The 50850-nt window shown below is 65.7% G+C and carries 42 protein-coding genes and 1 pseudogene; 19 read left to right on the forward strand and 24 right to left on the reverse strand.

Translation table 11 applies throughout. The features are described 5' to 3' along the window. Positions 1 to 236 (reverse strand): annotated as a pseudogene (locus tag GJ695_RS25565) (GlxA family transcriptional regulator); the annotation flags it as partial. A gap of 80 nt (positions 237 to 316) precedes the next feature. Between GJ695_RS25565 and GJ695_RS25570 the strand changes: the two are divergent. Further along, complete coding sequence (locus GJ695_RS25570; protein ID WP_154369803.1) at positions 317 to 955, forward strand: DJ-1/PfpI family protein; 639 nt, start codon at positions 317 to 319, stop codon at positions 953 to 955. 6 nt (positions 956 to 961) lie between these two features. Here GJ695_RS25570 and GJ695_RS25575 read toward each other — a convergent pair whose 3' ends face one another. Continuing rightward, positions 962 to 2245, reverse strand: coding sequence for a cytochrome-c peroxidase (locus tag GJ695_RS25575; RefSeq protein ID WP_154369805.1), 1284 nt, complete (start codon positions 2243 to 2245; stop codon positions 962 to 964). Between the two features lie 138 nt (positions 2246 to 2383). Between GJ695_RS25575 and acpA the strand changes: the two genes are divergently transcribed. Then, positions 2384 to 4525, forward strand: a complete 2142-nt coding sequence (gene acpA, locus GJ695_RS25580) for an acid phosphatase (RefSeq protein ID WP_229261302.1) — start codon at positions 2384 to 2386, stop codon at positions 4523 to 4525. 70 nt (positions 4526 to 4595) lie between these two features. Here the strand turns inward: acpA and GJ695_RS25585 are convergent, their stop codons facing one another. Beyond that, a complete protein-coding gene (locus GJ695_RS25585) occupies positions 4596 to 5966 on the reverse strand; it encodes a sensor histidine kinase (protein WP_154369807.1) in 1371 nt (456 codons plus the stop codon). Continuing rightward, complete coding sequence (locus GJ695_RS25590) at positions 5959 to 6603, reverse strand: response regulator transcription factor (RefSeq protein ID WP_229260650.1); 645 nt, start codon at positions 6601 to 6603, stop codon at positions 5959 to 5961. Before GJ695_RS25590 ends, GJ695_RS25585 begins: the two co-directional genes overlap by 8 nt. A gap of 206 nt (positions 6604 to 6809) precedes the next feature. Between GJ695_RS25590 and GJ695_RS25595 the strand changes: the two genes are divergently transcribed. The 4 genes from GJ695_RS25595 (at position 6810) to GJ695_RS25610 (ending at position 14617) form a co-directional block, all read left to right on the forward strand. Beyond that, entirely contained in the window at positions 6810 to 9644 is a 2835-nt protein-coding gene (locus GJ695_RS25595; protein ID WP_154369811.1) for a TonB-dependent receptor, read from the forward strand. A 62-nt stretch (positions 9645 to 9706) separates the two neighbouring features. Further along, positions 9707 to 11065: an alpha-amylase family glycosyl hydrolase gene (locus GJ695_RS25600; protein WP_154369813.1), complete on the forward strand. Its 1359-nt coding sequence runs from the start codon at positions 9707 to 9709 to the stop codon at positions 11063 to 11065. After that, a complete protein-coding gene (locus tag GJ695_RS25605) occupies positions 11066 to 12565 on the forward strand; it encodes a tryptophan halogenase family protein (protein ID WP_154369815.1) in 1500 nt (499 codons plus the stop codon). A gap of 9 nt (positions 12566 to 12574) precedes the next feature. Continuing rightward, the gene (locus GJ695_RS25610) at positions 12575 to 14617 is read left to right on the forward strand and encodes a glycoside hydrolase family 97 protein (RefSeq protein ID WP_371866604.1); all 2043 of its coding nucleotides are present in this window, start codon (positions 12575 to 12577) and stop codon (positions 14615 to 14617) included. A 70-nt stretch (positions 14618 to 14687) separates the two neighbouring features. Here GJ695_RS25610 and GJ695_RS25615 read toward each other — a convergent pair whose 3' ends face one another. The 6 genes from GJ695_RS25615 to GJ695_RS25640 all read right to left on the reverse strand — a co-directional run bounded on the left by GJ695_RS25615 (position 14688) and on the right by GJ695_RS25640 (position 23327). Further along, positions 14688 to 17792 carry an efflux RND transporter permease subunit gene (locus GJ695_RS25615; protein WP_154369817.1) on the reverse strand — a complete coding sequence of 1035 codons (3105 nt, stop codon included), beginning with the start codon at positions 17790 to 17792 and terminating at the stop codon, positions 14688 to 14690. A 14-nt stretch (positions 17793 to 17806) separates the two neighbouring features. Beyond that, positions 17807 to 19036: an efflux RND transporter periplasmic adaptor subunit gene (locus tag GJ695_RS25620; RefSeq protein WP_154369820.1), complete on the reverse strand. Its 1230-nt coding sequence runs from the start codon at positions 19034 to 19036 to the stop codon at positions 17807 to 17809. Beyond that, positions 19029 to 20249: a TolC family protein gene (locus GJ695_RS25625; RefSeq protein WP_154369822.1), complete on the reverse strand. Its 1221-nt coding sequence runs from the start codon at positions 20247 to 20249 to the stop codon at positions 19029 to 19031. Before GJ695_RS25625 ends, GJ695_RS25620 begins: the two co-directional genes overlap by 8 nt. A 68-nt stretch (positions 20250 to 20317) precedes the next feature. After that, on the reverse strand, positions 20318 to 20665 hold the full coding sequence (czcI, locus tag GJ695_RS25630) for a cation efflux protein, CzcI family (protein ID WP_166455339.1): 348 nt from the start codon (positions 20663 to 20665) through the stop codon (positions 20318 to 20320). Between the two features lie 35 nt (positions 20666 to 20700). Beyond that, positions 20701 to 22854 (reverse strand): xanthine dehydrogenase family protein molybdopterin-binding subunit, encoded by a 2154-nt coding sequence (locus GJ695_RS25635; RefSeq protein ID WP_154369824.1) that lies wholly within the window; start codon positions 22852 to 22854, stop codon positions 20701 to 20703. A gap of 2 nt (positions 22855 to 22856) precedes the next feature. Beyond that, on the reverse strand, positions 22857 to 23327 hold the full coding sequence (locus tag GJ695_RS25640; RefSeq protein ID WP_154357550.1) for a (2Fe-2S)-binding protein: 471 nt from the start codon (positions 23325 to 23327) through the stop codon (positions 22857 to 22859). A gap of 226 nt (positions 23328 to 23553) precedes the next feature. On the opposite strand from GJ695_RS25640, the gene GJ695_RS25645 reads away from it, so the two are divergent. Further along, positions 23554 to 25503: a phosphatase PAP2 family protein gene (locus GJ695_RS25645; RefSeq protein ID WP_154369825.1), complete on the forward strand. Its 1950-nt coding sequence runs from the start codon at positions 23554 to 23556 to the stop codon at positions 25501 to 25503. Positions 25504 to 25552: 49 nt separating this feature from the next. Here GJ695_RS25645 and GJ695_RS25650 read toward each other — a convergent pair whose 3' ends face one another. From GJ695_RS25650 to GJ695_RS25660, 3 genes are read right to left on the reverse strand one after another with little or no spacing between them, the layout of a single operon-like run. Beyond that, a complete protein-coding gene (locus tag GJ695_RS25650; RefSeq protein WP_154369827.1) occupies positions 25553 to 25909 on the reverse strand; it encodes a c-type cytochrome in 357 nt (118 codons plus the stop codon). Next, positions 25902 to 27668 carry a GMC family oxidoreductase gene (locus GJ695_RS25655; RefSeq protein WP_154369829.1) on the reverse strand — a complete coding sequence of 589 codons (1767 nt, stop codon included), beginning with the start codon at positions 27666 to 27668 and terminating at the stop codon, positions 25902 to 25904. Before GJ695_RS25655 ends, GJ695_RS25650 begins: the two co-directional genes overlap by 8 nt. 9 nt (positions 27669 to 27677) lie before the next feature. Then, positions 27678 to 28385 carry a gluconate 2-dehydrogenase subunit 3 family protein gene (locus GJ695_RS25660; RefSeq protein ID WP_154369831.1) on the reverse strand — a complete coding sequence of 236 codons (708 nt, stop codon included), beginning with the start codon at positions 28383 to 28385 and terminating at the stop codon, positions 27678 to 27680. A 193-nt stretch (positions 28386 to 28578) separates the two neighbouring features. On the opposite strand from GJ695_RS25660, the gene GJ695_RS30535 reads away from it, so the two are divergent. From GJ695_RS30535 to GJ695_RS25675, 3 genes are all read left to right on the forward strand, one after another. Beyond that, positions 28579 to 30168: a methyl-accepting chemotaxis protein gene (locus GJ695_RS30535; protein ID WP_154369833.1), complete on the forward strand. Its 1590-nt coding sequence runs from the start codon at positions 28579 to 28581 to the stop codon at positions 30166 to 30168. Between the two features lie 104 nt (positions 30169 to 30272). Continuing rightward, positions 30273 to 31277 carry a YeiH family protein gene (locus GJ695_RS25670; RefSeq protein WP_154369835.1) on the forward strand — a complete coding sequence of 335 codons (1005 nt, stop codon included), beginning with the start codon at positions 30273 to 30275 and terminating at the stop codon, positions 31275 to 31277. Positions 31278 to 31287: 10 nt separating this feature from the next. Further along, positions 31288 to 32187, forward strand: coding sequence for a LysR family transcriptional regulator (locus tag GJ695_RS25675; RefSeq protein ID WP_154369836.1), 900 nt, complete (start codon positions 31288 to 31290; stop codon positions 32185 to 32187). Here the strand turns inward: GJ695_RS25675 and grxC are convergent. After that, entirely contained in the window at positions 32155 to 32409 is a 255-nt protein-coding gene (gene grxC, locus GJ695_RS25680) for a glutaredoxin 3 (protein WP_154369838.1), read from the reverse strand. The genes GJ695_RS25675 and grxC overlap by 33 nt on opposite strands. 129 nt (positions 32410 to 32538) lie before the next feature. Between grxC and GJ695_RS25685 the strand changes: the two genes are divergently transcribed. Next, entirely contained in the window at positions 32539 to 33123 is a 585-nt protein-coding gene (locus GJ695_RS25685) for a hypothetical protein (RefSeq protein ID WP_154369840.1), read from the forward strand. Here GJ695_RS25685 and GJ695_RS25690 read toward each other — a convergent pair. Beyond that, positions 33111 to 34070, reverse strand: a complete 960-nt coding sequence (locus tag GJ695_RS25690) for a GlxA family transcriptional regulator (protein WP_154369842.1) — start codon at positions 34068 to 34070, stop codon at positions 33111 to 33113. The two genes, GJ695_RS25685 and GJ695_RS25690, sit on opposite strands and share 13 nt — an antisense overlap. Before the next feature lie 158 nt (positions 34071 to 34228). Between GJ695_RS25690 and GJ695_RS25695 the strand changes: the two genes are divergently transcribed. Next, positions 34229 to 34993, forward strand: a complete 765-nt coding sequence (locus GJ695_RS25695; protein WP_154369843.1) for an SDR family oxidoreductase — start codon at positions 34229 to 34231, stop codon at positions 34991 to 34993. A gap of 3 nt (positions 34994 to 34996) precedes the next feature. Next, positions 34997 to 36133, forward strand: a complete 1137-nt coding sequence (locus tag GJ695_RS25700; protein WP_154369845.1) for an MFS transporter — start codon at positions 34997 to 34999, stop codon at positions 36131 to 36133. Positions 36134 to 36220: 87 nt separating this feature from the next. Here the strand turns inward: GJ695_RS25700 and GJ695_RS25705 are convergent, their stop codons facing one another. The 5 genes from GJ695_RS25705 to GJ695_RS25725 form a co-directional block, all read right to left on the reverse strand. Continuing rightward, positions 36221 to 37474, reverse strand: coding sequence for a c-type cytochrome (locus tag GJ695_RS25705; RefSeq protein ID WP_229260648.1), 1254 nt, complete (start codon positions 37472 to 37474; stop codon positions 36221 to 36223). Further along, complete coding sequence (locus GJ695_RS25710; RefSeq protein WP_154369848.1) at positions 37471 to 39240, reverse strand: GMC family oxidoreductase; 1770 nt, start codon at positions 39238 to 39240, stop codon at positions 37471 to 37473. The genes GJ695_RS25705 and GJ695_RS25710 overlap by 4 nt, the downstream gene beginning before the upstream one ends. Positions 39241 to 39257: 17 nt before the next feature. Beyond that, on the reverse strand, positions 39258 to 39932 hold the full coding sequence (locus tag GJ695_RS25715) for a gluconate 2-dehydrogenase subunit 3 family protein (RefSeq protein ID WP_371866605.1): 675 nt from the start codon (positions 39930 to 39932) through the stop codon (positions 39258 to 39260). Positions 39933 to 40257: 325 nt separating this feature from the next. Next, a complete protein-coding gene (locus tag GJ695_RS25720; RefSeq protein WP_154369851.1) occupies positions 40258 to 42414 on the reverse strand; it encodes a S53 family peptidase in 2157 nt (718 codons plus the stop codon). A gap of 105 nt (positions 42415 to 42519) precedes the next feature. After that, positions 42520 to 43443 (reverse strand): LysR family transcriptional regulator, encoded by a 924-nt coding sequence (locus GJ695_RS25725; RefSeq protein ID WP_154369854.1) that lies wholly within the window; start codon positions 43441 to 43443, stop codon positions 42520 to 42522. 123 nt (positions 43444 to 43566) lie between these two features. Here GJ695_RS25725 and GJ695_RS25730 point away from each other — a divergent pair, with 123 nt between their 5' ends. The 5 genes from GJ695_RS25730 (at position 43567) to GJ695_RS25750 (ending at position 46864) form a co-directional block, all read left to right on the forward strand. Then, positions 43567 to 44247 (forward strand): type 1 glutamine amidotransferase domain-containing protein, encoded by a 681-nt coding sequence (locus GJ695_RS25730; RefSeq protein ID WP_154369856.1) that lies wholly within the window; start codon positions 43567 to 43569, stop codon positions 44245 to 44247. Next, complete coding sequence (locus tag GJ695_RS25735) at positions 44244 to 44540, forward strand: putative quinol monooxygenase (protein WP_154369858.1); 297 nt, start codon at positions 44244 to 44246, stop codon at positions 44538 to 44540. Before GJ695_RS25730 ends, GJ695_RS25735 begins: the two co-directional genes overlap by 4 nt. A 69-nt stretch (positions 44541 to 44609) precedes the next feature. After that, the gene (locus GJ695_RS25740) at positions 44610 to 45569 is read left to right on the forward strand and encodes a GlxA family transcriptional regulator (RefSeq protein WP_154369859.1); all 960 of its coding nucleotides are present in this window, start codon (positions 44610 to 44612) and stop codon (positions 45567 to 45569) included. 76 nt (positions 45570 to 45645) lie between these two features. After that, positions 45646 to 46635: an SLAC1 family transporter gene (locus GJ695_RS25745; RefSeq protein ID WP_154369861.1), complete on the forward strand. Its 990-nt coding sequence runs from the start codon at positions 45646 to 45648 to the stop codon at positions 46633 to 46635. Positions 46636 to 46645: 10 nt separating this feature from the next. Further along, a complete protein-coding gene (locus GJ695_RS25750) occupies positions 46646 to 46864 on the forward strand; it encodes a DUF2783 domain-containing protein (RefSeq protein WP_154369863.1) in 219 nt (72 codons plus the stop codon). 9 nt (positions 46865 to 46873) lie between these two features. On the opposite strand, the gene GJ695_RS25755 is transcribed toward GJ695_RS25750, so the two are convergent. From GJ695_RS25755 to GJ695_RS25765, 3 genes are all read right to left on the reverse strand, one after another. Continuing rightward, a complete protein-coding gene (locus GJ695_RS25755) occupies positions 46874 to 47302 on the reverse strand; it encodes a PIN domain-containing protein (protein WP_154369865.1) in 429 nt (142 codons plus the stop codon). Then, positions 47299 to 47568 carry a hypothetical protein gene (locus tag GJ695_RS25760; RefSeq protein ID WP_154369867.1) on the reverse strand — a complete coding sequence of 90 codons (270 nt, stop codon included), beginning with the start codon at positions 47566 to 47568 and terminating at the stop codon, positions 47299 to 47301. Before GJ695_RS25760 ends, GJ695_RS25755 begins: the two co-directional genes overlap by 4 nt. Positions 47569 to 47629: 61 nt before the next feature. After that, entirely contained in the window at positions 47630 to 48526 is an 897-nt protein-coding gene (locus GJ695_RS25765) for an AraC family transcriptional regulator (RefSeq protein ID WP_154369868.1), read from the reverse strand. Positions 48527 to 48665: 139 nt separating this feature from the next. On the opposite strand from GJ695_RS25765, the gene GJ695_RS25770 reads away from it, so the two are divergent. Beyond that, the gene (locus GJ695_RS25770; RefSeq protein WP_154369870.1) at positions 48666 to 49640 is read left to right on the forward strand and encodes an SDR family NAD(P)-dependent oxidoreductase; all 975 of its coding nucleotides are present in this window, start codon (positions 48666 to 48668) and stop codon (positions 49638 to 49640) included. Here GJ695_RS25770 and GJ695_RS25775 read toward each other — a convergent pair. Then, on the reverse strand, positions 49637 to 50850 hold a 1214-nt coding region (locus tag GJ695_RS25775; protein ID WP_154369872.1), incomplete at its 5' end, for a CHAT domain-containing protein. The genes GJ695_RS25770 and GJ695_RS25775 overlap by 4 nt on opposite strands.

Genomic DNA, 50850 nt, shown 5'->3' on the forward strand with positions numbered 1-50850 from the left:
ACCAGGGTGGCGCCGGCCAGCGCGGCCGGATCGGGCAGCGCCGCCGCCTGCAGCGCGACGCCGGCGGTCGACATCACCAGGCCGGGTTCGGCGGCGACCATATTGATTTGATAAGGCGGCGGCAAGCCGGCGTCGCGCGCCTCGTCATTCGCGGTGGAAAAGACCTGGGCGGGACCGGTGGCGTCCAGCAGCAAAAAGCCCGGATAGACCAGCAGCCAGATAGGGATGGGCGTCATGTGGCAGATATTCAACCATGAGCGTCATTTATGTCAACCGCCGTCATGCGACGATACCGCATCCAACTCGGGAGGACGGGATGACGCGCACCATCGGTATTTACATATTCGACAACGTTGAAGTACTGGACTTTGCCGGCCCCTACGAAGTCTTCACCTGCGCCGCCCGGGTGGCCGGCAAGCTGGCGCCGGACGCGCCGCCGCCATTCGCCGTGCGCACCATCGGCGCCGGCGACGCCGCCGTGCGCGCCCGTGCCGGGCTGGTCCTGCATCCGGAAGCCACGTTCGACGACGCCGGCCCCATCGATGTGCTGATCGTGCCGGGCGGCGTGGTGACTGCCGAGCTGGCGCGGCCGGAAGTCACCGCCTGGATTTCGGCCACGGCCGGCCGCGCAGAACTGACGGCCTCGGTCTGCACCGGCGCCCTGCTGCTGGCCGAAGCCGGTCTGCTCGACGGCCTGCCCGCCACCACCCACTGGGAAGACCTGGACGACCTGCGCGCCGGCTGGCCGCAGGTGCGGGTCGAGGGCGGCCGGCGCTGGATCGACACCGGCCGCATCGTCACCTCGGCCGGCATCTCCGCCGGCATCGACATGTCGCTGCACCTGGTCGCCCGCCTCGCCGGCCAGGCGCTGGCCGAACGCACCGCCCGCCAGATGGACTACGACTGGCAAACCTCCGGGGTCAGGTCCCCCATTTCTACACAAACCCGGCCGTAGTCAACGTTACTGCTGTGCCCGTGTTGAATTGGGGGACCTGACCCCGGAGTAGCCGTCGGTGAGGGTTTTGAGGAAGGCGACGATGTCGGCGATTTCGCTTTCGTTGAGCAGCGGCTTGTCGCCGGGCTTGCCGCCGAACGGGGCTTCCACGTTGACGTTGGCGTCCAGCCCGGCCGGCTGGTCGTCGAACTTGCGCTGCTTGTACCACTTCATCGGCGCGGTGTCGCGCGTGGCGTAGAAACGCACCACCTCGGTCAGGCTGGTGAAACTGCCGTTGTGGAAGTAGGCCTTGCGCAGCGCGACGTTGCGCAGCGACGGCGTCTTGAAGGCGCCGCAGTATTCCTTGTGGTCCTTGAGGTCGGTACGGTCCGGGCCGCACAGGCCGAGGTCGTAGTACTGTGGATCGGCGTTGGCCAGCAGCTTGCGGTTGCGCGGCACGCCGATGTTGATCAGGCCGTAGTCGGTGAACTGCGGGAACACGCCGCCCGGCGAAATCTGGCTGATGTGGCAGGACGCGCAATTGCCCTTGGTCTCGTCGTTGAACAGCCGCAGCCCGCGCAGCTCCTGCGCACTCAGCGTGGTCTGCTTGCGCAGGAAGGCGTCGTACTTGCTGTTGTACGGGTAGAAGTCGGTCGGGCTTTCCTGGAACACTTCCAGCGCCATCAGCGCGCCCTGCATGGCGGCGTTCGGCCGCTCGAAAATATCCTCGCCATACACTTTGCGGAACTGCGCCGCCAGCGGACTGGCGCGCAGGTTGGCCAGCACCGCCGCCTCATCCTTGTTGCCCATCTCGTGCGCCGACAGCAGCGGCCCCAGCGCCTGCTCGTGGGCCGACTGCGCGCGGCCGTCCCAGTTGTGGCCGCCGGTCGGGCCGGCGTCGACACTGTCGTCGCCGTCGTCATCGTGGTAGTGCTCGCTGAAGGCGGGCGCGTTCTGGATGTAGCGCAGCGACGGCGCCGCGCGCGTGCCTTCGGTCTTGCCGTCGGCGCCGCCCAGCTGGGCCGCCAGATTGTTGTTGGGGCTGTAGGCATTGTCCGGGCTGTGGCAACTGGCGCAGGCCAGCTTGCCGGAGGCCGACAGCGCCGGCTCGTTGAACATGGCGCGGCCCAGCGCGGTCAGTTCGGGCACGGTCGGACGGCGGCCGGCCATCGGCGCATAGGCGGCGCGCGGCGCATCGGCTGATGCGGCGGCAGCGCTGGCGGAAGCGGCGGCGGCGGCGGGCGGCGATTTCGGCTGGCAGGCGCTGAGCAAGGCAGCGGCCACCACGGCAACTGTATAAATAATTTTCATGCGCGCAGCGTAGCAAAGCGGCATGACAGCTACATGACAGATACAAAACGATACTTTTGCGCTTCAAACATTTCATCGTCCTGACATATTTGCTAAATAGCATGAGCGGCTTTCACCCACCACCCTCAAGGCAAGAAGATGAAAACTACACTCAATATGGCGCTGCGCCCGTTGCCGCTGCTGTTGCTGGCAGCCGGCGTCGGCGCTGGCCTGGTCGCCTGCGGCAGCTCGTCCGATGGCGATGTGCCTACCCTGTCCGGCCAGGTGGTCGGCAGCTATTATGAAAACGCCGTGGTCTGCCTGGAGAGCAGCAGCGCCAAGCTGACCTGCGACAGCAGCTCGGGCAGCGTGCGCACCGCCGCCGACGGCACCTTCAAAGTGACCGGCGCCAGCAGCGGCGCGCTGCTGGTCACCGTCGGCACCGACGCCATCCGCCACGATGCGCTGGGCGACGCCGGCACCAAGGTCACGCAGAAGCTGGTGTTCCGCGCACCGAACGGCCACACCGGCATCATCGACGCCATCAGCACCGAGCTGACCGCCATCATGGACGCCAACGGCGGCGACTTCGCCAAGGCCAGCGCCCAACTGGCAGCGCGCATCGGCGTTTCGGAAAGCAACCTGCTGGCCGACGTCAATAAGGTCTCGGGCGACGACCAGGCCAAGCTGAAGTCGGAAAACGACACCTTCACCTCGGTCATCGCCGCCGCCGGCACGCAGAGCGCCAACGCCGACGTGGCCAACGCCATCAGCGCCGGCGCCGCGCTGGGCAACATCAAGAACATCGTCGTGATCTACGCGGAAAACCGCGGCTTCGACAATCTGTACGGCCTGTTCCCAGGCGCCAACGGCGTGCCGGGCGTGAACCCGACCTCGACCGGCGGCTACGTGGCGCAGAAGGATGTCGACAACAGCACCCTGCCGGTGCTGCCACCGACCTGGGGCGGCATGACCGCCGCCGGCCAGAGCCTGGTGATCACCCAGGCGCAATCGGCCAACCTGCCGAACAAGCCATTCCAGATCGACGACGTGAACAGCCCGATCGCCATGCCGCAATCGGTCATCACGCGCGACCTGGTGCACCGCTTCTACAACAACCAGATGCAGATCAACGGCGGCGCCAACGACAAGTTCGCCCTGTACTCGGACGCTGGCGGCCTGAGCATGGGCTACTACGACGGCAGCAAGATGAAGATGTGGGACATCGCCAAGCAATACGCGCTGGCCGACAACCTGTTCATCGGCGCCTTCGGCGGTTCCTTCCTGACCCACCAGTACCTGATCTGCGCCTGCGCGCCGCAATACCCGAACGCCGACAAGTCGGTGGCCGCCGGTTCGATCTCGAAGATCGATCTGGACAGCAAGGGCAACTTCGTCCGCCTGACGCCAGCGGCCACCTCGCCGACCAGCGTACTGAACGGCGCACAGACCTACGCCAACGACAGCACCCTGACGCCAGCGGATTCGACCGGCATGTTCTACGCGGTCAACACCATGCAGCCGGCCTTCCAGCCAAGCAGCAACGCGCCAGCCGCCGACGACAGCACCCACCTGTATGCCGACACGACCAAGGCCACCACCCTGCCGCCGCAGACGCAGAAAAACATCGGTGATATGCTGACCAGCAAAAACATCGATTGGGCCTGGTACGCCGGCGCCTGGAACAGCACCACCGCCAACGCCACCTCGGCCAACCGCGGCGCGTTTGCCAATCCGCCTAACTTCCAGTTCCACCACCAGCCGTTCAACTTCTTCGCCAATATGGATCCGGTGAAGAACGCGGCCTACCGTGCAGCCCACTTGAAGGACTACGACACCCAGTTCGTGGCGGATGCCGCCGCCGGCACGCTGCCGCCAGTGGCCTTCTACAAGCCGCAAGGTAACCTGAACCAGCACGCCGGTTATGCGTCGGTGGCGGATGGTGATGCCCACATCGCTGATGTGATTGCCAAGCTGAAGAAGAGCCCGCAGTGGAAGAACATGCTGGTCATCGTGACCTACGATGAAAACGGCGGCTTCTACGACCACGCCTCGCCACCGAAGGGCGACCGTTGGGGTCCAGGCACCCGCGTGCCGGCGATCATTGTGTCGCCGTTCGTGAAGAAGGGTTCGGTTGACCATACCCAGTATGACTCGGCGTCGATCCTGCGCGCGATTACCCACCGCTTCAACCTGCCAGTGCTGGATGGTTTGACGGTGCGCGACAAGGCCTTGGCGGCAAATGGCGCCAAGCCGATGGGGGACTTTAGTGGCGCGCTTGCTTTGACGCCACAGGAATAAACCCGCACGGCCAGCTGGGGTCTGACCCCATGCGGGGTCAGACCCCTAAGTGGTAACGCTGAGGCCGTGGCTAAAGCGTGCGGGGTAGAACGACGGTGACAATCAGTCCTTCACCGTCGTTCCCGTGGGACAGGGTTATCGTCCCACCATTCCGCTCCGCCGCCCGCTCGGCAATCGCCAACCCCAAGCCGCTGCCACTCTGCTCCTGCCCCGGCACCCGGTAAAACCGCTCAAACACTTTCTGCTGCAACGCCGGCGCGATGCCCGGTCCCTGATCGGCAATCGTCAGCCGATAACCGTCCCCATCCTCCTCCAGCCGCACCACAATCCGTCCGCCCTCCGGCGAATACTTGATCGCATTGCTGATCAGGTTATCCAGCAACGCCGCCATGCTTTCCACATGCACCGCCATGCTACATGCCGCCGCCGACTGGAATTCCAGCTCGATCCCACGCGCCATCGCCAGCGGCGCCGCCGACGCCAGCCGGCTGCGCACAAAACCACACAAGTCCGTCTGCGGCAACGGCTCCGCGCTCGGTTCCGCCCGCGCCCGTTCGAACGCCAGCAGCTGATGCACCATATGCGTCGCCCGCGCCACACCATCGCGCAGGCCCTGCCCTGCCTCGGCGCTGCGCTCGGGGTTGTCCGCCACGCTACGGCTCAACAACAAGTGCGCATTGATCTGAATCGCCGCCAGCGGCGTCTTCAACTCATGCGCCGCATCGGTCAAAAACTCATGCTCGCGCTCGATGCGCTGGCTCAATCGCGCCATCAGCCGGTTGATCGCATCGATCAGCGGCGACAGTTCGCGATACTTGGAATCCGGCAGCGCCGTCAGATCCGACACCGCACGCGCCTCGATCTGCTCGGCAATCGACCGCAACGGCTTCAAGCCAATCCCGACAATCAGCCACGCCGGCAACAGCAGCAAGGGCAAACTGAAAATGGTCGACGACAGCAAAAAACTCACGCCGGAAAAACTCAGCATCCACTCATCATCGATCTCGTGACTGCGCTCGACCACCAGGCCATTGGCATCATCGCGCGCCACCGTCACCGCCCAGGCATTGGCCTGCCGCGCCGCCGCGCTGCCCGGCGCCGGCAACACCTCGGGCAAGGCCGGCAACGAGTTGTACACCAGCGCGCCGTGCTGCCAGACGCGCAGCCGCACGCGCGAGTGGTAGTCCAGATCGTGGAACATGGCCCGCCGAACATCCTCCAGCGAAGCCGCCGCCCGCGCGATGCGCACACGGTCGTCCGCAATCTCGCTCAAATGCAGCAGCACTTCCCGCGTATGGGCGGCGTTCTCGCTGGCGGTCCGCGCCGCCTGCGTGATCTTCGCCTCAATAGCGACGTAGGTAAAGCCAACCAACGCCACCAGAGCAATCACGCCGGTAAAGCCCAGCATCAGCCGGCGGAACAGTGAGGAGGGCTTATTCATGCGGCTTCTGCGCCATGTAGCCCACGCCGCGCACGGTGCGGATCAGCCGTTCGCCGATCTTCTTACGCAGGTTGGAGATATGCACATCCAGAGTCTGCCCTTCGCTGTGCGGCAACACGCCCTGTTCCAGCTCGGCGCGCGTCAGCACCCGGCCTGACTCCTTCACCAGAGCCAGCAGCAACGCAAACTCGGTGCGCGACAACGCCACCGGTGCGCCGGCGCGCGTGACCAGCATGCGGCTCTCATCGAGCACCAGTTCGCCGAAGCTCCAGCCGCCATCCGCATTGCCGTTGGCGCGCCGCACGATCGCGCGCAGCCGCGCCAGCAGTTCGGGAATCTCGAACGGCTTGATCAGGTAATCGTCGGCGCCGGTGTTGAAGCCGTTGAGCCGGTCCTGCAAGCTGTCGCGCGCCGTCATGATCAGCACCGGCAAGCTCTGGCCGGCCGCGCGCAGTTGGCGCAGCAGCTCCGCGCCATCGCCATCCGGCAGGCCAAGATCCAGCAGCACCGCATCGAACGTCTCGGCCTGCAAACGGGCCAGCACGCCGTCGGCCAGCCGCAGCCACACCACCAGGTGGCCCTCATCCTGGAACACCGCCAGCAGCGCGCGGCCGATGGCCAGGTCGTCTTCGATCATCAGAATTTTCATGCGGGAAGTGTAGCGCGCTTTGTAGTTAAAGTACGCCGACGTAGGCAAAACGCCACAACTTGCCAAATGCAGGCAAATCAGTCACTTGCACGCCAACCTTCAGGCTTTCTTCAGACCGCCAACGCGCCGTCGTTGACCCGTTTTTAGTGCTGTTACAACATCCGCCCTGCAAGCACAATAATTAAGGGAGACATATGACCAACAGCAATCTGTTCCGGCTCCGGCCGGTGGCGGCGGCGTGCGCGCTGCTGCTCGGCGCCGCCGGCGCCAGCCACGCACAACAAGCCGACGACACCACCACGCCACCTGCCGCCGCCAAGCCGGTTGAGGGCGAACTGGCTACCGTCACCGTGGCCGGCATCCGCCGCGGCATCGAGGAGGCGATCTCGATGAAGAAGAATTCGTCCTCCATCGTCGAGGCGATTTCCGCCGAAGACATCGGCAAGCTGCCCGACAACACCGTGGCCGAGTCGATCTCGCGCCTGTCGGGCGTCACCACGCAGCGCAACAAGACCAACGGCAAAGCCACCGACGTCTCGGTGCGCGGCCTGTCGCCGAGCTTCAACGGCGCGCTGCTCAACGGCCGCGAGCAGGCCTCCACCAGCGACGCCCGCAGCCCCGAGTTCGACCTGTTCCCGTCCGAGCTGACCGGCTCGGTCCTGGTGTACAAGACGCCGGACGCCAGCCTGATGGGCCAGGGCCTGGCCTCGACCATCGACCTGCGCACCCTGCGTCCGCTGGACTTCAGCCAGCGCGTGCTGGCGGCCTCGGTGCGCAAGGAACGCATCGGCTTCGACTCCGGTTCCGACCTCGGCTCCGGCCACCGCACCACCTTCAGCTACGTCGACCAGTTCGCCAACCGCACCATCGGCCTGTCGCTGGGCCTGACCAAGTTCAAGGAAGACAACGGCGGCGAACTGAAATTCGACAGCTGGGGCGGCGGCACCACCGACATGGCCTACAACGGCGGCACGGCCAAGGTGCCGTCCGGCTTCCTGGCCGAAACCTCGCGCCGCAAGAGCGACCGCGACGGCGCGGCGCTGACCCTGCAATACAAGCCGAACCAGAACTTCCGCTCAACGCTGGACGTGTTCTACTCGCGCGGCGACGAGACCACCAAGAAAACCGGCATCGAAGGCGCGGTGGCCGGCAGCACCGGCCTGTACGATCCGAACGGCGTGCTGTCGAACGCGGTGGTGGCCAACGGCATCGCCACCAGCGGCACCGTCAGCAACTACAAGGCCGACGTCCGCAACCACCTGTACGGCGCCAAGGACCGGCTGATGTCGATCGGCTGGAACAACGAGCTCAAACTCGACGAGCAGTGGAAGCTGGAGGCCGACCTGTCGCACTCGCACGGCGTCAAGAACATCTCCAATTACGAAACCACCGCCGGCCAGCCTGGCAACACGCCGGCCTCGCAACTGGGATCCGTGAGCTACACGGGCTTCAACGGCACCAACTTCTCGGACGTCAAATACACGCCAAGCCTGAACTACGCCGACCGCAAGGTGGCGCTGCTGACCGACGTTGACGGCTGGGGCGGCGGACCGAACTCGCCGCAGGCCGGCTATGTGGCGCTGCCGACCATCGACGACACCGTCAACGCCGTGCGCATCACCGCGCACCGCGAGCTGGATTGGGGGCCGATCGCCAACGCCCACTTCGGCGCCAACTTCACCAAGCGCGACAAGTCGCGCACCGGCCAGGAAGGCCGGCTGTCGGTCAAGGGCGGCGACGGTTACGCCAGCGCCGCCATGCCGGGCACCGGCAGCGAGATGGCCGGCGCCTCCGGCATCATGGTCGCGTCCTTCGATCCGACCGGCACGCTGGGCACCATCTACGACATCAACCGCTGGGTTGATTCCACCGTGCTGGCGCGCGACTGGACCGTCGGCGAGAAAGTCGCCACCGTGTATGCGATGGCGGACCTCGACGGCAACGTGGGATCGCTGCCGTACAGCGGCAACTTCGGCCTGCAGGTGGTGCACACCAGGCAGGAAGCCACCGGCAACCAGGTCGACCTGGCCAACTGCACCGGCATCACGGTGGAGACCTGCCCGTACAAGGTACGCAGCGACGGTACCAGCTACACCAACGTGCTGCCAAGCCTGAACATCGCCTTCGACCTCGGTTATGAGCAAAAACTGCGCTTCGGCGCCGGCAAGCAGATCTCGCGCGCCAATCTGGACAACATGAAGGCCGGCATGGACTTCTCGGTGCAGAATTCGACCTCGCTGGCGCCGGCGCTGACCGGCTTCGCGGGCAATCCGCAACTGAAGCCGTACCAGGCGCGCTCGCTCGACCTGTCGTATGAAAAATACTTCGGCAAGAAGGGCTACATCAGCGCGGCGGCGTTTTACAAGAAGCTGGACAACTACATCATCAACGCGCCGATGCAGTTTGACTTCAAGCCTTACACCAGCGCCACCACGCCGCTGCCGACCACCGGGCCATACGCCGGTTCCACCATCGGCTTCCTGACCATGCCGCAGAACGGCAACGGCGGCAATATGCACGGCTACGAGCTGGCGCTGAACCTGCCGTTCGCGCTGGCCACGCAGTGGCTGGACGGCTTCGGCATCGCCGCCAACTACTCGTTCACCGACAGTTCGGTGAGGCTGCCGACCAGCGGCTTCGTGTCGCCGTCGAATGCGCCGGTGTTCAATGGTTCGGTGTCGGAGATCGGTTTGCCGGGACTGTCGAAGAACGTCAGCAGCTTGCGCGTCTACTATGAAAACCACGGCCTGCAACTGGCGTGGGCCGCGCACCGCCGCTCCAGTTTTGTCGGCCAGATCCTGGACTACCGCAGCGATTCGCAGTTCACCTTCATCAAAGGCGAGACCATCGTGGATTTGCAGGCGTCCTACGAGTTCCAGCAGGGCTGGCTGAAAGGTGCATCGGTGTTCCTGCAAGGGCATAACTGGACCAACACGCCGTTCCAGGAGTACACCTCCGATCCTAACCAGATCACCAACAAGGTGGTATACGGACGCACCTACACGTTTGGCCTCAACTACAAGTTTTAAGCGGTGCTTTGCCCGGATGTCCCGTCCCCTCACGGGCCATCCGGTTTTTTTATTGAGATGTCATGATCAAATTTCTTCTGATGGCGCTGGCGTTCTGCGGCGCCGCCCACGCGGCCGATCCTTACCAGCCCGCGCCCTACGTCCAGTTCCAGCACGCCGAATGGACCAAAAACGCCAGCATCTACCAGATCAACACCCGCCAGTTCACGCCCGAGGGCACCTTCCGCGCCGCCGAGCGCGAGCTGCCGCGCCTGAAGGCGCTGGGCGTCGACATCCTGTGGCTGATGCCCATTCATCCCATCGGCGAGGCGAAACGCAAAGGCTCGCTGGGCAGCCCGTATGCGGTACGCGACTACCTGGCCGTCAATCCGGAATTCGGCACGCTGGCCGAGTTCCGCCACTTTGTCGATGCGGCGCATGGCCTGGGCCTGCACGTGATCCTCGACTGGGTCGGCAACCATACCTCGTGGGACAGCGTGATGTACGCCAGCCATCCGGAATGGTACGAGAAGGACCGCCACGGCAAGCCGCATCCGACCCCGTGGTACGACTGGGACGACATCATCGACCTCGATTACAGCCAGCCGGCGCTGCGCCGCTACATGACCGAGGCGCTGCGCTACTGGGTGCGCGATGTCGGCATCGACGGCTACCGCGTCGACGCGGCCGGCCTGGTGCCGCAGGACTTCTGGGACAACGCGGCGGCCGAGCTGCGCGCCATCAAGCCGGTGTTCCTGCTGGCCGAATGGGAAAGCCGCGACATGCACGCCAAAGCCTTCGACGCCACCTACGCCTGGACCTGGTGGGACGCGCTGCATGCGGTCGCCGACGGCAAGACCGACGCCACCTCGCTCTACACCTACTACGCCTGGAACCAGAAGTTTTATCCCAAGCAGGCCTACCGCATGCTGTACACCACCAACCATGACAAGAATGCGTGGGAAGGGACCGAATTCGAGATTTTCGGCCCGGCGGTGGATGCGGCCATCGTGTTCTCCTTCGTCAGCGAAGGCATGCCGCTGATTTACAACGGCCAGGAAGCCGGCAACCGCAAGCGGCTGGCCTTCTTCGAGCGCGATGCGCTACAGTGGCAGGCGTCGCCCTACACCGCGCTGTACACCAGGCTGCTGGCTCTCAAAAAGCAGAATACCGCGCTGTGGAATGGCGAATGGGGCGCCACCATGGAGCAGGTGCCGAACAACGCGCCGAAGCAGGTGTTCAGCTTTGTGCGGCAGAATGCCAGGGACAAGGTATTTGCGGTGTTCAACCTGAGCGCGCAGCCGGTGCAGGCCAGCTTCCGCGACGACCTGCACGTCGGCCGCTACCGCGACTTCAGCACCGGCGCGGCGCTGACAGTGGACAGCGATACGCGGTTCGACATGGCGCCGTGGAGCTACAAAATAATGATAAAGGCAGACTAGATGGAGACCATCAAGCAGGTAGTAATCGTCGGCGGCGGCACGGCCGGCTGGATGACGGCGGCCGCGTTGTCGCGCGTCCTTGGCGACAAGGTGAAGCTGACCCTGATCGAGTCGGACGATATCGGCACCGTCGGCGTCGGCGAATCGACCATCCCGATGATCAAGTTGTTCAACACGGTGCTGGGCATCGACGAAGATGAATTCATGCGCGCCACGCAGGCCACCTTCAAGCTGGGCATCGAATTCAACGACTGGGGTCGCGTCGGCGACAGCTATATGCACGGCTTCGGCATCTTCGGCCAGGATCTGGCGACGCTGCCGTTCTACCAGTACTGGCTGCGCCTGCAGCAGGCGGGCAAGGCGCCGGATATCGAAAACTACTCGATCAACCGCATGGCCGCCAAGGCCGGAAAATTCATGCGCGCCGACCGCTCGCACGGCAACTCGCCGCTGGGCGATATCGTCCACGCCTTCCACCTGGACGCTGGCCTGTATGCGCGCTACCTGCGCCAGTACAGCGAGGCCAAAGGCGTGCGCCGCATCGAGGGCAAGGTGGTCGATGCGCTGACGCGCGCTTCGGACGGCCATGTCGACGCGGTGCGTATGGAGAACGGCGATCTGATTGGCGGCGAATTGTTCATCGACTGCTCCGGCTTCCGTGGCCTGCTGATCGAACAGGCGCTGCACACCGGCTTTGAGGACTGGTCGCACTGGCTGCCGTGCGACCGCGCGTGGGCGGTGCCGTGCGAGCTGTCCGGCGAGCTGCTGCCGTACACGCGCGCCACCGCGCGGCCGGCCGGCTGGCAATGGCGCATCGGCCTGCAACACCGCACCGGCAACGGCCATGTATATTCGTCAAAGTTCATGAACGACGAGGCGGCGCGCGCGCTGCTGATGGCAAACCTGGATGGCCGGCCGCTGGCCGAGCCCAAGCTGCTGCGCTTCACCGCCGGCAAACGCAAGCAGGTATGGAACAAGAACGTGGTGGCGGTCGGCCTGTCGTCCGGCTTCCTGGAGCCGCTGGAATCGACCAGCATCCACCTGATCCAGTCGACCATCGCGCGCCTGATCACCTTCTTCCCGGATCGCGGCTTCAGCGCGGCGGACGTGGCGGAGTTCAACCGCCAGTGCGATTTCGAAGTGGAGCGCATCCGCGACTTCATCATCCTGCACTACCACGCCACCGAACGCGATGACACGCCGTTCTGGAACTACGTGCGCACCATGGACATTCCCGACACGCTACGCGCCAAGATGGACTTGTGGCGCTCGCGCGGGCGCATCGTCCGCAACGACAACGAGCTGTTTGCGGAAGTGGGCTGGCTGCAGGTGCTGCAAGGGCAGCGTGTCCCGGTGGAAGGCCATCATCCGCTGGCGGACCTGATGGAAGAAAAAGAAGTTGCCGACTACCTGGGCGATATCGCCTCGGTGATCGGCCAGTGTGTCAATCAAATGCCGTCGCACGCCGCCTACATCAAGGCGCGCTGCGCGGCCAAATAAGGAGTATCTGTGCATATCAATTCCCTACAGGTCCGCTTGATCGCCGCCGCCTGCATGCTGCTGGGCGCGACCGCGCATGCCGATGAGGTGCTGGGCACCGTGTCGTCGCCCAACCATGCGATCAGCGTGGCGGTGGAGCGCGACGACGGCGGCCACATCGCCTATGCCGTGCAACGCAACGGCAAGCCGCTGATCGCCTCGTCGAAGCTGGGCTTCCTGCTGGCCAACGCGCCGCAATTGGACATTGGCTTCACGCTGGCTAAAAAGACCACATCCGATCATGACGACACGTGGGAACAGCCGTGGGGAGAGCGCCGCTACGTGCGCAACCACTATCAGGAGCTGCGGCTGGAGCTGGTGCAGAAGGAGTTGAACAACCGCCGCCTGGCTGTGGTGTTCCGCGTGTTCGACGATGGTGTAGGCTTCCGCTACGAGTTCCCGGATCAGCCGGAGTTGCCGGACACGCGCATCAGCGACGAGCTGACCGAGTTCGTCGTCGCGCCGAAGGCCACCGCGTGGTGGCAGGAAGCGGGCGAGAAGGCGGCGCTGGAATACTCGATCCGCAAGACGCCGCTGGCCGAAGTGGGCATGGCGAATACGCCACTGACCATCCGCACCGAAGACGGCACGCATATCGCGTTCCACGAGGCGGCATTGGTGGATTACGCGTCGATGTGGCTGCGCAAGGTCGATGGCCAGAAGCTGCGCGCGCATCTGACGCCGTCGGCCTATGGCGCGCCGGTCGAACGCCATGGCGCGTTCACCACGCCGTGGCGCACCATGCAGATTGCCGACAACGCGGCCGGCTTGTACATGTCGGATCTGGTGCTGAACCTGAACGAGCCGAATAAACTGGGCGACGTGTCGTGGGTACATCCGTCGAAGTTTGTCGGCGTGTGGTGGGAGATGCATCTTGAGAATAGCACCTGGGGATCAGGCGCCAAACATGGCGCCACTACCGCCAATACCAAGCGCTATATCGACTTCGCCGCGCGCAATGGCTTCCGTGGCGTGCTGGTTGAGGGCTGGAACCTGGGATGGGATGGCAACTGGTCGGGTAGCGGATCGTCGTTCAGCTTTACGCAATCGTATCCGGACTTTGATCTGCCGGCGTTGAGCGCCTATGCGCAGCAAAAGGGCGTGCGCCTGATCGGCCACCACGAGACCGGCGGCAATGTCGCGCGCTATGAGCAGCAGATGGATGCGGGCTACCAGCTGTATGCGAAGCTGGGCGTGGACAGCATCAAGTCCGGCTATGTGACGGATGGCGGCGAGGCGATCTTCCCCAGCGCTGATGGTGGCACGCACTTTGGCTATACCGACTCACAGGAAGGCGTGCGTCATTATCTGAAGGCAGTGACCGAAGCGGCGCGCTACAAGCTGGCGATCGATACGCATGAACCGGTGAAGGATACCGGCTTGCGTCGCACGTACCCGAACTGGATTTCGCGCGAGGGTGCCCGCGGGATGGAATACAACGCCTGGGGCAATCCGATCAACAGCGTTGATCATGAGGTGAATCTGGTGTTTACGCGCATGCTGAGTGGGCCGATGGATTACACGCCGGGTATTCTGAGTCTGGAAGGCGTGAAGGGACGGCCGATTAATTCGACGCAGGCGAAGCAGTTGGCCAGCTTCGTCGTGATCTACTCGCCGATTGTGATGGCGGCGGATTTGATGGAGAACTATGAGAAGTATCCGGGTCCGTTCAAGTTCATCAAGGATGTGCCGACGGATTGGGCGGATACGCGTGTGCTGCATGGCGCGATGGGCGAGTATGCGACCATCGCGCGCAAGGATCGGCATTCGGATAACTGGTATGTGGGTTCGATCACTGATGGCACGGCGCGCACGCTGCCATTGGCGTTGACGTTCCTTGATCCGGGCAAGCGCTATGTGGCGGAGATTTATCGCGATGGCGAGCAGGCGGATTATCGGAACAGCCACCGTTTCGATATCGTCATCGAAAAACAGACCGTCACTGCCGCGACGGTTCTGCAATTGAAGCTCGCACCTGGCGGCGGCCAGGCGATTCGCTTCACGCCGCAGTAAACCCGCACGGCCAGGTGGGGTCTGACCCCGTACGGGGTCAGACCCCTAAGTGGTAACGCTGATGTCGAAGCTAAAGCTTGCGGGGTAGATGCATGCGACGGTAGAGCAGCGGCAATACCAGCAACGTCAGCGCAGTAGACGACATTATTCCCCCGATAACCACCGTGGCCAGGGGGCGCTGCACTTCGGCGCCGGTTCCGGTGGCAATCGCCATGGGGATGAACCCCAGCGACGCCACCAGCGCCGTCATCATCACCGGCCGCAAGCGCTCCAACGCACCTTCCCGGATCGCCTGCTCCACGCTGCGCCCCTCCTCCCGCAACTTGCGAATGGCCGCAATCAGCACCAGCCCATTCAACACTGCCACGCCAGACAAGGCGATAAATCCCACCGCCGCCGATATCGACAACGGTATCCCGCGCATCGCCAGCGCCGCCAGGCCGCCGGTCAACGCAAACGGTATGCCGCTGAACACCAGTAAACCATCCTTCAGATTACCGAACATCGCAAACAGCAGCAGCATCACCAGCGCCAGCGCCGCCGGCACCACAATCCGCAAACGTTGCGACGCCGATTGCAGCTGCTCGAACTGCCCTCCCCAGCTGGTCCAGTACCCAGCCGGAATCCGCACCTCCTGCAACCGCCGCTCCGCCTCGGCCACAAACGATCCAATATCCCGCCCGCGCACATTGGCGCTGATGACTACCCGCCGCTTGCCGTTCTCCCGGCTGATCTGATTCGGCCCCGGCGCAACGTTAAACGTCGCCACCTCACCCAACGGAATGAAATGCGCACCACCTGGCAGCGGCAACGGCAAGCGCCGCAGCGCCTCCAGATCGCCACGCAGCGCATCCGGCAAGCGCACCACAATGTCGAAACGGCGGTCGCCCTCGAACATGGTGCCGGCCTGCTGGCCGCCGATGGCCGTCGCCACCACCTGCTGCACGTCGCTGATGTTCAGGCCATAGCGCGCCGTCTGGGCGCGGTCTATGTCCACCGTCAGCACCGGCAAGCCGCTGGTCTGCTCCACCTTCACCTCCTGCGCGCCGTCGACCTTGCCCAGCATGGCGGCGATGCGCGCGGCGGTGGCGTCCAGCACCTCCGCATCGTCACCGAACAACTTCACCGCCACATCGCTGCGTACACCCGATATCAGCTCGTTGAAACGCAGCTGGATCGGCTGCGAAAACTCATACGCGTTGCCGGGGATTTGCGCCACCGTGGACTGGATGGCCGCCAGCAGCTGCGCGCGCGTTTTCTTCGGTTTAGGCCACTGCGCTTCCGGCTTGAGCATGATGTAGCCGTCCGAGATATTCGGCGGCATCGGATCGGAGGCGATTTCCGCCGTGCCGGTGCGCGCGAACACGCGCTCAATCTCGGGGAATTTGCGCATCAGTGTCAGCTCGATCTGCTGCTGCATCGCCACCGATTGCGTCAGGCTGGTTCCGGGGATGCGCAAAGCCTGCATGGCGATGTCACCTTCGTTCAGTGATGGCACGAACTCGCTGCCCATGCGCGTCGCCAACAGCAGCGACAGCGCCACCGCAATGCCGGCAAAGCTCAACACCACCGGCGCGTTGGCCAGCGCGCGTTCCAGCAACGCGCCGTACCAACGCTGCATGCGATGCGCCGGCTTCTCCACCACCTTGTCGCCAATGAATAGCGCCACGGCAGCGGGTATGAAGGTAATCGACAGGATCATGGCGCCAGCCAGCGCCATCACCACCGTCAACGCCATTGGATGGAACATGCGGCCTTCGACGCCGGTCAGCGCGAAAATCGGCAGGTAGACCACCATGATGATCAGCTGTCCGAACAACAGCGGTCGGCGCGACTCCTGTGCAGCCGCGAACACCGCCTCGAATCTTTCGGCGCGCGTCAGCACGCGGCCTTGCAACGCCTGCGCGTGCGCCAGACGCCGCACGCAGCTTTCGACAATGACCACCGCGCCGTCGACGATAATGCCGAAGTCCAGCGCGCCAAGGCTCAACAGGTTGGCGCTGACCTGATACGCCACCATGCCGCTGAAGGTGAACAGCATGGCCAGCGGAATCACCATGGCGGTGATCAGCGCCGCGCGCAGGTTGCCAAGGAAAACGAACAGCACGGCGATGACCAGCACCGCGCCCTCCAGCAGATTGCGCTTGACCGTGCCGATGGCCTTGTCCACCAATGCCGTGCGATCGTAGACGGTGACGGCCACCACGCCCACCGGCAGGCTGCGGTTGATGACGGCCATCTGCTTGTCCACCGCCTGCGCCACGGCGCGGCTGTTCTGGCCGATCAGCATGAAGACGGTGCCCAGCACCACCTCGCGGCCGTTTTCGGTGGCGGCGCCGGTGCGCAGTTCGCGGCCGATGTCCACTTCGGCGACGTCGCGCACTCGCACCGGCACGCCGTTCACGCTGCGCAGCACGATGTTGCGGATGTCGTCCAGCGAACGCACCTGGCCCGGCGCGCGCACCAGCAGCTGTTCGCCGCGCTTTTCGATGTAGCCGGCGCCGGCGTTGCCGTTGTTGCGTTCCAGCGCCAGCACCACGTCCCGCAAGGTCAAGCCATAGGACGCCAGCCGCTGCGGCTGTGGCGCCACGTGGTATTCCTTGGCGTAGCCGCCGATGGCGTTGATCTCGGTGACGCCGGCGACATTGCGCAGTTGCGGCTTGACGATCCAGTCCTGGATCTCGCGCAGGTCGGTCGGCGTGTAGGACGTGCCATCGGCCTTCCTGGCATCGGGCCGCGCTTCCACCGTCCACAGGTAGATTTCACCGAGGCCGCTGGACACTGGTCCCATGGCTGGCGTGATTCCATCCGGCAGTTGCGCGCGCGCCTGTTGCAGCCGTTCGCTGACCAGCTGGCGCGCGAAGTAGATGTCGGTGCCGTCCTTGAACACGACGGTTACCTGCGACAGGCCGTAGCGCGACAGCGAACGCGTTTGCTCCAGGCGCGGCAGGCCGGAAAGCGCCGTCTCCAGTGGATAGGTGATGCGCTGCTCGGTCTCCAGCGGTGAATAGCCCGGCGCCGCCGTGTTGATCTGCACCTGCACGTTGGTGATGTCGGGTACGGCGTCGATCGGCAGCTTCTGGTAGCTGTAGACGCCCAGCGCGGCCATGGCAGCCACCAGCAGCATGACCAGCCAGCGCTGCGCGATGGCGTAGCGGATGATACGTTCAAACATGGTGGTCTCCCGTATCAATGTTCATGTTCGGCGCTGTCCTTGCCCAGTTCCGCCTTCAGCACGTAGCTGTTGGCGGCGGCGTAGGATGTACCGGTGGTCAGGCCGCGCAGGATTTCGGTCAGCTTGCCGTCGCTGCGGCCCGGCCTTACCGGCCGTGCCTCGAAGCCTGTGGCGGTGCGCACGAAGATGGCGGGTCTGCCGTCTATCGTTTGCAGCGCGTCTGCGGCCACGGTGACTGCGGCGGCACTCATTCCTGACTGTACGTCGACGTTGACGAACAGGCCGGGACGCCAGGCGCGTTCGGGGTTCGTCAGCGCCACGCGGGCGGTGGCGGTGCGGGTCTGCTCGCCGAGCAGCGCGCCGACGTAGGTGATCTTGCCGCTGGCCTGCGCCGCGAAGGCGGCGGCGCGGACGATGGCGGTTTCGCCGACGCGCACGCGGTTCAGGTCTTGCGGCGGCACGGCGAAGTCGGCCCACACGGTGGACAAGTCGGAGATGGTGAAGACGTTGGCGTCTTCCTTGATCGCCTCGCCCATCGCCAGGTGCTTTTCCATCACCACGCCGGCGAACGGCGCGCGCAGCTCCAGTTGGTTGAGCTGCTTGCCGGCCGCAGCACCGGCGCCCAGCACGCTAAGTTTTTGCTGGGCGTTCTGCACGGCGATGTCGGCTTCGCTCATTGCCTGTTTGGCTTGCAGGTAGTCCTGTTCGGCGGAGATTTTGTCTTGCCACAGTTTGTGTTCGCGTTCCAGCGTGGTGCGGGCCAGCGCCAGCCGGCGTTGGGCGGACAGCAGTTCGCTGCGCTGCTCGGACAGGGCGCTGCTGGCCAGCACCGCCAGCAGTTGGCCGCGCTGGACGGTCTGGCCCAGTTCCGCGTGCACGGCGACCACCACGCCGGCCAGCTTGGGCACCACGTGGGCGGTACGGTCGTCGTTGAAGCGGATTTCGCCGGGCAGCGTCAGGATGGTGCTAATCTGCGCCGGCGCGGCGGTGGCCAGCACGATGCCGGCGGCCTGAATCTGCGCAGCGCTCAACGTGATGGTCTCCGGCGCGCTGGCGGCGGACGATGCGGCGCTGCGGGCGCCGGCCGGCGCTGCATCGGCGGCACTGACGGTGCCGGCGGCTGGCGCATCGGCATGGCCGTCATCGTTGTGTGCGTCGTCGGCGCGCGGTTTGAGGATGAGGGTCGCCAACAGCAGCGCGACGGCGGCCATGGCGGTAATGGTGATGGTCTGCTTCTTATTCATGCTCTGCTCCGAGAAGGCGCGCGATGGCTGCCTGCGCGCGATGCGCGTCGGCCAAGGTGGTGAGGTAGTGGGACTGCGCCTGCAACAGCGTGCGCTGCGCATCAAGCACGTCGAGGAAGCCGAACTTGCCGTAATCGAAGCCGGTGCTGGCCGCCTCGTAGGCACTTTGCGCGCCCGGCAGAATCTCCTCCCGCAGCGCCAGCGCCTGCGCGCGCGCCGCCGCATATTCCTCACGCGCGGCCACCAGTTCGGCCTCCAGCCGCGCCGCCGTCGCCGCCACGCCATCGCGCGCCTGGTCGACGCGCCGCGCGGCTGCCAGCACCGCGCCCTGATTGCGGTCGAACAGCGGCAACGGCAGCGACACGCCAAACACCGCCTGCGTGCGTCCCAGTTCCTCCGAACGCTTGCTGCCCACCGTCAGCGCCACATCGGGCACGCGGCGCGACAACTCCACCTGCGTCAACGCCTGCCGCCGCGACAGTTCAGCGCGCGCCACCTGCATGGCAGGCGCCTGCGCCAGCAAGGCGCGCTGCTCCGCCATCGACGGCAACTCGGGCAGCGCGGCGATCTCGCCCGCCACCTGCTCGAAACGTGGCGACGGATTCCCCCACAACGCCGCCAACCGCACGCGCGCCGTCGCCAACGCACTGCGCGCACGAATCAGCTCCAGCCCGACCGTGGACGCCGCCACCTGCGCGCGCGTCTGCTCCACCGGCGACACCTTGCCAGCCACCACCCGCCGTCCGGTCGCCGCAGCAGCGCGCTGCGCCAGCTCGGACGCCTGCTGCGCCAGACGCAACTGCTCTTGCGCAGCCAGCACAGCGAACCACGCCGCCGCCGTCTCCGCGCGCACCTCGGCGCGGCGTTGCAGCAGCCATGCGGCCGCACCTTCACGGCCGCGCTGCGCCGCCTGCACGCGCGCCGCGCGCTTGCCGCCCAGTTCCAGCGGCTGGCTTAACTGCAAGGTGGTTTCACGCGTATCGCGCCGCGTATCGACGCGCTCCAGCGACAGGGAAGGATTGGGCAGCAGGCCGGCCTGCCGCACCGCGCCGTCCTCCGCCAGCAACTCATGACGGGCCGCCGCCAGGTCGGCGTTGCCATCGTCGGCCAGCGCCAGCGCCGCCGATAACGTCAACGGCGCCGACGGCTCCTCAACGGCCTGCGCATAGGCAGGCCATGCCGCTAACCATAGCGGCAAAACAAATTTGAACATCGAATTCTCCGATTAACAGGATAGGAATTCGACGAGACGTGAAGGAAAAAAGCTCAGGCCTCGCCGCGTCAGGCGACGAAGGACCAGTTGGGCCGTGGCGGCCCGTCAGCGATATAGGAGTGGTAGTGCAGGGCGCCCGGCGGCGCATAGATGGCGACCGGCGCCACAGTCAATACGGCATCGGCGCCCGGCAGCGAAGCCTGCACCGCGTGATGACAGACTTCGCAATCGCCATGCAGCTTGCCCGGCTTGCTCTTGCCGGCATCGTCGTCACCGGCTTGCGCCTGGTGCTGATGACCATGGTGACCGAAGTGCGTGCTCTTGCTGGACTCGTGCTGGCAATAGACGGCCGCCATCGACCAGGAATACTGGATCGGCAGAATGGTCAGCAGCAGGATGAGCAATAGCTTTTTCACCAGACTATTGTAGCAGCCCGCCGCCGACCATGCTTTTACGCCTTCTTCAGCATCTCCGCTCGCAGCGGCAGCTCGCGCACGCGCACACCGGTGGCGGCAAACACCGCGTTGGTCAGCGCCGCGCCCACGCCGGCCGTCCCCGGCTCGCCGATGCCGCCCGGCGCCTCGCTGCTCGGCACCAGCACCACGTCGATCCGCGGCGCCTGGCTCATGCGCAGGATCGGATAGTCGTGGAAGTTGCTTTGCTCGACGCGGCCATCCTTCAGCGTGATGACGCCAAACAGCCCCGCCGTCAGGCCGAAGTTGATGCCGCTCTGGATCTGCGCCGCCACCGTGTCCGGATTGACCACCTGGCCGCAATCGACCGCGCACACCACGCGCTTGACGGTCACTTCGCCGTCATCGCTGACCGCCACGTCAACCACCTGCGCCAGATAGGTGCCCCACGAGCGCATCAGGGCGATGCCACGTCCCGAGCGAGGCGGCAGCGGCGTGCCCCAGCCGGCCCGCTCGGCCGCCACCTTCAGCACCTGCGCCGCGCGCGGCTGCTTGTCCAACAGCGACAGGCGGTAGACCAGCGGGTCCTGCCCCACCTTCAGCGCCAGTTCGTCCATGAAGCTTTCCAGCACCGTCATGTTGCGGGTCGGGCCGACACCGCGCCAGAACGCGGTCGGCACCGGGCCGTCCTCCTGCGTGTACTCGCTGCGCATGTTCGGGATATCGTAGGAGAACACGTCCGAGCCTTCGACGTTGTCGATATCCAGGCCGTCCTTCAGCCAGCCGGGCGCGAACGACGCCAGGTTCGACGGCCCGGCGATCTTGTGCGAGAACGCCAGCGGCTTGCCATCCTTGCCCAGCGACGCCGACACCGAATGCGCATACATCCCGCGCAGCAGGCAATGCTGGATATCCTCCTCGCGGCTCCACACCAGCTTGACCGGCGACTTGACCTGCCTGGCCACCGCCGCCGCCTGCACCACGTAATCGGTGTACAGACGCCGGCCGAAACCGCCGCCGATGTAGTGGTTGTGCAGCGTGACCTTCTCCGGCGCCAGGCCCAGCACCTTGGCGGCGTCGTCGCGCGCACGGGCCGGCACCTGGGAACCGGTCCAGATCTCGGCCGTGCCGTCGCCCTTGACGTGTACGGTGCAGTTCATCGGCTCCATGGTGGCATGCGCCAGCATCGGATTGACGTACAGCGCCTCGATCCGCTGGCCGTCGGCCGCCAGCGCCTTCAGGGCGTCGCCGTCGTTGCGGGCGATGTGGCCGGGCTTCTGCAGCGCCGCCACCATCAGCTTGCGCACATCGTCGGTGCCCAACTTGGCGTACTGGCCTTCGTCCCACTTGATGTCCAGCGCGGCCAGGCCCTGCTTGGCGTACCAGTAGTTGTCCGCCACCACCGCCACCGCGTTATCCAGCTTGACGATCTGGCGCACGCCGCGCAGCTTGCGCGCCTTGGCGTCGTTGACCGATTTGAGCTTGCCGCCGATGACCGGACTGGCCGCCACCACCGCCACCTTCATGCCCTTCACCTGCGCGTCGATGCCGAACATCGCGCTGCCGTCGGTCTTGCCCTTGGCATCCAGGCGCTTGGCCGGCTGGCCGACCAGCTTGAAATCCTTGGGCTGCTTGAGCGCGATCTTTTCCGGCGCCGGCAGCTTGGCTGCAGCCGCCACCAGTTGGCCGTATTTGACGCGGCGGCCGCTGGCCGTGTGCACCACCTCACCGCGTTCGGCGCGGCAGCTGTCCGGCGCCACCTGCCAGCCATCGGCGGCGGCCTGCACCAGCACCATGCGCGCGGCGGCGCCGGTCTGGCGCATCGGTTCATAGAGAAGACGAATGGTCAGCGAGCCGCCGGTGAACTGGTCGCCGAACGGTGCGCCGTAGACCTTGGCGTCGGGCGGCGCATGGCGCACCTCGATCTGGCTCATATCGACTTCCAGCTCCTCGGCGATCAGCATGGGCACCGAGGTGTAGGTGCCCTGGCCCATTTCCACTTTCGGCATGGTCAGCACGATGCGGTCGTCGGCGCCGATGGCGATGAAGGCATTCAGATCGGCCGGCGCGCCGGCCGCTGCCGCCATGCCCTGGCCGGGCCAGAAGCCGACCATCAAACCGCCGCCCGCGGCGGCGGCCACTTTGAGGAAACTGCGGCGCGACACCGCGCCTGGTGCGTAGGGAGTGTTCATGCTCAGGCTCCCTTCAGCAGCGGCGAGGCGGCGGCATCCTTGATCGCCGCGCGGATGCGGCTGTAGGTGCCACATCGGCAGATATTGCCGGACATGGCGTCGTCGATCTCGGCGTCGGTGGGCTGGTGGTTCTTGGCCAGCAGCGCGCAGGCCGACATGATCTGCCCGGATTGACAGTAGCCGCACTGCACCACCTCCACTTTCAGCCATGCGGCCTGCGTCGCCTTGCCGGCCGGCGTGGCGCCGATGCCCTCGATGGTGGTGACGTGCTTGCCGGCCACCGCCGATACCGGCAGCACGCAGGAGCGCGTGGCCTCGCCGTCGATGTGCACGGTGCAGGCGCCGCACAGCGCCATGCCGCATCCGAACTTGGTGCCTGTCATGTGCGCCTCGTCGCGCAGCACCCACAGCAGCGGCATGTCGCCGGGCACGTCGAACGCGCGCGGCTTGCCGTTAATCGTCAGCTTGATCATCGAAGGCTCCCTAGTCAAAACCCCACTATAGCCACGTATGTTCGCCAGATGACATTAGCCTTTGGAGATACAGAAACAACCAGTGGTTGTAAATTGACCGCCGCTATAACTTTTTCCATGGCTGGGATAATATTTTTCGCTGGAAGCGATCCCATGCGAAATGCGTAACAAACACGTCATATCCGCTCATTACCCTGTGGCCTTTTTCCAACTACGGACCACTGCCATGTACCTGCTTCCCGCCCGCCCCCTGATTCTGGCCCTGAGCATCGCCGCCGCCCTGAGCGCTTGCGGCGGTTCCGACCAAGACCAACCATTGGTGATCCCGGCCGCGCCGGCCGACCAGGGTGCGGCTGAAACCGTGGCCGTGCCGTCGGCCACCGCCTTTGTCGACACCGTCGCCACCAACCAGCGCGGCGACGCCCGCTACGCCACGCTCGACACCAACGCCGGCGTGCGCATCCTCGGCGGCTTCCTGTCGATCTGGAAACCGCTGACGCAGATCGTCGACGCCGGCGTCACCGCACCGGCCAACGGCAGCTTCCCGGCCGTGGTCACCTCCACCTGGACCGGTGTACCGGGCGACGGCACGCCGGACGGCACCGTGCTCAACGCCGCCGTGCACCAGGCCAATATCGACTACGTGGTCAAAGCCACCGCCAACCGCACCGCCGACCAGGCCGTGCAAGCGTATCTGGATGACCGCCGCGGCAAAGGCTACAGCATCACCGACGGCATGGGTCCATTGACCAGCGCCTGGCGCGCCGCCGCCCAGCAGACCACCACCATCACCAGCGTGGCGGCCGACGCCACCACCGTGCTGTACAACGACGGCGGCAACAACACCGGTGTCGGCGGCACGGCCAACGCCAGCTTCGGCAGCGTGGTCGACCTGGTCAACCTGGTCGGCAACAACGCCTCGACCGAACCGGCCAAGCGCTTCTACAAATATGCCCGCCCGTTCCGCTGGAGCACCAGCGTGCAGCTGCTGCCGGCGCTGGTCCCGGCCAAGAGCACCACGCCGGCCACCGACGGCGGCTACACCAGCGGCCACACGGCCGAAGCCGTGCGCGACGCCGTCGCCATGGCCTACGCCGTGCCGGAACGCTATCAGGAAATGTTGAGCCGTGGCCTGGAGCTGGGCGAGATGCGCATCCTGGCCGGCATGCACTCGCCGCTGGACGTGGTCAGCGGCCGCATGCTCGGCATCGCCAGCGCCGCCGCCAACCTGGCCGATCCGGCCAACGCCGCCAAGAAGGCCGCCGCCGTGACCCAGGCGCACACCGCGCTGATGGCCGCCACCAGCACCACCGCCGACACCTTCGCCGCCTACGCGCAGTCGGGCACGACGGCCAACGACCGCTTCGCCGACTACGCCACCAACAAGGCCAACTACCTGCGCCGCAGCACCTTCGGCTTCGCGCAGATCGCCGCCACCAATGCCGCTGTCGCCGTGCCGAAAGGCGCCGAAGTGCTGCTGGAGACGCGCCAGCCTTACCTGACGGATGCCCAGCGCCGCGTGGTGCTGAAAACCACCGCGCTGGCCTCCGGCTACCCGGTGATGGACGATGCTGAAGGCTGGGGCCGCCTGAACCTGTTCGCGGCGGCAGACGGCTATGCCTCGTTCAGCGGCAATGTCACCATCGTCATGGATGCCAGCAAGGGCGGCTTCAATGCCGTGGACCGCTGGCGCAACGACATCAGCGGCGCGGGCAAGCTGGTCAAGCAAGGCACGGGCACGCTGAAGCTGGCCGGCGCCAACAGCTGGACCGGCGGCACCGAGCTGACCGCCGGCGCGCTGCAGGGCGACTCGGTGGCCGCGTTCGGCAAGGGTGATGTGTACGTGAGCGGCGGCACGCTGGTGGCCAACGCACCGGCCGCGCTGCAACTGGCCAAGTACACCCAGCTCTCCGGCAGCACCACGCTGGAGCTGGATCTGGGCGGCGCCGCCGCCGGCAGCCAAGGCAGCCTGACCGTGGCCGGCACCGCCACCCTGGCCGGCGGCACGCTGCACGTGAAGTTCGCCAACGGCTACAAGCCGAAGGCGGGCGACGTGCTGACCGTGATCACGGCCGGCAACCTGCAGGGCAAGTTCACCACCATCACGGTGGACGGTTTCAGCACGGTGACGCCAACCTACGGCGCCACCACGCTGACCCTGACGCTGGGCAGCTGACCCCAGTCATTCCGCATCGGCGGACCGCCGCGTAGGCGGGAATGACGGGCTATTTGGTCGCTGCGGCCAGATAGCCCACCAGCGCCTTCAGCGCGGCCTCGTCGGTGAGGCCGGAAAACGGCATGCGGGTGTTGGGCACCAGCGCCTGCGGATTGCGCAGGAACTCGGCCAGGTTCTTTTCATCCCAGACGATGCCGCTGCGTTTCATCGGTCCGGAAAAGCGGAAGCCTTCGACCGTGCCGGCAGTGCTGCCCAGCAGGCCGTGCAGCGTCGGGCCGATGCCGTTCTCGCCGGCCTGCAGCGAGTGGCAGGCCACGCACTGCTCGAAAGTCTTCTTGCCCAGATCCTGGGCGCCAACGCTGGCAGCAGCCAGGCACAGCAGCCCGGCGGTCAGTACATTACGCATGGATCAGTTTCCCCGGTTGCTTGACGTAGACGTTCTTGATGATGTCGGCCGCCATGTAGGCGATCGCCGCCACCGGACCGGTGGGGTTATAGGCCGAGTTGTGCGGGAACAGCGACGCTCCCATGATGAACAGGTTGTCGACCTGCCACACCTGGCCATACTTGTTGGTCACCGAGTTGCCCGGATGCGTGCCCATGATGGTGCCGCCCGTGTTGTGGGTGCTCTGGTAGGGCACGCTGCTCCACGACTGGCGCGCGGTGGCCTTGCTCAGATGGGTCGGATTGAGCGCGGCGGCGATGCGGTTGATGACGTCGGCCGAGTGCGCTGAAATCTTGCGCTCGTTGTCCTGGTAGTCGAAGGTCATGCGCATCAGCGGCGCGCCGAAGCGGTTGCGGTAGGTCGGATCGAGATCGAGGTAGTTGCCGCGGAACGGCATCACGGTGCCGGTGGCGGTGATGTTCATGCTGCGGTCGTACCACTTGGCGGTCTCCTGCTTCCAGGCGCTGCCCCAGGCCGGCGTGCCGGCCGGCGTCGGATGCCACTGGATCGGCCGGCCGCCGTACATGGCGGTGCCCACGGTCGAGCCGCCGACGAAGCCGAACGGCGCGCGGTCGAAGTCCCAGTTGCCGTGGAAGTCGTCCATGATGGCGCCGATGCCGGCGGTCGCCATGTACGGATGGAAGTGCTTGTCCTCGAAGAACAGCATGGCCGCGCTGCCGGTCTGGTAACAGTAGTTCTTGCCCAGCAGGCCCTTGCCCGACACCGGATCGTAGATCTCGCCGATGCCCGACAACATCATCAGGTGCACATTGTTCAGACCGAAAGCGCACAGCACCACCAGCTTGGCCGGCTGGAAGCATTCCTCGCCGGTGACGGTGTTGGTGTAGGTGACGCCGGTGGCCTTCTTGCCGGAAGCGTCGCGCTCGACCTTGGTCACCCACGCATAGGTGCGCAGCTCGAAAGTGCTCTGGCGCAGCGCCGCCGGAATCACCGTCATCTGCGCGCCGCCCTTGGCGTTGGCTTCGCAGCCAAAGCGCTCGCAGTGGCCGCAGTACTGGCACTCGCCGAACTTGACGCCGTCCGGATTGGTGTACGGCACCGAAGCATTCGCGGTGGGACGCGGGAACGGGTGATAGCCCATCTTGCCGGCCGCCTCCGCGAACAGGTCGCCGGCGTAACCGTACACCAGCGGCGGCATCGGATACTCGTTGCGGCGCGGCGCCTCGAACACATTGCCGCCGGCGATCTTGCGGCCCTGCACGTTGCCGGCCTTGGCCGAGATGCCGGCCACCTTCTCGAACTTGTCGTAGTACGGCTCCAGCTCGGCGTAAGTCACGCCCCAGTCCTGGATGGTCATGTCGGCGGGGATGTAGTGCTTGCCGTATTTGGCCTCGTACTTGCTGCGGATCTGAAAATCGTTGTCGTTCCAGCGCCAGGTGTGGCCGTTCCAGTGCGTGCTGGCGCCGCCGACGCCGGTGCCCATCAGGTAGGAGCCGAGGCGGCGGTACGGCAGCGCCGTCTCGGCGCTCTTGTTGCGCACGGTTTCGGTGTTGTCGGTGGTATTGACCATCATCGACATGCGCTGGCCCACGGCTAGCTCGTCGCGCATGCGCGGCACGCTGAAGTCGTCGGCCGTGTGCGGACCGCCGCGCTCCAGGCACACCACCGTCATGCCGGCTTCGGAAAATTCCTTGCCCAGAATGCCGCCGGTCCAGCCGCCGCCGACCAGCACCACATCCACTTCCTTGTAAGTCTTCATGCGTGCTCCTTAGCTGAGGTCGGCAATGCCTGCCGGTTCGGGACGGTAGGGCTTGTTGGCGTACTTGACGATGTTGACCTTGTTGGCCGTGTTCACGCCGGGATAGCCGACCAGCTTCCAGCCCTGCTTGTCCTGGTTGCCGCCATAGATCGGATCGGCAAACATGGCTTCATAGAACATCTGCAACAGCTGGGCAAAATACACGGCCGACGGCACGCCGTTGGGCAGCGCCGCCTTGCCGGACTGCAGATCCTTGAGCAACGCTTCGCGCACATCGGCCGGCAGGCGATCGAACGGCTTGCCGTGGGTGGCGCGGCAATAGTCGGCCACGCCCTCGGTGCCGGCGCGGAACAGCTGGGCCGGCGTCATGCCGAGCTGGTAGCCCTGGTTGGCGCTGCCCTGCTTGAACGGTCCCTGCAGGTAGAGCCGGTCGCCCTGGCCCCAGTTGCCGCCCAGCGCGCGGTCGTAGAACACGGCCAGCCCCAGCGTGACGCCGTCCGGCGTCACGCCGTCGGCCGGGCACATGTGGTTGACCAGCGCTTCGACAAACACCTGTTCGTCGGGTCGCAGCCACAGATAGCCGGCCGGCGCGGCGGCGGGCGTTGGCGTCGGCGCGGCCGTGGCGCTGGTAAGGGGAAGGCTGGCGGCGCTGGCGCCGGCGGCCAGGGAGCGCAACAGGAAGTCGCGCCGGGGGTGCTGATCGCGGGTATCACTCATGGCAGGGCTCCGGATGGTCACAGGGGAAACGGTCGATGCTACGACATTATTTCCACAAGGCAATCACCAGGAAGATTACAAATTGTATCAATCTGGATACAAAACTTTTACTACCAGTAGTGTTTCCATACGGAAAAACAATGATAACCTTGTTAGGATTGTGGACATTCGCGCGCGCGCACCAGGAACCCCCATGAACTTCATGAAAAACGCCAACATCGGCAAAAAAATCACCCTTGTCTTCGGCATCGTGCTGGTGGTCTCCAGCCTGACCACCGGCGTCAGCCTGTGGCAACTCGGCAAGATGCGGGCCTCCACCAAGGAACTGCTGGACATGTCGCTGACCAAGGAACGCCTGGTCAGCGACTGGTATCGCATCATCTTTGCCGGCGCGCGCCGCACGCTGGCCATTGCCCGCAGCAGCGACAACGGCCTGGTCGAATTCTTCGCGGCCGACTCCAACAAGGGCACCACCGAGGCCGGCGAGATCCTGAAAAAGGTCGGCGTGCTGCTGACGTCGGACAAGGAAACCGCGCTGCTCAAGGGCATCAGCGACGCGCGCGACATCTACAACGTGCACAAGGCCGCCATCACCAAGGCCAAGGCCGCCGGCGACAACGACACCGCCAGCGCCGTGCTCAACGACAAATTCATCGGCTCGGCCGACATCTACCAGCAGCGCCTGCGCGAACTGGTGGCGTTCGAACGCGAGCAGATCGACCAGAGCGCCGCCGAAATCGAACAGGCCGCCACCACGAGCCTGCGCCTGCAACTGACGCTGACCGTGCTGCTGGCTCTGGTGGTGGTGGTGTGCGGCATGGCGCTGAAAAGCAGCATCGTCGGCCCGCTGCACTACGCCATCGGCGTGGCGCGCCGCGTGGCCCAGGGCGACCTGACCGCCGACGTCCACAGCGATTCGCACGACGAGGCCGGCCAGCTGCTGGAAGCGCTGGGCGAGATGAACACCGCGCTGCGCAGCCTGATCAGCGACGTCATGCAGAGCGCCGGCACCATCACCAGCGCCGCCGGCGAGATCGCCCAGGGCAACGCCGACCTGTCGGGCCGCACCGAATCGCAGGCCGCCAGCATCGAGGAAACCGCCAGCGCCATGGAAGAGCTGACCTCGACGGTGGAACACAACGCCGACAACGCCGGCCAGGCCAACAAGCTGGCCCTGGGCGCCAGCACGCTGGCCAGCAAGGGCGGCACGGTAGTGGGCCAGGCGGTCGCCACCATGGCCGAGATCAAGCAGGGTTCGCAGCGCATTTCGGAAATCACCGCCATCATCGACGGCATCGCCTTCCAGACCAACATCCTGGCGCTGAACGCGGCGGTGGAAGCGGCGCGCGCCGGCGAACAGGGCCGCGGCTTTGCGGTCGTGGCATCGGAAGTGCGCAACCTGGCGCAGCGCTCGGCGGCGGCGGCCAAGGAAATCAGCGTGCTGATCGGCGCATCGGTGGACCAGGTCAACGCCGGCAGCAAGCTGGTCGACGACGCCGGCGCCACCATGACCGACATCGTCGGCGCCATCAAGGAAGTGGCGCAGATCATGACCGAGATCACCGCCGCCACCCGCGAGCAAAGCGCCGGCCTGCACAACATCAACCAGGCCATCGCCGAAATGGACAACGCCACCCGCATGAACGCCGCCATGGTCGAGGAAGCCTCGGCCGCCGCGATGAGCATGCAGGACGAAGCCACGCGCCTGAACCAGGCCATCAGCGTGTTCCGCACCAACGACCAGGTACGCGTGGCCAACAAGCGCCAGCTGGCCCTGCGCTAAACCATTCGCGTCATTCGAACGAACTGTGCAGAACATATCAATAGACTGCACACCATAGACGGTTTCATACTTTCCTTATTCGAAAATGTAATAAGGAGTATGAAATGGTCCGCAACATCCTGCCTGGCCTGCTGCTGTGCGCGGCGGTGACCGCCGCCGCCGCCGGCCTTGAACGCGCCGAGGCCGCACTGTTCGGCCGTGCCTGGCTGGAAAGCCTGGTGCTGGCGATCCTGCTCGGCACCACCCTGCGCACACTGCTGCGCCTGCACCCGCGCTGGGACGCCGGCATCCACTTCAGCGCCAAGACCCTGCTGGAACTGGCGGTGCTGCTGCTGGGCGCCTCGGTCAGCGCCGGCGCGCTGCTGGCCAACGGCTGGCTGCTGCTGGCCGGGATCGCCGGCGTGGTGCTGCTGGCCATCGGCGCCAGCTACGCCATCGGCCGCCTGAGCGGGCTGCCGGCCAAGCTGGCGATCCTGATCGCCTGCGGCAATTCCATCTGCGGCAATTCGGCGATCGCCGCCGTCGCACCCGTCATCGACGCCGACGGCCAGGACGTCGCCGCCTCGATTTCCTTCACCGCCGTGCTCGGCGTGCTGGTGGTGCTGACGCTGCCGCTGGCCATGCCCCTGCTGTCGCTGTCGGCCACGCAGTACGGCGTGTTTGCCGGCCTGACCGTGTACGCCGTGCCGCAGGTGCTGGCCGCCACCAGCGCGGTGTCGCTGACCAGCGCCCATATCGGAACACTGGTCAAGCTGGTGCGGGTGCTGATGCTGGGACCGGTCGTGCTGCTGCTGTCGCTGTTCGGCCCGCGCGAGGAGACAGCGCAGCGCCGCCGTCCGCAGTTGTCGCACCTGCTGCCGTGGTTCATCGTCGGCTTCCTGGCGCTGATGGCGCTGCGCTCGTTCGACCTGCTGCCGCAAGCACTGCTGGCGCCGGCGCACGCGGCCTCCAGCGTGCTGACCGTGATGTCGATGGCGGCGCTGGGCCTGGGCGTGGACGCCCGTTCCGTGCTGCGCGCCGGCGGCCGGGTTACCATGGTGGTGGTGATGTCCCTGCTGGTGCTGTCGGCGATCAGCCTGGGCCTGATCCATTTTCTGCACATCGCCTGAAGGACACCGCATGACGCTGGAACAGCTGCGCATCTTTATCGCCGTCGCCGAGCGCGAACACCTGACGCGGGCGGCCGACGCCCTGGCGTTGACGCCGTCGGCGGTCAGCGCCTCGCTGCGCGCGCTGGAGGAACGCTATGACACGCCGCTGTTCCACCGCATGGGACGCGGCATCCAGCTCAACGACGCCGGCCGGCTGTTCCTGGCCGAGGCGCGCGCCACGCTGGCGGCGGCGCGCAACGCCGAACTGGCGCTGGCCGAACTGGCCGGCCTGCAGCGCGGCACGCTGGCGGTGCACGCCAGCCAGACCATCGCCAGCTACTGGCTGCCGCCATTGCTGCTGGCCTTCCATCGCCGCCATCCGCTGATCGCGCTCGGCCTCACCATCGGCAACACCAGCAGCGTGGCGCAGGCGGTGCGCGACGGCCTGGCGGATCTGGGACTGGTGGAGGATGGCGTCGACGCGCCGGAACTGGCGGCGACCGTGGTGGCGCAGGACAGGCTGGTGGCGGTGGTGGCGCCGTCGCACCCGTGGGCAGACGGCCGCGCGGTGGATGCGGACGCGTTGCGCGCGGCTGACTGGATCTTGCGCGAACCGGGTTCCGGCACGCGCTCGGCGTTTGAAACGCGGCTGGCCGCGCTTGGCATCGCGCCGGCGCAGTTGCGGGTGGCGCTGGCGCTGCCGTCCAACGAGGCGGTGCGCAGCGCCGCCATGGCCGGTCCTTACGCCACGGTGGTATCGGAACTGGTGGTGGCGCCGCACCTGCAGGCCGGGCTGCTGTGCCGGGTCAACCTCGACCTGCCGCCGCGCCCGTTCTCGCTGCTGCAACATCGCCAGCGTTTGCCCAGCCGCGCGGCGCTGGCGCTGGCACAGGTGCTAGCCGGCCAGGGCGGCATCGAAGCCGCCTGAGCGGTCCAGCTTGACCAGATCGTCATAGCCGCCGATGTGGCGCGTGCCGAAGAAGATCTGCGGCACCGTGCGGCGGCCGCTGCGCGTCATCATCTCCTGCAAGGCTTGCGGGTCGCTGCCGGCATCGATCTCGGTCACGGCCACGCCCTTGCCGGCCAGCAGACGCTTGGCCATGGTGCAGTAGCCGCAGACGGGGGTGGTATAAATGGTCACTTGGGTCATGATGTCCTCCTGATTGATGCCTACAGTATGCGCCTGGCGGGCGCGGCGGAACATGCTCGCCAGGCGCAGGATTTTGCTTATTCGTCGCAACCGGTATGATGGGCACATCGTTCACCTGCCGACCACGCCATGAACCAAGCCGAACTCGATCTCTTCAACGACAAGCTCGACGCCCACGCGCGGGAAGTGGAACGCTTCCATGGCGAAGTGGCCAATGTCACGCGGCAGATCGCCAACTGCGACAAGCTGGTGCGGCTGGCCAACGCCGGCCTGAGCCAGATCGACAGCCGCATCGCCGATGCCGTGCAGCTGAACGCCGACGCGCAGCAGGCCGCCACCAGCGCAGCAGCCGAAGCCAGCGCGGCCGCCACCGCCGCCACGCAGGCGGCCGTGGCGCAGATGGTGGCCAGCATCGGCGAGGCCACCGACGCCGCGCGCAAGACCAGCCTGTCGCTGAACCTGCTGCAATTCAAGACCGGCAGCTGGATCGCCGTCTACACGGTACTGGTGCTGCTGTGCTGCCTGGCCACCGGCTGGCTCACCAGCTGGGCGCTGCGCGGCCAGGCGCTGACGCCGGAGCAGGCCCATTACATCGAACTGGGCAAGGCGCATGAAGCGCTGCTGGCCAACGCCAGCGACAAGGAACTCAAGCAGCTCAACGCCATCCGCAGCCGGTCCCCGGCCAAGGCCAGGCCCGCCGGTCAGGACAAATAAACGTGCTCGTTGCGCAGCCGCGCCTGCTGCACCAGCATCTTGGGCGACTGGCCGAAGGCGCGCAGGAAAGCGCGCCGCAAGCGCTCCTCGTCGCCGAAGCCGGTCAGCTCGGCGATGCGCGCCACCGAGGAGTGGCCCTGGTCGATCAATTCCTGCGCCGCCTCGACCCGTAGTTTCTCGATCGCCTTGGCCGGCGCCATGCCGGTCTGGGCCTGGAACATGCGGCTGAAATGGCGCGGACTCCAGTGCACCTGCGCGGCCAGCTCCTCGACGCCGAGCTCCTTGCGCAGATTGTCGCGCGCGTACAGCAGCGCCTCCTTCACGCGGTCCGAGCTTGGCTCGATCTCGGCCAGCGCGGAAAACTGCGACTGGCCGCCGGTGCGGCGGTGATACACCACCATGGCGCGCGCCACCTTGCGCGCGATCTCGACGCCGAGGTCGCCCTCGACCATGGCCAGCGCCATGTCGATGCAGGCGGTGACGCCGGCCGACGACCACACCGCGCCATCCTTGACGAAAATCTTGTCCTCGTCCACCAGCAGGCCCGGATGCAGCTCCTGCAAGCGGCGGCCGAAGGCCCAGTGGGTGGTGGCGCGCTTGCCGTCCATCAGGCCGGCGCCGGCCAGGATGAAGGCGCCGGTGCAGATGCTGGCGATGCGGCGCGTGGCGCCGGCCGAGGCATTCAATGCCGCTTGCAGTTCCGGCTGCGGCGCCGGCAGATGGGTGGCGCCGGCCACCAGCAGCGTGTCATAGCCGCCCCAGCCGACGGGCTGGCTGTCCAGCGCCACGCCGCTGGAACTTTTCACCGGGCCGCCCGCCACCGACAGCGTGGCCAGTTCGTACAGCGGCGCCGGCAGCAGGGTGTTGGCGAACTCGAAGACGGTCAGCACCGCCATGTCCAGGGCCTGGAAACCAGGGTAGATCACCAGCCCGATGCGCTTGCTCATGATGACATCCATAAATATCGATTACACGCATTTTAAGCCATATTTTTAAAATCTGCGCACTTCGATGATGTCCTGAATTGCGTGAATTACGTCACCAATGTCATGCCGATGCGGTTCAGAATGGCCTTCATCAACTCACACAACGGAAAGGCAACATCATGAAAACCAACGGCAACACGATCTTCATCACCGGCGGCGCATCGGGCATCGGCCGTGGCATCGCGGAAGCATTCCACCGTCTCGGCAACCAGGTCATCATCAGCGGCCGCCGCAAGGCGCTGCTGGACGAAGTGACCGCCGCCAATCCCGGCATGCGCAGCATCGAGCTCGACATCCAGGACCCGGCGCAGATCACCGCGGCCGCCGCCCAATTGACGCGCGACTTCCCGACGCTGAACGTTCTGTTCAACAATGCCGGCATCATGCCGTTTGACGACGCCGCCGGCGCCATCGACGACGCCACCGCGCTGGCCACCGTCACCACCAACTTCCTCGGCCCAGTGCGCATGACCTCGGCGCTGCTGCCGCACCTCAAGCAGCAGAAGGACGCCGTGGTGATCCACAATTCGTCGGTGCTGGCCTTCATCCCGCTGGCCAGCACGGCGGTGTACTCGGCCACCAAGGCGGCGATCCACTCGTATGCGCTGTCGCAGCGCTTCATGCTGGCCGACAGCGGCGTGCGCGTGGTGGAAATCGCCCCGCCATGGGTGGATACCGACCTGATCTACAAGAGCGGCGACAACCGCGCCATGCCGCTGCCGGCGTTCGTCGAGGAAACCATGAAGGGCCTGGCGGCCGGCAAGGATGAAGTCTATGTCGACGCCATCCAGGCGCTGCGCGACAATCCCGGCTCTGGCGAGCACGGCCTGGTGAACGGCTTCAACCAGCAAATGCGCGAAAACCCGATTCCTGTCGGTCATTAAGCGATGGACGCCATCCCACGGCCGGCCGCGCTGGCGCTGCGTTCGCTCAGCCTGGCCTATTTCGTGCAAGCCACCGGCGCGCTGTCGGTGGTGGGCAGCCTGGCGGCGATCGCCGGTGAATGGGGCCTGAGCGAAACGCAGGCGGCGCTGCTGATCACCGTGTTTGGCGTCACCTTCGCGGTCAGCGCGCCGCTGTTGCAGGTGGCGCTGGGACATCTGCCGCGCCGGCGCCAGGTGCTGGCCGGCCTGTCGGTGTTCAGCGTGGCGGCGCTGCTGTTCGCGCTGGCGCCGGGCTATGGCACGCTGTTGTCGGCGCGGGTGGTGATGGGACTGGGCGCGGCGCTGATCGGCCCGGTGCTGGGTGCGCTGGCGGCCGGGCTGGTCGAGCAGAAGCAGCAGGGCAGCGCGATCGCCACGGTGCTGCTGGGCCTGAGCCTGGCCGGGCTGGTCGGCATGCCGCTGGCGGCCTGGGTGGCGGCCGCCTGGGGCGCGCGGCCGCTGTTCCTGCTGATCGGCGCGGCGGCGGCCGGCGTCGCCCTGCTGATCCGCGCCACCGTGCCGGCGCAGCCTGGCGGCCAGGCCATCACGCTGGTCACGCTGTGGCGCGTGCTGACCGACGCCGTGCTGCTGCCGGCGTTTCTGGTGGTGTTCTTCATTGCCGCCGGCGTGTACGCGACGTATGCCTTCATCGCGCCCATCATCCGCGACGTGTTCCATGGCAGCGCGCACATCGTGTCGGCCGGACTGGCGGTGCTGGGCGTGGCGGGCGTGTTGGGCAACCTGTTCGTGGTGCGGGCGGCGCGCCGCTACAGCGCCAACGCCATGCTGCTGACGGGCATGGCGCTGCTGGCGGCCGACCTGCTGCTGTTGATGGTCAGTCCGCACAACATGGCGGTGCTGTTTGCGGCGCTGCTGTTCTGGGCCTTTGCCACCGACATCGTCTGGCCGTCGCAGCAGCGCCGCATCGTCGAGTTGTCGGGCGAGCTGCGCGGCGTGGCGCTGGCGCTGACCGCGTCGTTCGTGTTCTCCGGCATCGCGCTCGGTTCGGCGGCGGCCGGCCTGCTGTATGCGCATGGTTACGTCTACAACCTGCTCGGCTCGCTGCTGTTCCTGCTGCTGGCCCGCATCAGCCTTAAATAACCCGGGGTCAGGTCCGTCATTTCTACACGAGCACGACCTTACATGGTTGAGCTCGTGTAGAAATGACGGACCTGACCCCGGAGTTTTTTAATGCGCTTTGGCGCGGATTTTGGCGACGTCGCGTTCGGAGACGCTGTCGGCGCTGTTGGTCCAGCCCTGGCGCAGGAAGGTCGCCAGCGCGGCGGCTTCGGCGTCGCTGAGGCGGCGCGAGAAGCCTGGCATCACCAGGATCGACGGCGCCTTGTCGGTCGACGGCGTGCGCGCGCCGTGCAGGATGACGTTCACCAGCGCGGTCGGATTGTCGGCATTGATCACGGTCGCGCCATCCAGTTCAGGGAATACGCGGCTGGCGCCCTTGCCGTTCACAAAGTGACAGGCCGCGCAGTTGTCCAGGTACAGGCGCTCACCCAGGCTCAGGTTGACGGCGGCGGTCAGCTTGCGCGCCGTTTCTTCCTTGCCCTGCGGCTTGACGGCAGGACCGCGCGGCGGCACCGGCGACAACGTCTTCAGGTAGGCCGCCACCGCTTGCAGATCGCCGTCCTGCAGATGCGCGGTGCTGTGCTCGACCACGGCGGTCATCTCGCCCGCCACCGCCGAACCCTGATTACGCCCGGTTTGCAGGTAGTCGACGATCTGCGCTTCGCTCCAGCGCGGCAGGCCGCGCAGCGATGGCACTGGCCAGTCGTTCAGCTCGCCACCGGCCAGGAACTTGTCTTGGCCGCTGTTGCTGGCTTTTTCGTTCATCGCGAAGCCGCGCGGCGTGTGGCAGCTGGAGCAGTGGCCCAGGCCTTCCACCAGATACGCGCCCTGCTTGACCTTGTCGCTCCAGCCGGCTTGCGCCACGAACGGCTTGGTGTCGGCGAAGAAGTAATTCCACACGCCCATGCCCCAGCGCATATTGAACGGGAAACTCATCTTGGTGGCCGGCGGATCGAAGGTCGACGCTTTCACGCCCGACTGGAAGAACGCATACAGCGCCTTGATGTCGGCATCGTTGACCTTGGCGTAGCTGGTGTACGGCATGGCCGGATACAGGTGCGTGCCATCGGCGCGTACGCCCTTGCGCACGGCGTCGGCAAACTGCTGCTCGGTGTACGCACCGATGCCGTGCTGCTTGTCCGGCGTGATGTTGCTCGAATAGATGATGCCGTGGCCGCTGTCGATGGCCAGGCCGCCGGCAAACGCCGGCTTGCCGGCCGCGCTGTGGCAGGCGATGCAGTCGCCGGCGCGCGCCAGGTATTCGCCGCGTTGAATCAGCGTCTGATCCGTGGCGGCGTGGGTAGCGGCGCCGGCCAGCGCCAGCACTGCCGTGGTGAGGAATTGCGTCAGTTTGTTCATCATACGTGCACCAGCGGGCCAGGGTTTTTCAGGTAGTGGTTCTTGATCGCTTCGGCCGCGAACAACGTGATGGCGCCGATGGTCGCGGTCGGATTGGCCTGGAAGTTCTGCGGGAAAGCGTTACCGCCCGGTACGAACACGTTGTGCACGTCCCACGATTGCAGGTAGCGGTTCAGCGCCGAGTCGCGCGGCGAATCGCCCATGATGGCGCCGCCCACGTTGTGGGTCGACACGTACTTGGTGATGTCCCAGTGCGAATCGAGCGCCAGGAAGTTTTCGCTGATCGAATCCGGCCCCAGTTCCTTGGCGATGCCGAGCACGATGTCGCGCAGGTGGCGTTGCAGCTTGAGTTCGTTCTGGCGCCAGTCGAAGGTCATGCGCAGCAGCGGCTGGCCCCATGGATCCTTGTAGTTCGGGTCCAGGTCCAGGTGGTGGCCGCGGTACGACATGCAGGTGGTGGTGATACCGATCTTCATCGAGCGGCCATACCAGTCGACCATGCCTTCCTTCCAGCCCTTGCCCCAGCCTGGCGTGCCCTTCGGCAGCGAGGTGCCGATCGGCGCGCCGGTGGCCTGCGAGCTGTGGATCTTGGCGCCGCCGATGAAGCCGAGCGAGGCGCCGTCAAAGTTGCCGGGCGAGATGTCGTTGAACATTTCACCGGTGGCGCCGGCGGTGGCGAACGGGTTGAAGTGCTTGTCTTTGAAGAACAAGGTGGCGTCGCCGTTGCTCAGGAAGGCGTAGTTGCGGCCGATGGTGCCGGTCTCGGTCAGCGGGTTGTACACCTGGCCAATGCCCGACAACAGCATCAGGCGCACGTTGGCGAACTGGAAGCTGGACAGGATGACGATGCCGGCCGGCTGGAACACTTCGCGCTTGTTTTCGTCGATGTAGGTGACGCCCCTGGCGGTCTTCTTGTCGTCGTGCAGGTCAACGCGGATGACGTTGGCGTTGGTGCGCATGCTGAAGTTCGGCATGCGCTTGACCACGTCCAGGATCGCCGTCTGCGGCGAGGCCTTCGAGTAGTTCAGGCACGGGTACTTGGAGCAGTAGCCGCAGTAGTTGCACGGCGCCAGCTGCGCGCCGTATGGATTGGTCCACGCCTGCGACACGTTGGCCGACGGATTCGGGAACGGATGGTAGCCCATCTTCTTGGCGGTCGCCGCGAACAGCGAGCTGTTGTAGGTGTCGTGCAGCGCCGGCAGCGGATACGGGCTGGAGCGCGGACCTTCGAACGGATCGCCGCCCGGCTGGATCACGCCCTTCAGGTTGCCGGTGGTGCCGGACAGGCCGCAGATCTTGTCGAACTTGTCGTAGAACGGCTCGATCTCGTCCCAGGTGAACGGGAAGTCCTTGATGCGCATGTCCGGATCGAGGATGCCGCGCTTGTAGGCGTGGTCGGCGTAGGTCTTGAGCTTGATGTCGGTGGTGGTCGGGCGGATCAGCACGCCGGTCCAGTGCAGGCCGGAGCCGCCGACGCCGGTGCCCGGTGCGAAGGCGCCCCATTTACGGGTTGGCAGCGCGGTTTCGGCGTCGTTGTAGCGCACCGTCAGCGCGGCGTCGCGCGGGGTGGCGAACACCTTGTTCTTGATCGCATAGGCGTACTGGTCGGCTGGTTTCGGGTAGGCGAAATCTTCCGGCGGACGGTCCGGGCCGCGTTCCAGCGCGCGCACTTTCAGGCCGGCTTGCGCCAGTTCGATGGCCATGATGGAGCCGGCCCAACCGAGGCCGACGATGACGACGTCTACTTCGTCGTTAGTAATGTTTGGCATTTTTAACTTTCTTCTTTTTAGGCACGCTTGCCGCTGACGCTGACCGGACCCAGGGGATATTTCACGTTGTGCTGGTCGACCCATTCCGTGTACGCCGCGCGGGCGCCGGGGAAGCCGATCGCGACCCAGGCCTTCATGTCCTTGTTGCCGCCGTACATAGGGTCGGCCAGGTAGCCGTTCTTGGCGTCGCCCAGCATCTGGTTGAAGAACGACGACGCCTTCAGGCCCGGCTCACCGAGGTCGGCAAACACGATCTCGTTCTTTTGCAGCGCGGTCAGCAGCGCGTCCTTGTCGGCCGCCGCCAGTTGTTCGAACGGCTTGCCGTGCTTCTGCTGCGCGGCCTGCTGCGCCAGCTTGATGCCGGTGCGGTAGGCCTGCTGCGGCGTGAAGGTGCCCTGGAAGCCCAGCGTCGGCGCGGCGTCGGCCTTGTGCGGGCCGGCCATGTAGACGTCGTCGCCCAGGCCGTTGTGCAGCTGCTGGTCGATGAACACCGGCACATTGGTTTCCAGCGCGCCCGGACCGCGGCCCTCGGCCGGGATCAGGCGGTCGCAGGCCGCCAGGATGAATTGCCATTCCGGCGCCGTGAAGAACACCGGCTGGTACTGGCTGAGTTCGACGCCTTCAAGGCCGTCGGCGCGCGCCTGGCGCACCAGCGGAATCGATGCGAGAGGGACGGCCGCTGCGGTCGCCATGAGAATAGTCCGTCGCGAGGGACTGAATTTGCCTGTGGACATAGGTAGCGTATGTAGTGAGAGTGAAGAGGATGCACCCGGCGGCAGACCCTGCGGCGGGCGGAAAAACCTGATTGAAACTTGATCTGGAGCAAAAACTGAAGCCAGTTTAAAACAGTTTTATTACACAGTCAAACTATACATTTGTGAATTTATGGCCTGACCACGAAACAAATTGGTCAGACCAATTTCGGCGGGACTATAACAGGAATGTAGCGCGAATGACAGCGCCCGGACACCTCCAAGAAGGAGGATGTCCGGGCGCGCGGGTGAAGCGGGGAGCGGTTTAGCGGGCGGTGACGGTGACCGGGACAGTGACCTGGGCGCTGGCGCCGTTGCCGTCGGTGGCCACCACTTTCAGCGGGTAGCTGCCGGTTTGCGGCGAGGCCCAGCTGGCGACGATCTGCATGCCGCTGACCTGGAACGACATGCCCAGCGGTGCGCCGCTGATGCTGACCGAGACCGATTTGCTGGTGGCGTCGCTGATGCTGATGGTGCCGCTCAACGCGCGGCCGGCGACGCCGGTGATGGCCGATGCCTTGATCACCGGTCCGCCGCCGGTGGCGGTTCCGGTCGTACCTGTGCCGGTCGTGCCGGTGGTCGTGGTGCTGGCCGCGGCGATCACGACGGTGTACACGCCCTGCCCGCTCAGGCCGGTCTTGCTGTCCTTGGCGGTGACGGTCACGCTATAGGTGCCGGCCACCGGCGCCGCCCAGCTGACCACGCCGGCGCTGCTGATGGCCATACCAGACGGCGCACCCGTCAGCGTGTAGCTGACCGCGTTGCTGGCGGTGACCGACACGGTGAAGCTCAAGGCGGTGCCGGCCTTGCCGCTGATGCTGGCGGACGTGACCACCGGCGCCGTCTGCACGGTCAGGCCCGACAGGGTCGACAGCAGCGCGGTGGCGTTCGGCGTGCCGAGGCCGGTGGCCTGGTCGTAGCCGACTTCGCCGCTGCAGGCGCTGCAGCTGCCGTGGCTGCCCTTGGTGATGTCGGCAAACACGCTGGCGTAAGTGCCGGCCACGGTGGAGATGTTGGTGTACAGCGCCGCGTGCGGCGCCGCCAGCACGGCCTTGCCGTTGACGGCGCGCAGCGCGTTGGCGACGGCGATCAGGCCGGCCCACTGCGGCGTCGCCAGGCTGGTGCCGCCGACGCTGGTCCATTTGACGGTGCTGCCGCCGGAGGCGATCACCGCGACGTACTGGCCGCTGTTCGGATCGGCGTTGAAGGCGACGTCGGCCACGGTGCGGCGCGCGGCCGTGCCCATGCCCGGCACCGCCGTGCTCTGGTAGCTCGGCGTCGCCACATACTGGCTGACGCCGCCGCCGGTGCTGGACCACACCACTTCCGAACGGGTGCCGCCGGTGTAGGTCAGCGTGGTGCCGCCCACCGCCAGCACCTTCGGCGAGACCGATGGCCAGGCCACGCCGGCGCCGGAGTCACCGGTGGCGGCCAGGTAGGTCATGTTGGCGGCCGAGAACACGCTGTCGGCCGAGCTGGTGCCGCTGCTTTCGCTGCCGCCAAAGCTCATCGACACGATGCCGGCGCCCAGGTTGTTGGCCAGGCGCACGCCGCCCAGCAGATTGTCATAGCTGGAGCTGGCCGTTTCGATCAGCACGATGCGCGCCAGCGGCGCGGTGGCGTGCGCCCACTGCACGTCCAGCGCGATCTCGGTGGCCCAGCCGGAATCGTAGCTCGGGGCCGAACTGGTCATCGCGCCGGCGGCGGTGCTGTACACCACCGACAGTTCGCAGGCGGTCGACGACGCGGTGGCCAGCGGCAAACTGGCGTTGGTGGCGATGGCCTTGGTGGTGCAGGCCGGCAGGCCGAACTTGGTGTTGAAGGCCGACAGTTCGGCCGCCACGTTCGGGTTGTGCTGGGCGTCGACGATGTAGATGGTCTGGCCGGCGCCAAGTTGGGCGGCCTGGGCCGTGGTCAGGCCGGTGAAGCTGGCCGGCAGCGTCGGCAGGCCGTAGGCGGCGCGGATCTGCGCCGGCGTGTAGGTGGCGACCGTGGTGGTGGTGGCCAGCGGCGTGGCCGCCGAGGTGTCGGCATCGGCCGTGCTGTCGGCGCTGCGCAGCGCCTGCACCTGGCGCAGTGCGTCCACCGTCAGGCGGCGCGAGTCGAGGCGGCGGAAGGCGGTCGGCACGGTCTGCGTGTGCACGCTGGACGGCGCCGCGTCACCCGGCGCGGCGTCGGCTGGCACATCCAGCAGCACCGGCGCCATGTGGAACGACGGCTGCGCGAACTGCTGCGCATCGGCCGGCGCCAGGCTGCCCGGGTCCAGCGTCAGGATCGTGGAAGCGGTCGCCAGCGGCGCGGCGCTCTGCGCCTGCGCGGTGTCGGCCGTGCTGTCGGTGCTGCCGCCGCAGGCGCTCAACAGCGCGGCGATGCAGGTCAGGGGCAACGCCCAGAGGCGCTTGTTTTGGAGGAAATCTTGCATGGCAATCTCTCGGGATCGGGAAAAGAAGTGGCCAGCAAATACTATCAAATTTCCACACGGAAATGTCTTACCTGTTGGTCAGGAACGACCGAAAATCGCGTAAATTCACGTAAAGAGCGCGCTTTTGTTGCCTTCCTCATCATGTTGCCCAGCAAGCAGGAAGTCTCGCAACAGCCGCGCGCTGGGGCCGATACGCTGCGAATGGACCAGGTAGATTTCCAGCGCGGCCGTCTCGACGTCGGGCAGCACGCGCACCAGTTCGCCCGATCCCAGCAAGGAAGCCGCATCATAGGCCGGCAGGCGCGCGATGCCCTCGCCGGCCAGCACGAACGCCAGCCGCGACGCCGCGCTGTCGGTCACCACGTCGCCGCGCACCGGAACCTGCACTTCCTGGCCATCGACGCGCACCGTCATGCCGCGCTGGCTGGGCGGATACACCACCCAGCGATGCTGCTCCAGCTCGGCGACCGAGGTTGGCGTCCGGTAGCGCCGCAGATAGGCCGGCGAGGCGCACAGCATGGTCGGTTCGCGCACCAGCCGCCGCGCCACCAGCGACGAATCGGCCAGCGGCCCGGCGCGCACCGCCAGCTCGATACCCTGCTGTACCAGGTCGACATTGGCGTCGTTCATCGACACGTGCAGGCGGATGGCGGGATAGCGCCGCCGGAACTCCAGCAGCCCCGGCAGGATGCGCTTGCTGCCGAAGTGGTGCGAGCAGGTGATGCGCACTTCGCCGCGCGGCTCGGCGCGCAGCAGCTCCATGCCGCGGATGCCGTCGTTGGCCTCGTCCAGCAGCCGCTCGCAATGGACGCGGAAGGCTTCGCCGGCGGGCGTCAGGCTGAAGCTGCGCGTGCTGCGCTGGGCCAGCGGCACACCCAGCTTGACCTCCAGCGCGCGGATGTGGTGGCTGACCACGGCGCGCGTCAGTCCCAGCGAACGGGCGGCGGCGGCAAAGCTGCCGCTGCGCACCACCGTGGCAAACACCGCCATGGCGCGCAATTCATCGAGTATCGGGGCCGGATCGCTCATGATTGTATTAATTTGTTTGACATTGCGTCATCCTAGCAGTATCTACCCGGCCCTGCCAGATGCTCCTATAGTTATCTCAACCCGCACCGTTATGCGGATTCTTAACCAAGCAAGGAGCTCGCCATGACTACCAAACACGTACTGTTTATTTTGACAAACGCTGCCGAAATCGGCCCGAACAAACGCGCCACCGGCTATTTCTTCCCTGAAGTCGCCCACCCATACGAAGTGTTCGACCACGCCGGCGTGGCCGTTGAATACGCTTCGCTGCTGGGCGGCGCCATCCCGGAAGACGGCTACGACGCCAACGATCCTTCGCAACTGGCCTTCCGCAACAGCGCAGCCATTCGCCGCCTGAACCACAGCCGCAAGCTGTCGGAAGTGGATGTGCGCGACTACGACGCCATCTTCTTCCCCGGCGGCCTGGGCCCGATGGTCGACATCGCCAACAATCCGCAGGTGCAGTCCGCCGTGCTGCAAGCCTGGAACGCCGGCAAGATCGTCGCCGCCGTCTGCCACGGCCCTGCCGCGCTGCTGGGCGTCAAGCTGGAAGACGGCACGCCGCTGGTCTACGGCCGCAAGCTGACTTCGTTCTCCAATGACGAGGAAGCCGGCTACGCCCAGGCCGACGTGCCCTTCAACCTGGAAACCGCGCTGCGCGCCGAAGGCGCCCAGTTCGAGGCGACCGATGTGTGGCAGGAAAAAGTGGTGGTGGACGGCCGTCTGATGACCGGCCAGAACCCGGCCTCGGGCGGCGCGCTGGCGAAGGAAATCGTCAAGGCCCTGCAAGGAGCACAGCAATGAGCGCCGGCGTGATCACCGTGGTTGCCCGCTGGCAGCCGGTCGATGGCAAGCTCGGCGACGTGCTGGCGATCGTGGCGGAAATGCGTCCGAAATCGCTGGCCGAGCCAGGCTGCCTCGGTTACGAAGCCTACCGTGGCGTCGACTCGCCGCACAGCCTGCTGCTGCTGGAACACTACCGCGACGAAGCAGCACTGGAAGCGCACAAGCAGTCCGAGCACTACCAGTCGCTGGTCGTGGGCCGCGCCCTGCCGCTGCTGGCGGATCGCCAGGTCGAGGTACTGCTGCCACGCTAAGTCGCGTCCCTGTCCAAGCCTGCACGCATGTGGTACTTTGTTGCGCAGCAAAGCAAAGACAGGGAAACGATGAAGCTGACCTTGGTGGTACTGGATGGGGTGCAGGCGCTGGACGTGGCCGGCCCCCTCGACGTCTTCACGGAGGCCAACCGCTTCCTGGCGAAGAAGGATCACTACGACATCACGCTGGTCGGCGAACGGCCGGACGGCGTGATGTGCTCCAGCGGCATGGAGTTCAAGGTCCACCACGATTACCCGAATTACCACGTCGACGCCGAACTGCTGCTGGTGGCCGGCGGTCCGCGCTTTCCCGAATACCGTCCCGCAGCGGCGCTGTCCGCCTGGCTGAGCCAGCGCGCCCACGGTGCGCGCCGCGTCGGCGCCGTATGCAACGGCGTGTTCCTGCTGGGGCATGCCGGCCTGCTGACCGGCCGCGAAATCACTACCCACTGGGACCATGCGGAACGGCTGTCGGGCCAGTTCCCGCAATCGAACGTCCGGCCGGACAAGATCTTCGTCCGCGATGGCAACCTGTTTACCTGCGGCGGCGTCACCGCCGGCATCGACCTGTGCCTGGCGCTGATCGCCGAGGACTGGGGCCACGACCTGGCCATGAAAGTCGCCAAACAGTTGATCGTCTACATCCGGCGCGACGGCGGGCAATCGCAGTACAGCCCGTATCTGGCGGTGGGGCCGGACGAGGATTCGCTAGTGGCGCGCGTGCTGAAGTATGTGACCGACCATATCAGCGACGACCTGACCATCGAGGATATCGCCGACGCGGTGGGCGTCAGCCGCCGCACCTTCTCGCGCGCGTTTGCCAAGCATGCGCAGGTGACGCCGTCGGTGTTTGTCGACCAGGTGCGCATCGACTTCGCGCGCAAGCTGCTGGAAGAGACCGATGTGCCCTTGAAAACCATCGCCTTCCGCTGCGGCTTCGACAACGCCACGCGCATGCGCATGATCTTTTCGCGCCAGTTGCAAACCACGCCGAAACAATACCGCGAGCGCTTTCGGGACAAGCAGTAGCGTTTTTGGGCCACGCCGCGCACGGCGGCACGGCTGGGGCGCAGAATTTCTGCATTCACTCATTCAAGGAGTCAGCATGGAATCCGTCTCTTCCGGCGCCGCCGTTGTTGCGCGCCCACTTCCCTCGGTGCGCTATCTGCCGGTCAGCCTGTTTGGCGCGGTCATGAGCGTGGCCGGCCTGGCGCTGGCGTGGCGTCTTGCCAGCAGCAACTACGGCGCCGATATCGCCATCTCGCGCGCCATCGGCGTGATGGCGCTGCTGCTGTTTGCGGTGCTGGCAGTGGCTTATGTCGCCAAGCTGGTCAAGTATCCGCAGCTGGTGAAGCAGGAGTTTGCGCATCCGGTGATCGGCAGCTTCTTCGGCACGATAGGCATCAGCATCCTGCTGCTGTCGAGCGTGATCGGCAGCTACAGCGCGGCCGCGCAATTGGTCGTGTGGAGCATCGGCACGGCGGCCACGCTGGCGTTGAGCTTCATCATGATTTCGCGGTTGCTGAATGGCAGCGCCGCACCGGCCAGCGTGGCGCCGGCATGGCTGATTGCCGGCGTGGGCAGCCTGGACATCGTTGTCACCGGCGGCGCGCTGCCGGCGGCGTGGACGCACGAAATCAATCTGCTGGCGGCAGCGGTGGGCGGCGTCAGCGCCGTCGTGTTCTTCGTGCTGATCTTTTCGCGGCTGATTCATCAGGAACCGCTGGCGGCGCCGATGCGGCCGTCGAAGATGATCCTGATGGCGCCATTCGCGGTTGGCTTTATCGCCTACGTCAACCTGGTGCGGACGGTCGACATGTTTGCGGCGCTGCTGTTCTACTTCGGCCTGTTCCTGTTCGTGGTCATCGCCTGGCGACTGGTGCGGCGGCCGGCGCCGTTTTCGCCGGCATGGTGGGCGATCGGCTTTCCACTGGCGGCACTGGCCAGCGCCGCGCAGATGTATGCGAACGCAGTCGGCGGCACAGGCCTGGCCTTGATCGCCTTCCTGCTGCTGGTGCTGTTGACGGTGGCCGTGCTCGCACTGGCGGCGCGCACGCTGCACGCGCTGTTCACCGGCCGCCTTCTCACCGCCTGAAGGAGCCGCCATGAACACACAACTCAAGCTGGGCCAGAATCTCGACGACTACGAAGATTTCTACAACATGCTGACCGACTCGCACCATGACCTCGACGATGGCCAGAGCAGAATGCTGGATGCCGAACTGGTGCTGCTGCTCGCCAACCACATCGGCGACCTGAACGTCCTGCGCCAGGCCTTCGCACTGGCCCGCGTGAACGTGGAGCGAGCATTACCGGCCAAGTAGCTTCGCTTTCTAGGTCGATTGCGGTAGTGCGTTGAACACATTACCTGCCGCATCTATTTGATACGGTACACGAATATCGGCTCCGAAAAAGTCGGTTGTATTCCTTGTGATAAGAAGTCGGGCGTGAACATTTGCGGTAGCACGGATAATTGCATCGGGCAGTTTCAGCCGACGCTTGGGACGTTGATTTATTGTTTGATAACGTATCGAGACTGTCTCCGTTGCGATAGCGTCCGAAACCGGCAAAATAACCAGCCCGGCCTCACTGATAGCCTCCTTTACGACTGGCCGCAGATCTGGAGGAACACCCGTCATGACTTCAATCCAGCTGACTAAGCTTATTGCAGAATCGCCAAAATATTCAAGCTCCAGCAGGGCTTCTACCCGACCAGCGAGGTAATCAATCACAATATTGGTGTCGAAGAGAACTGCGGTCATTCCGCGCGCTGCTCTATTTGGAAGACGAGGCCATCCTGTGGAGAGTCAGAACGTCCCTGCAATATACCGAATGCTTTTCCCAACGCCTGTTTGCGCTGTTCTTGAGGAACAAGCTTGGTTTTCGCCTCGAAAGCGGTCGCTACAAGCGAGATTTTCATGCGGCGCTTTTTCTCTTTCGTCACCGGTGCAGACCGCACTTCGATCAGCGTGATCTTTTCAAGATTCGCCAGCTCACCTGCCGGAACCTCCACAACCAGTTGACGCATTGTGATCTCCTCGCAATCTCGTTAACGATACCTCAGAGTGAGTTCAGTGTATCTCATTTAATCAGATCACAACGTTGGAAATGTCGCTGATATGTTCGCGTAGTTGCGAAGCGTCTTGCTTTGGTGGGCGGCCGAACAGCCGCGCATACTCGCGGCTGAATTGCGAGGGGCTTTCGTAGCCGACGGCGTAGGCGGTACGGGTGGCGTCCATGTCGGAGGCCAGCAGGCGCCGCGCCGCTTGCAGTCGCAGCGTTTTCTGGTATTGCAGCGGACTGGTCGAGGTGGCCTCGCGGAAGTGGCGGTTGAACGAGGACACGCTCATGCCCGCGATCTCGGCCACCGTCTCGATCGGGAACGATTCGTCGAAGTGATGCCGCATCCAGTCGATCGCGCGCCGCACCTGCGCCAGCCGCCCCTCTTCCCGCCCGATCTGCCGCAACAGCGGCCCGTGCGGACTTTGCAGCAGGCGATAGAGCAACTCACGCTCGCGCGCTGCGGCGAGGATGGGAATGTCTTCCGGCGTGTCGAGCAGCGCCAGCAGATGGTCCCACGCCTCCAGCACGGCGCGCGACACCGTGCCGATGTGGAAGCCCAACGCGGACTTGTCCGGCGGCGCCTCCGGCATGTCGGCAATTAACGAAGTGAACACCTCGTGGTTCAGCGTCAGTCCGGTGCCGAGGTAGGGCTTGTCGCCGTCCATTTCGAACACGCACAAGGTGGTCGGCAAATCGATCAGCGAGGCGTAGCAGCCGCCCGCGCCGTAGCGCAGCATCTTCTTCCCCACCATCATCTGCTTGGCGCCTTGCAGCACCAGGCAGACGCCGGCGCCCACCGCCGTCATCGTCGGTTCCGGATTGCGGAAAGCGCCGATCGCCAGCCGGGGAATCGCGGTTTCCATGTGCTGTTCATCCATGTGGCGCAGCACCCGGCGGCACATCTGGTCAATTAAGTCGTCCATCGCTCCAGTGTACAGGTTTGAGCGGATCAGGCAAGAAATTGACCAGTTTTGGCGAGCGATGGGCAAGCTGGAAGCGTATCTTGGGCAAGGTGGGCGCGCCGATCGCGCGCTCCCCTTTGACCTACAGGAGAACTACATCATGAAAATTTTCGGCGCAACATCAACCACCGACGAAGTACTGGACGGCATCAACCTGCGCGGCAAGCGCGTTTTCATTACCGGCGTTTCGGCCGGACTGGGCGTGGAAACCGCCCGCGCACTGGTGGCGCACGGCGCCGACGTCATCGGCACCGTGCGTGATCTCGACAAGGCGCACGTCAACACGAAAGTGGTGCGCGACGCGGCCGCGCAAAGCGGCGGCAGTGTCGAGATTATCCACATGGACCTGGCCGACCTGGCGTCGGTACGCAAGGTCAGCGACGCGATGGCCGCAGCCAACCAGCCCTTCGACCTGGTGGTGGCCAACGCCGGCGTCATGGCCACGCCGTTCGAGCACACCAAGGACGGCTTCGAAAGCCAGTTCGGCACCAATGTGCTGGGCCACTTCGTGCTGGCCAACCGCCTGGCGCCGCTGATGCGCGACGGTGCGCGGCTGATCCTGCTGTCCTCCAACGGCCACCGCTTCGCCGATGTCGACCTGGACGATCCGAACTTCGCACACACGCCTTACGACCCGTGGCTTGCCTACGGCCGCTCCAAGACCGGCGACGCGCTGCTGGCGGTGGCGTTCGATGCGCGCCATCGCCATCGCGGCGTGCGCGCGGCCAGCATCCATCCCGGCGTGATCCTGACTGAACTCGTACGCAATATGGACCCGGCCGACTTCCAGGCAGCTTTCACGTCGATGAACGAACAGCATCTGGCGCTGGGCTTCCCGCCATTCGAGGTAAAGACCGTCGCGCAAGGCGCGGCGACCACGCTGTGGGCCGGCATTACCGCCGATGCGGAAACGATAGGCGGCAAATACTGCGAGGACTGCCATGTCGGCGAGATCCTGGCGGACGATGCGGCGGTCAGCGCCTTCAGCGCCGGCGTGCGTCCCTATGCAATCGACCCGGTGCGTGCCGATGCACTATGGGCCAGGGCCGAAGAACTGGTGGGCGAGCGTTTCTAAAGGTTGCCCAGCAGGGTGAAGCCGGCCCAGTAGAACGGATGACCGTGCGAGGCAGCCGGCGCCGGCGCATCAAGCGCCTTCAGGCCGCGCGCCGGACCGGCGGCAGCGGCGCGCGCGATCTGCTTCAACTGCGCCTGCCGCAACGCCTCCGGCTTGCTGACGCCGCGTCCCAGCGCCTGGTAGAAGTCGGCCATCAGCGTCGCGGTGGAACGGTCGGACACGCGCCACAGGCTGGCCAGCACGTAACGCGCACCACGTTCGCGCGCCAGCCAGGCCAGGCCGGCCAGTTCGCGGCCGGTGGCGTCCACGCCGGCCGGCACCGCTGTCTCGCAGGCCGACAGGGTAAGCAGGTCCAGCCCGGTGAAACGGAAGCGCTCCTGCGCCAGCTCGGCCAGGCTCAGACGCTGGCCATTCCCCAGCAACAGATAGGAACCGTCGTCACGTCCCGAACGCAGCACGAAGTGGCTGGCGATGTGGACCATGCTGGCCTGTTGCAACCCGCGCTCCAGCGCAGCGGCGGTAAAGCTGCCGTCCAAGTAAGTCTGGCTCGGAATGCGGCCGGCGCGCTCGGTGGCGCTGACCGCCTGCAACTCGCGCGCCACATAGGGCAAGGCCGGCAGTTCGTCACTGGCCTGGCTCTGGCCGAACAACGCCACCGACGGCGGCCGCGATGGCACGCTGGCCGCCGCCGGCGTGGCGTCGGTATCGGCGCCGCCGGCCACCTGCATCGGCAGGCGCTGCACCAGCCACTGGCGACCGTCGTGCAGCATGGCGAACGGCAGGTAGCGCAGCACGCCGTTGAGCGACAGCGTCAGGCTGCATGCTTGCGACAGCTCGTGCGCCACAGGCTTGAGCAGTTGCGCGTACAGGCGCTGCGCCTGCGGGCGCGGATCTTTACCGGGATCTTGCGCCAGCCGGCGCAGCAATGCGATCTCGCGCGCCAGCGTGGCTTCGTCGATATCCAGCGTGACCACGCGGGCGACGCGGTCATGCTGGACTACGATGCGCAGCCGCCGCTCGCTCACCAGATACGTCAGTTGCAGGCGGCCCGGTGGCAGCGCGGCGCGCTGTACCGCGGCCGGCTCCGCAACGGCGTTCGCGTGCGTAGCGACGTCCTGCGGCGCCGCCGGCGTGCTCCATGCCGTCGTGGCCTGGTCCAGCAGGCGGCTGATGTCGGCCTGCGCCGCCGCCAGTTCCGCCGCACCGCCGG

This window comes from Duganella alba (genome assembly GCF_009674495.1).
Taxonomy (GTDB): Bacteria; Pseudomonadota; Gammaproteobacteria; order Burkholderiales; family Burkholderiaceae_D; genus Rugamonas; species Rugamonas alba.

Bases quoted from the DNA above. Each gene is read 5' to 3' on its own strand.
- GJ695_RS25570 (WP_154369803.1), top strand. From the start codon at position 317: ATGACGCGCACCATCGGTATTTACATATTCGACAACGTTGAAGTACTG.
- GJ695_RS25575 (WP_154369805.1), bottom strand. From the start codon at position 2,245: ATGAAAATTATTTATACAGTTGCCGTGGTGGCCGCTGCCTTGCTCAGC.
- acpA (WP_229261302.1), top strand. From the start codon at position 2,384: ATGAAAACTACACTCAATATGGCGCTGCGCCCGTTGCCGCTGCTGTTG.
- GJ695_RS25585 (WP_154369807.1), bottom strand. From the start codon at position 5,966: ATGAATAAGCCCTCCTCACTGTTCCGCCGGCTGATGCTGGGCTTTACC.
- GJ695_RS25590 (WP_229260650.1), bottom strand. From the start codon at position 6,603: ATGATCGAAGACGACCTGGCCATCGGCCGCGCGCTGCTGGCGGTGTTC.
- GJ695_RS25595 (WP_154369811.1), top strand. From the start codon at position 6,810: ATGACCAACAGCAATCTGTTCCGGCTCCGGCCGGTGGCGGCGGCGTGC.
- GJ695_RS25600 (WP_154369813.1), top strand. From the start codon at position 9,707: ATGATCAAATTTCTTCTGATGGCGCTGGCGTTCTGCGGCGCCGCCCAC.
- GJ695_RS25605 (WP_154369815.1), top strand. From the start codon at position 11,066: ATGGAGACCATCAAGCAGGTAGTAATCGTCGGCGGCGGCACGGCCGGC.
- GJ695_RS25615 (WP_154369817.1), bottom strand. From the start codon at position 17,792: ATGTTTGAACGTATCATCCGCTACGCCATCGCGCAGCGCTGGCTGGTC.
- GJ695_RS25620 (WP_154369820.1), bottom strand. From the start codon at position 19,036: ATGAATAAGAAGCAGACCATCACCATTACCGCCATGGCCGCCGTCGCG.
- GJ695_RS25625 (WP_154369822.1), bottom strand. From the start codon at position 20,249: ATGTTCAAATTTGTTTTGCCGCTATGGTTAGCGGCATGGCCTGCCTAT.
- GJ695_RS25635 (WP_154369824.1), bottom strand. From the start codon at position 22,854: ATGAACACTCCCTACGCACCAGGCGCGGTGTCGCGCCGCAGTTTCCTC.
- GJ695_RS25640 (WP_154357550.1), bottom strand. From the start codon at position 23,327: ATGATCAAGCTGACGATTAACGGCAAGCCGCGCGCGTTCGACGTGCCC.
- GJ695_RS25645 (WP_154369825.1), top strand. From the start codon at position 23,554: ATGTACCTGCTTCCCGCCCGCCCCCTGATTCTGGCCCTGAGCATCGCC.
- GJ695_RS25650 (WP_154369827.1), bottom strand. From the start codon at position 25,909: ATGCGTAATGTACTGACCGCCGGGCTGCTGTGCCTGGCTGCTGCCAGC.
- GJ695_RS25655 (WP_154369829.1), bottom strand. From the start codon at position 27,668: ATGAAGACTTACAAGGAAGTGGATGTGGTGCTGGTCGGCGGCGGCTGG.
- GJ695_RS25660 (WP_154369831.1), bottom strand. From the start codon at position 28,385: ATGAGTGATACCCGCGATCAGCACCCCCGGCGCGACTTCCTGTTGCGC.
- GJ695_RS30535 (WP_154369833.1), top strand. From the start codon at position 28,579: ATGAACTTCATGAAAAACGCCAACATCGGCAAAAAAATCACCCTTGTC.
- GJ695_RS25670 (WP_154369835.1), top strand. From the start codon at position 30,273: ATGGTCCGCAACATCCTGCCTGGCCTGCTGCTGTGCGCGGCGGTGACC.
- GJ695_RS25675 (WP_154369836.1), top strand. From the start codon at position 31,288: ATGACGCTGGAACAGCTGCGCATCTTTATCGCCGTCGCCGAGCGCGAA.
- grxC (WP_154369838.1), bottom strand. From the start codon at position 32,409: ATGACCCAAGTGACCATTTATACCACCCCCGTCTGCGGCTACTGCACC.
- GJ695_RS25685 (WP_154369840.1), top strand. From the start codon at position 32,539: ATGAACCAAGCCGAACTCGATCTCTTCAACGACAAGCTCGACGCCCAC.
- GJ695_RS25690 (WP_154369842.1), bottom strand. From the start codon at position 34,070: ATGAGCAAGCGCATCGGGCTGGTGATCTACCCTGGTTTCCAGGCCCTG.
- GJ695_RS25695 (WP_154369843.1), top strand. From the start codon at position 34,229: ATGAAAACCAACGGCAACACGATCTTCATCACCGGCGGCGCATCGGGC.
- GJ695_RS25700 (WP_154369845.1), top strand. From the start codon at position 34,997: ATGGACGCCATCCCACGGCCGGCCGCGCTGGCGCTGCGTTCGCTCAGC.
- GJ695_RS25705 (WP_229260648.1), bottom strand. From the start codon at position 37,474: ATGATGAACAAACTGACGCAATTCCTCACCACGGCAGTGCTGGCGCTG.
- GJ695_RS25710 (WP_154369848.1), bottom strand. From the start codon at position 39,240: ATGCCAAACATTACTAACGACGAAGTAGACGTCGTCATCGTCGGCCTC.
- GJ695_RS25715 (WP_371866605.1), bottom strand. From the start codon at position 39,932: ATGGCGACCGCAGCGGCCGTCCCTCTCGCATCGATTCCGCTGGTGCGC.
- GJ695_RS25720 (WP_154369851.1), bottom strand. From the start codon at position 42,414: ATGCAAGATTTCCTCCAAAACAAGCGCCTCTGGGCGTTGCCCCTGACC.
- GJ695_RS25725 (WP_154369854.1), bottom strand. From the start codon at position 43,443: ATGAGCGATCCGGCCCCGATACTCGATGAATTGCGCGCCATGGCGGTG.
- GJ695_RS25730 (WP_154369856.1), top strand. From the start codon at position 43,567: ATGACTACCAAACACGTACTGTTTATTTTGACAAACGCTGCCGAAATC.
- GJ695_RS25735 (WP_154369858.1), top strand. From the start codon at position 44,244: ATGAGCGCCGGCGTGATCACCGTGGTTGCCCGCTGGCAGCCGGTCGAT.
- GJ695_RS25740 (WP_154369859.1), top strand. From the start codon at position 44,610: ATGAAGCTGACCTTGGTGGTACTGGATGGGGTGCAGGCGCTGGACGTG.
- GJ695_RS25745 (WP_154369861.1), top strand. From the start codon at position 45,646: ATGGAATCCGTCTCTTCCGGCGCCGCCGTTGTTGCGCGCCCACTTCCC.
- GJ695_RS25750 (WP_154369863.1), top strand. From the start codon at position 46,646: ATGAACACACAACTCAAGCTGGGCCAGAATCTCGACGACTACGAAGAT.
- GJ695_RS25755 (WP_154369865.1), bottom strand. From the start codon at position 47,302: ATGACCGCAGTTCTCTTCGACACCAATATTGTGATTGATTACCTCGCT.
- GJ695_RS25760 (WP_154369867.1), bottom strand. From the start codon at position 47,568: ATGCGTCAACTGGTTGTGGAGGTTCCGGCAGGTGAGCTGGCGAATCTT.
- GJ695_RS25765 (WP_154369868.1), bottom strand. From the start codon at position 48,526: ATGGACGACTTAATTGACCAGATGTGCCGCCGGGTGCTGCGCCACATG.
- GJ695_RS25770 (WP_154369870.1), top strand. From the start codon at position 48,666: ATGAAAATTTTCGGCGCAACATCAACCACCGACGAAGTACTGGACGGC.